Genomic DNA, 57,671 nt, shown 5'->3' with positions numbered 1-57,671 from the left:
GATTAGGAGAATCAAATGACAATAGGGGAAAAGATTAAATCAAACCGACAAAAAATGAACTTAACCCAAGAACAACTGGGACAAAAAATAATGGTTTCGAGGAAAACTGTTTCTGGTTGGGAAAATAATCGCAGTATTCCGGACATTAATACTTTAATTGATCTAAGTAATTTGTTTGATCTTTCCTTAGATTATTTAATTAAAGATGATGCCGTGATTTTAGATCACTATGAAAAACAAGAGAAAACTGCTAACCATAACCACTATATGGAAAGCTTTTTATATGTATTGTTGATTCCGTTATTATGTTTAAACTACTTACATTTATTTGGTCAGTTACAGCAGATTAAGTTTGTACCTTTGTTAACATTAATCGTCTTAATTATGTATTTATGTTTCTTCACTGATTGGCAAAGATTCCAAACAAAAAAGAAACTAGTTTGGTTACTAATTTCTTTTGCTGGATCTTTAATAGTTAACATTGCTCTTTTGATTAATAACCCTTACATCACAAACATATTATCAAGCGATTCCAATGCAACGCAAACTCTAGGAACATCCATTAGTATGCTAATAATAATTATTATAAACACATTTTTATTAGCAACACTTCTAACCCTATATCCACTTTGGATTAAAAATAAATCCGATTATTTGTCAAAAAAATACAATAGTGCTAGTTAAATTTAAATACTAGTTAATTATCCACTAGCTGAGCTGGTGGCTTTTTTATTTAGCCCTAAAAGGGCTCTCACCCGACGCAAAAAGTCCCTTTAAAGCCCCAGTCAACACACTACCAACTGCTACTACTCGTGATTTTTATTTGTTCTTACTTTTTAAGTAGTATTTTCACTAACATGTGAATATAATCTGGCGTCGCATGTGCTTCAATAATTTCCAATTCTTTTAATTCACACAAACGCCTTAAGATTAAGACAAATGTCTGGCCGTAATTCTCCATAGATTACTTTTCGACGATATTTAGGTTAAAAATAATGTGATACTTACAATTCCATCTTGTATGTGCTAGGCTATTAATATCTTGTTTCAAGATTAGAAAAACTCCCTTTCGATAACAGTATTGGTTGGTAGCCAAAAACTATTATATCGAAAGGGAGTTTTTAACGCTAAAGCTATTTCTGACCCCCACAAGGGTTTATTTTCAACTTATATAAATTAAAAACGCCAATAAAAAATTCATCAGCGTTAATTATTAAATAGTATTAATTAGTAAAAGATTTAAATAATGGCTTAAATCCTACCCATAAATCATGCCACATATTTTTCTTTCCCCCAATAACACTATTTAATTCATTATTACTTAAATTTTTAAACTCATTTACATTTTTCATTTAATTTTCCCCCTTACATCCTTTAACATAACGTGAACTTGACCCTGGTTTCAAGCTGAATATCTAAGACATCAACAATTTTTACTTCTAGCTTACATCTGATCCATTGTCCGATTTAACAGCTCGTCAACAAAGACATTACCGGCATTATCCGCGTGTCCTTTTGTCCATACAAATTTAATTTGAGGAAACTGAGGTAATAAGGCGGCAATTTGCTGCCACAACTCGACATTTAAGACCGTTTCGCCGGATGCTTTTTTCCAGCCACGGCGTTGCCACCCCGCTAACCACTTTTGATTAATAGCATTTAAAACATATTTAGAATCCATCACAACTGCAATTTTTAACCTATTGAATTGTAAATCCACTAAGCGCTGCAAGCCCATTTGCAGCGCGGTTAGTTCCATTTGATTATTGGTTGCCCCTAAACAACCCTGAGTGCCAGAAAATTCTTTTCCTGCACTTTGAATTAAGTACGCCCACGCGGCTTTATCGCTAGCTTTGACATGACCACCTAAGACATTGCCCGTATTACGCGTGCCACCATCAGTATACATTGTCACTTGCGCCGTCCAGTTTGGCGCTTTTTTAGTAGCAGTGGCAGTGGCCGTCTGCGCAACCATAAATGTTTGGGCTTGTTTTAAAGTAGGAAAACTTTTGAAAATTGCCCCTTTGAAACCTTGAACTTGTTTTTGGCAATCGGACCAATTGTGATAAATTCCCGGCTTTCGACCCTTTTTAACTGCATAATATTTTGGCATAATTTCTCCTTGAACCTAGAATTACTAGTTTAGAACCTGTATCATATTTAATAGTTAACTTTAGCTAGTAAGAGGCACTTTCTCCATGAAACTTTGGCATTCTTCCAAGCATCAGACCGCAACTATTCCCATCTGTAAATTAGACGAACGAGTTTCCGTTGATTCGAGCACTGAACAAATCCCCACTTTTTATCTTCATGGCTTTCGTGGTGGTAATTATACCACGGAAAAAATGGTCGGTTCGGCGCAAAAAATGACTGGTTCACCCGTTTTTTTGCGTGCCACGGTGGATTGGCAGAGTAAGATCCATTATTCTGGTTACTGGTCCACCGCCAAATATCCAATTGTCCAATTAATTTTTAAAGATCGCTGGATCCCGTCTAGCACGATGGAACGTTGGTTTAATCAAATCTTAAGCGACTTATACCAACGTTATCACTTTCAACAGTATAATGCCATTGGACATTCGCTGGGTTCCGTGGCCTTAGTTTCCTATCTAATTAAAACTTACAATCGTCCCTTACCCAATATCAATCGCTTGGCACTGATTGCCGGTCCGTTTGACGGTTTAGTCGCGTTTGGTGATTTACCTAATATTAACCCTTTAGCAGTTTCCGGCAAACCCGCTTTTATGACGCCCAAATACTTATGGATGTATTTGAATCGTTTTAAGTTTCCTAAAACAGCACGGGTTTTAAATATTTATGGTAACATCAATGACGCGTCCAACACAGACAAGTATGTGTCCGTGAGTTCTGCGCGCTCCATTAAATACCTTTTACAAAATCACGTCCAGGAGTTTCAAGAATACAGTGCCTTAGGCGTGAGTGGCGAACATTCGCAAATGCATGATGACGAAGACGTGCTCAACAAGATTAATAATTTTATTTATCCCGAATTTACTACAACTAAGGAGGATTAATTTGCCACAAGTTAATAACTTACACCCCATAATCACCGCCCATTATCAACTGGATTTTCTCAGTTACTTATCTGGTCAAGAACTACAAAAATTTTTGGCCGTGGACTTACCCGAGTCCGCACACATCATTAATCACGCTATGCAACAGACGATGGCTAATCAAGCCGTCATCTGGGGCGTTACAGCCAAACAATCAGCCACCATTTTAGGACTGATCACGTTAAGTCATTTTGCAACCACGCCACTAACTTTAGATTTAAACTTTAAGCAAGCTGTGCCTGAAGAAATTTTGACACGCTTAAAACAGTTAATTCACGTGCAATTTTCCAACCAGGCGGTCCAAGTCGCCGTCATCCAAGAATGCGACACAAGTTCAACAATTTTTTAATCATTAAACCTTTTTGAGGAGTAGGTTCATGCGTATCTTTTTTTTAATTTTGAGTTTAATTTTATTACTTAACACGATTGCCGCCATTATTACCGTGTTTCACCGGCGGCGTAGTATTCCCACCACTTTAGCGTGGTTGATTGTCTTAATTTTATTACCTGTCATTGGCTTTTTAATTTTTGCTTTCTTTGGCCGCGGGATTGCCCAAGAAAACCTCTTTGCCATTAGTAATGCCGAACATATTGGGCTTGATCGATTGAAGCAGATGGTCAACCAGAGTAGCGAGCAAAAGCGCCCGTTAACCCCCAGCGATACGACTTTACTTGCCCAACGTCAAATCGATTACTTTAATCATAATGATGATGTTCCTGTGACAATCCATAATGATCCCCAGATTTTTACCGATGGTCACGCCAAATTCGCCGCGTTAGAACAGGATTTGCGTAATGCCCAAGAAACCATTCATTTAGAATACTATTCTTTTTTTAATGATGAGTTAGGGCGCCAAGTCTTAGATATTCTGACTCAAAAAGCTCAAGCTGGCGTTGAAGTACGCGTGATTTACGATCGCTGGGGGTCTCCCGGGGCCAACAAAAAGTTCTTTCAACCACTAGTTGCCGCTGGGGGGCAAGTCATGCCCTTTATCACTTCACAAAATGCCATCGCTAAGTACCGTTTAAACTACCATTTGCACCGCAAAATCGTTGTCATTGATGGGCGCATTGGTTGGACGGGCGGCTTTAATATTGGCAATCAATATCTTGGCCTCAAACCCAAGTTTGGTTATTGGCGCGATACTCATGTGCGTATTTACGGTTATGCCGCGTTATCTTTACAAGAACGCTTTGTTTTAGACTGGAACGCTTCCGTCGATCGCCACCACGAAAAGATTTTATTTCAGGAAAAATATTTTCCCACGCAAATCAAACAGCCCCAGCACATTACCCCGATTCAAATCGTTTCTGATGGTCCCGACAGTAATTTTGACACGCTCAAGGGTGGGTTCATGAGTTTAGTCATGAGTGCCAAAGAAAGCATTTTAATCCAAACGCCCTACTTAATTCCGGATGAACCAATGATTGACGCCCTCTTAGTGGCCGCACGCTCCGGTATTAAAATTAAAATCATCATCCCCGACAAACCAGATCATCCCTTTATTTTTCGGGCTACACAATTTTATGCCAATTTATTAAGCGAGCACAACATTGAAGTTTATAATTATAATAATGGTTTTATGCATGCCAAAACGGCTGTTTTTGACAATCAACTCAGTGCTATTGGTTCGATGAACCAAGACTACCGCAGCTATAGCCTCAACTTTGAAGCAGACGCCTTCTTTTACGATACTCAGGTCAGCCAACAGCTAACGGAGATCTTTCAAGAAGATTTAAAACACAGCACCTTGTTGACGCCAGAAATCATTCAGCAGCAGTCTTACTGGCTTCGCTTTAAACAACTTTTCTCACGCTTACTGTCACCAATTTTGTAAAAAATTATGTATTACAAAAAACCTTGTTTTCCAGAAAATCATCTAGAAACAAGGTTTTTTTATTATATTTAATTTTTGTCCGCAAACTACCTACATGTGGGCAATTTCGACTTCGATATTCTGTGGTAAAACTGCTTTTAACTCTTGCTGTAATTGGGCGACCGACTGTTTAAACGTCATTTGAATATTTTGCCGATTAGCCACGGTAAAAATCGAAATTACTTGCACGGGGGCATTAGGCAATTCTACCGGAATCAGTGTTACATGAGTCAATTTTTGATAACTCAGTGAATTAGAAAAAAAACCGCTGGTCACTAAGCGCTTTTGCGCCATACCGCCAGTACCTTGCATTAAGGTCACTGTTAAAAAGGCAGCCACCATTACCACGTACCACCACGAATCTTCCGGCATAGATAGAACCCAGACTCCAAAAATCACCGCAATAATTAAACTGGAAATTTTATATTTAGCATGTACCACAATCTGAGATTGCCAATACAAATTATTTAGTAGCATCGCTACAAAAAAGATATCAATTAAGATTAGTAGCCAATCGTTTAGCATAATGTCCCCCAATTAGTTAATTTGTGAAAGCAAATAAGCTGGAACTACAAAAATTTTTCGTCAATTTACACGAACATTTTTTCTGATGGTACTCCATTTGTCCCAATCTCAATGAATTGCTTCTAAACTTAAATATGATAACATTTAAGTGAGAACTCGCAAACCAAAAGTTCGCAAAAATCTGGATTTTTGTACCAGATCATTAACATGTAACAACAGTGGTTTTAATATTAAAGGAGGTTCCTTATGAAAATTCCTACCCGCACCACTTATGATGGCTTAATTTTACCACAGATTGGCTTTGGAACTTACAAATTAAATGGCGCAACAGGCGTCAATGCCATTACCAGTGCCTTAAATGCCGGCTATCGGCTCTTAGATACAGCTTTTAATTACGAAAATGAAGGCGCTGTCGGTCAAGCCATTAAGCAAAGCGGCTTGCAACGCTCGCAAATTATTGTTTCTTCTAAATTACCCGGGCGACACCACCGCTACCAAGAAGCACTTCAAACGATTCAAGAATCGCTTTATCGTGCCGGTTTAGACTACTATGACCTGTACTTAATTCATTGGCCTAATCCTAAAGAAGACCTCTATGTCGAAGCTTGGCAAGCCTTAATTACAGCTCAGCAAATGGGTTTAATCAAAACAATTGGCGTGTCTAACTTTTTACCAGAGCATATTGACCGTTTAATTGCCGAAACTAACGTCAAACCAGCAGTTAATCAAATTGAATTGCATCCTTATTTCTCTGAAGCCACATTACGGCACTACGATGATCAACATCAAATCATCACTTGGGCTTGGAGTCCGATCGGCCGTGCTAGTTCTATGTTATCCGACCCCATTATTCAAGGTATTGCGCAAGATTTAGGAAAAAGTGTCGCGCAAGTGATTTTACGCTGGGAAATTCAACTCGGCGTCTTGCCGATTCCAAAAGCTACACATTTTAGTCGGCAGCAGGAAAATTTGCAGGTCTTTGATTTTGAATTAACTCCTGCACAAATGCAGACCATTACTAATTTAGACCGACCTGATGGGCGACTCAAGAATCAGGATCCCGCTGAATATGAAGAATTTTAATAATTAAAATTAAAAAAAGGTCCAAAGTTACTGTCAAATTATCGCAATGTTTGACCAGTAATTTTGGACTTTTTTGCTGTCTGACTACCGGCCGTGCTGATTTTTAATCAAACACGCTATCACTAATCCGAATAAACTAATTGCGAAAAATACCCCAAAGACCAAATGAAATTGTCGTTGTTGCCGCAGAACTAACGTCGCACCATTGGCGGGTAACGCCAATAAAAGTGTGGCTAACGTGACGCCAAAAGAGCCTAAGATTTGTCGTGCGGTGGTAATAACCGCCGTACCATGCGCAATATATTTTTGAGGCAACACATCGGCTCCCAAGGTCACCGCTGGCATCATTACAAAGGCATTGCCACCTTCAATCAGCGCTGCCAAAATCATTAACCAACCTAAATTTAACCGTTGCTGCAACACAAATAATAGTAACCAACCGCCAGTAATCATACTCATTCCTAATAACAACGTTCCTTTAAAGCCCCAATGATCCGCTAATTTTCCGGTTAAAGGGTTCAAGAGACTTAACAACACCGCTCCTGGAACTAACGCCATTCCAGAAGTAAAGGCCGTTAAATGCAAGATGTTTTGGTAATACAACGGAAAAATAATCGTTACCACGATTAAGGCAATATAAGAAATCCCCGTTAATAATACTGCCCAATCAAAATTAATTTGTTTCAAGACCCGCAATTCTAGCATGGGGTGCAAGCTAGTCAATTGTCGCCAAATAAAAAGCGCTAAGCCCAGACTACTCAAAATTAAAATCACACTTAAACTAAAGGTCCACTGCTTACTTTGCCCCCACTGAGTTAAAACATATAAAAAACCAATAAAATTCACGGTTGAAAGAGCAGAGATGAAATCCAGTTTTGTCGGTTGTAAAACTAAGGGGCTCGTGATCGTAACTAAAGAGAGGACTAAGACCACCGTAATAATAAAGGCAAAAAAAATGAAGACCGCTTGCCAAGTAAAAAAGCGTAACACAATCCCCGAAATAATCGGTCCAATGGCTAATGCTGATCCCATAACTAAGCCCGCGGTCCCCATCACGCTGCCACGCCGCTTAGATGGTGTAATTTTTAAGAGCACCGTTTGATAGGCAGGGAATAAAACACCCACAGCCATCGCTTCCAGAATGCGTCCGAATAGCATTAAACCAAACGTTGGCGCCCAGATAATGATCATGGTGCCCACATCAAAAATGGCTAATAAGTTTATAAATAATTTTTTAAAAGCTACATTAGCCAACAACCACGGACTCACTGGAATCATCACCGTCATCACCAACATAAAACCGGTAGTCAACCATTGAATAGTGGTTGCCGGAACCGCAAAATAATGCATTAAAGTCGGATACGCTGTTGACAAGGAAGACTGACTGATGGACATCGTAAAAGTTCCTGCTAATAACGTGGCCACAAACCACCAATGCGCACTTTTGGATAAATGGATTGAATCAGCCATTGACATCGCTTCTTTCAAACAAACAAATTAAAACAGTTTTATTAGTTAAACGCCCGCAAATCCTTGATAATTAAGGCAACTACTTGCCACAAAATTCTCGCTAGTTACTAACCTCGACTTATTTCCCCCCTCATTATTAAACCCTTTTCAGAAAATAGCAAAGAAAATGTTTTTTAAGTTCACCTAATTTAAGGTTTAATTTTGGCGAAAGTAGGAGTATCATTGTTTTTTGGAAAAACATGAGGAGGAATTCTTTTGGTTGAAAATACAAAGAAAAAACACCATTTAATTGAATATGCCAATGGTCCTTCCTTGGAGGAAATCAACAGTACCGTTGAAGTTCCCCATGGCAAAGGCTTTTGGCGCACATTATTTGCCTATTCTGGTCCTGGAGCCTTAGTTGCTGTCGGTTATATGGATCCCGGTAATTGGTCCACATCTATTACTGGTGGTCAGAATTTCCAATATTTATTAATGTCCATCATCTTAATTTCAAGTTTAATTGCCATGCTTTTACAATACATGGCCGCTAAACTTGGCATTGTGACGCAAATGGACTTAGCGCAAGCAATTCGCGCTCGGACAAGTAAATCGCTTGGTGTCATTCTCTGGATTTTAACGGAGTTAGCGATTATGGCGACGGATATTGCGGAAGTTATTGGGGCCGCGATTGCTTTATATCTCCTGTTTAATATTCCGTTAGTCATCGCCGTTTTCATTACCGTCCTAGACGTTTTAGTCTTATTGTTATTGACTAAAATTGGTTTTCGAAAAATTGAAGCGATTGTTGTGGCCTTAATTTTAGTGATCTTGGTCATCTTCGTTTATCAAGTAGCTTTATCTGATCCCAATTGGGGTGGCGTTTTGAAGGGATTAGTTCCTTCAGCTCAAGCCTTTTCTTCACATCCTGTTGTTAATGGCATGAGTCCGTTACAAGGTGCTTTAGGAATTATTGGGGCGACAGTTATGCCACATAATTTGTATTTGCATTCTTCAATTTCGCAAACACGGAAAATTGATCACAACAATCCCGACGAAGTCGCTGATGCTGTGAAATTCTCTGCTTGGGATTCTAACATTCAATTAACCTTTGCCTTCTTTGTTAATGCGTTGTTATTAATTACTGGTGTCGCAGTCTTCAAGACTGGCGCTGTCAAAGATCCATCATTCTTTGGTTTATATCAAGCTTTATCCGATACTTCCAAATTAAGTAACGGCATTTTAATCTCCATTGCCAAAACAGGCGTTTTATCTACCTTATTCGCGGTCGCTTTGTTAGCTTCTGGTCAAAATTCGACCATCACTGGTACTTTAACTGGTCAGGTTATCATGGAAGGTTTCGTGCACATGAAGATGCCACTGTGGTTACGGCGTTTAGTAACCCGGGTGATTTCCGTGATTCCGGTCCTCTTCTGCGTCTTGATGACTAGTGGTCAAAGCCCCATTAAACAGCACGCCGCGTTAAACGACTTAATGAATAATTCACAGGTCTTCTTAGCCTTTGCCTTACCATTCTCCATGCTACCGTTATTAATGTTTACCGATAGTAAGGTAGAAATGGGAACCCGGTTCAAAAACTCACTTTGGGTCAAAGTGTTAGGTTGGATTTCGGTTATTGGTTTAACTTTCTTGAACTTGAAAGGTTTACCAGATTCCATTGCCGGTTTCTACGGTGATAATCCAACAGCCGCGCAATTAACCCAAGCCAACGTGATTGCTTGGATCTTAATTGTCCTAGTTTTAGCTTTATTAGTTTGGACGATTGTGGAATTATACAGAGGCAATAAACGCTTTGAAGAATCCCAATTAGCTAAACAATAAAAAAGTTAAGTATTTGAAATATGACTTTAATTAAAAGAAGTGTTCGCATTGATTGTGAACACTTCTTTTTTAGTTCCAACTGTTTTAACAATGAACAACTTGGGCCAAACGCTCTAACAAGTAAACCACGGGGACTTGACTGGTGAGATTCACCGATTGACCAATAATACGACTATTAATATGGTAGGAAAAATTTAAATCCGCTAAAGTAGTTAAGGAATTATGGCCATCATTGGTAATACTAACCAAGGTTGCCTTTTGATCATGAAAACTCGTCGCCTGCTCCAGCATTTGCTCAGTTTCACCACTCACCGATAAAATCATCACCACATGATTATTCATAGCCGCATGTCCTAGTTGAATAGGATAAAAAGGATCAGCAATCACGTAAGCTTCACGCCCATTATTCACAAATTGCCGCGCCCCGTAACTAGCCAAATCACCGGAAGTCCCTACACCGAGAAAAACAAAAATCGTCGCCGGATCAAACAATGTTTTAAACTGCTGAATCTTTTGGTCATAGTTTTCAATATGGGAAAAATAATCGTGCGCTTGATAGGTAATATCATCTACCAAGCCTTGACCAGCTACTTCTTGCTGTAATTGCTGGCAAAATTCATAATAATGCTGATAACCTAAACGATTAATTGTCCGTAAGACTGAGGCCGGCGCCACCCCTAGTTTAGCAGCCAAATGACGCAAACTGTAATCTTTGACTTGCTCCTTATGAACTTTAATATACCGATAAATTCTTTTTTGCGTCGCTGTTAATTGTGCCAATGACTTGTTGAACAACTCCTTTTTTAAAAAAAGACGTAGTCATGACAAAAGTTAACCTCAGCTTTTGTCTCAACCACGTCTTAATTAATTATTGCATCATTCTTATTTAGCAGCTAATTGCTTATATAAATCAACAATTTCTCCTGCTAAATCGCGAAAAGTGATCGCATTCATGATATGATCTTGACCATGAACCATTAATAGCGTCACTTGCTCATGTTCACCACTAGCTTCTTTAGTTAACATGCCCGTTTGTGCGTTATGGGCTTCTGCTAAAAATTTGTCCGCTTCTTTCAGCTTGGCTTCCGCAGTAGCAAAATCATTCACCTTAGCGGCTTTAATGGCTTCAAAAGCAGCACCTTTGGCATTACCACCATTCATGATGAGACCCATAACTGTTTGTAAATTTTCTTCTTCGTTCATTAATTAAATATCCTTTATTCCTGAATTAAACTTAAAGCTTCATCTAAAACTTTCGGTCCGTTCATCATACCGTAGTCTTGCATATTGATGACTTCGACTGGAATGGAAACCCGCTTTTTAAAATCATCTAACATGTAGCTAACTTGCGGTCCCAACATCAAAACATCTGGGTTTTCGGTTTCCATTTTGGAATCTGCATCTGCAGCAGCGGTTGCAAAGATATTAGCTTCAACGCCCTTTTCTTCAGCAGCTTTTTGCATCTTGCTAACTAATAAACTCGTGGACATGCCGGCGGCACATACTAACATAATCGTCTTTTTACTCATAATTAAATTCTCCTTTAATCTTTTACTTACTTATATTAAACCACTAATCTAGGCATTTTGCGCTGCTTTTTCTTCTTTTACTTTTTGATTATCCATGCTCTTAAAGAAGAAGAAGTAAATCAAAGTATCTAAGACAATATTGACAATTTGTAAGACTGCTCCTGAAATATGACCAGTAGCTAAATAACCTGACATAATCGGTGGTGTGGTCCAAGGTACCATGACACCCATCGTTTTAGCAACCCAACCCCATTTCATAGTTAAATAGGTCACGGTAACATTCGTTAACGGTGCTGCAATAAACGGAATGACCATCTTATAGTTCATGACAATTGGTAAACCAAAGATAATCGGTTCGTTAACATTAAAGATCGCAGGTCCAACGACTAATTCACCCAAGGTCTTATACTCTTTACTCTTGGACATAAAGGCAATCATCAACGCTAAACCAATCGTGGCGCCAGAACCACCCATGTGAACAAAGTTATCAAAAAATTGTTGTGTAACAATATTTGGTAAAGCATGGCCAGCTTTTAAAGCAGCCGAATTTTGGGCCATCGCAGCTAACCAAATAGGTTGCATCACGCCAGCCACCGTATTGGAACCGTGAATCCCAAAGATCCACAAAATGCAGACTAAACCTTCTGCAACTAGTGCTCCCGGTAAAGTATTACTCAAATGACTCAACGGATCCTGTAAGAAGAAGGTAATCACATTAGGAATACTCTTCATTGGCGTAGCTTCAATTCCCAAGCGAATGACCCACACAACTAGTAACGAAATCGCGCCCGGAATCAATGACGAGAATGAATTACTAATGGCCGGTGGCACACTCGCGGGCATCTTAATCGTCCAGTTCTTATGAACAATCCAGACATATAAATCAGTAATAAATAAACCGACTAAAATCGCAATAAATAAACCTGAGGAATCCAGTTCTTTTAACGGTACCCACAAATTACCGGCTTTATCCGTTTTTAGTGGAATGGTTAAAATATAGGCTCCAATAGAAACGATCATCGCTGAAAAAGCATCAACTTTATAGCTGCGTGCTAAGTTATACGAAATCCCGGCGACAGCGATTAACCCCATAATATGAAACGATGCATTAGTGATATACTGGGCCACATTCGCCCAATTTGGCCCAAAAGTATGCGCCATAAAAGCTAAATAACCTTTAATCGGAAATTGCGCAATAATCATGAAGATTGAACCAATGATAATCATTGGAATCGCAGCTGCCATCCCATCACGTAAAGCTACCATATGACGTGCTGACGATATTCTTTGGAAAAATGGAATCAGTTTAGTCGTTAAAAAACTATTTTTAGACTTTTCTTCAGCCATTTTAACTGCCCCCTTTTTTAAGCTAAATCTTCGCCATTAGATGCAATGACTTTTTGATACCAAGCAAAGGAATCTTTTTTCGAGCGTTCCAAAGTGCCGTGACCTTCATCATCTTTATCCACATAGATAAAGCCATAACGCTTAGACATTTGTCCTGTCCCCGCAGAAACTAAGTCAATGCAACCCCATGGTGTATAACCCATTAAATCAATCCCATCTTCTTCGACGGCTAACTTCATTTGTTCAATATGTGCGCGCAAATAATCAATCCGGTATTGATCATGGACTGAACCATCAGCTTCTTTTTGATCAACCGCGCCAAAACCATTTTCTACAATAAATTGCGGTTTATTGTACCGATCTGCTAACCAATTCATGGCGTAACGCAAACCCTCAGGGTCAATTTGCCAGCCCCACTCAGAGGACTTGACATACGGATTAGGAGTTCCATCTTGGTCTTCATCATAATGATAATTAACTGGTTCATGGTCTTTTGCCCGAACAGCCCGGGACATATAATAACTAAAGCCAATATAATCAACGGTGCCTTGTGCCAAAGTTGCTAAGTCTTCAGCGGTAATATCCATCTCCCAGCCTTGATTAGCTTGATAAGTCCGAAGCCAATGCGGATAACGACCATTAGATTGCACATCTTCAAACCAATACCGCGCTTCATTTGCCCGTTGGGCTTTTAACATATCCGCTGGTTTAGGACTAGCTGGATATAACGGCACCATCGCGATCATCGAACCAATTTGAAAGTTCGGATTAATTTGGTGTCCGATTTGGACTGCTTTCGCACTCGCCACCAATTCATAGTGTGCGGCTTGATACATGGTCTGTTCCATATTTTCACCCGGACGTTTTAACAGCCCGGAATTAGTCATCATCGAAAAATCATTTTTGTAATCGGTTTGATTATTGATCTCATTAAAAGTCATCCAATATTTAACTTTATTTTGGTAGCGCTTAAAGACAGTCTCAGCAAAATTCAAGAAGAAATCAATCACCTTACGGCTGCGCCACCCACCATATTCGGTAACTAGATGATATGGCATTTCAAAATGTGATAACGTAATGACCGGTTCAATGTTATACTTTAAGCATTCATCAAATAAGTCATCATAAAACTTCAATCCTGCTTCATTAGGTTCTTTTTCATCGCCATTAGGAAAAATGCGCGTCCACGCAATTGACGTCCGAAAACATTTAAAACCCATTTCGGCAAACAATTTAATATCTTCCGGATAACGGTCGTAAAAATCAATGGCTTCGTGATTAGGATAGTACAGCCCGTCTTTAACACCATCGGTAATTTGCCGGGGAACACCATTAGCGCCAGCCGTCATAATATCGGCAACACTCACACCTTTATGACCTGCTTGCCAGCCACCTTCTAATTGATGCGCTGCTACAGCGCCTCCCCACAAAAAATCTGGTCGTAATTGTTTCTTGTTAGTCATCAAACAGCCTCCCAATTTATAAAAACGTTTTTATGTAACGCTTACAAGAAACATTTTACTATTTTGTTTCTAAAAATCAAGATTATGTGGTAAAAAATCAGAAACACGTTTCTCAAAGAAAAATATCTTTTTCCGTCATTCTTGCAAATTAGGCTCATTCAGTTAAACTAAAATTACAATTTAATTAATTAGTTAACACAATGCCCAAGAATTTGCTCGCTGATGAATTTGCTAAAGGAGTTTATTATGACAAAACGACAATTAGGACTATCGATTTATCCAGATCATAGCAATTTTGCAGAAGATAAAAAATACTTAGAATTGGGACACAAATACGGCTTTTCCCGAATTTTCATGAGTATGTTAGAAGTTACCGGTTCTCCGGAACAAACTAAAGCTAAATTTCAAAAAATTATCGACGTGGGTAACAAGCTCGGTTATCAAACCATTATTGACGTTGCTCCTAACATCTTTGATGAATTGAATATTTCTTACGATGATTTATCATTTTTTGCTGAATTACATGCAGCGGGCATCAGGTTGGATCAAGCTTTTGATGGCGCCACTGAAGCCATGCTGTCTTATAACCCTTACGGCTTAATTATTGAACTGAACCTTAGTAATAATGTTGATTACTTAAATAATATTTTAAGTTTTCAAGCCAATACGCCCTTTATCTATGGCTGTCACAATTTTTATCCGCAAATAGGAACTGGTTTACCCTATGATTATTTTATGGAGTGTAATCAGCGCTTCAAAAAAGCTGGGATTCATACTGCCGCCTTTGTAGCGAGTCATGTGGGCGACCAAGGGCCGTGGAATGTCAACGATGGCTTACCAACTTTAGAAATGGATCGAAAATTACCTATTGCTGTGCAAGCCAAGCACTTATTTGCCTCTCAAATGATTGACGACGTAATTATCGGCAATGCTTACGCTAGTGAAAGTGAGTTGCAAGCCTTAGCCCAAACTGATCGCTATCAATTAGAATTTGACTTGGATTTAAATGATACTGTTAATCCGGTTGAAGCAGACATCATGTTCAAGCCACAACATTTTCGGCGCGGTGATATTAATCAATTAGTCATTCGTTCCACTATGCCGCGCGTTACCTATCAAGCTGTAGCCAATCCACCGCATGATAATGACCAAGTTTTCCAACGTGGCGATGTTTTAATCGGCAATGATAACTTTGGTGTTTATAAAAATGAACTGCAAATTGCTTTAGAGCCTCATCAAGATTCACGTAAAAATAAAGTCGGACAATTAAAACCGGAAGAACTATTCTTGTTGGACTTCATCAAACCGTGGACAAAATTTAAATTAACGCATCGAACTGAATCCAAGAATTAAATTCTAAGCAGAAAAAACAGCTAGCCTTAGTCCAAACTATTGCTAGCTGTTTTTTAATTGTTAGAAACTGGAACCCAAAGAATGCTGCGGGAATTGCAACGACTTTTGTTCTAATCTTTCATGGCTTTAACAAATCAACTAATTGCTGTGCCGTAAAATTGGTAAAATATTGATCCACATCAACCGAAGCTAAGGCCTGCGTTAAAGCTGATTCCGTATAGTCAATGCCAACTAAATATGCTGGTAATTCACTAACATCTTGTTGGCCAAAGAAATCTCCATAAAACTTAATTTGAGCAATTTTCCCATGGTCAATCAATAACCGCGCATCAATGGTCCCCGCATTAAAATGCTGACGCTTTTGAATGGTAAATTGTGGCGATTGTCCATAAACCCAATCCCAATTGGAATATAATTCTTGGTTTAGTTGGGCAATCCCCGCCTGATCTTGAGCGTTCAAGTGATACTCTTTATCCTTGATGTCTGCTAAGTCTCGTGCTTCAAACAGACTCAACAATAAAGCATCGCGGAACTGTTCAATAGTTAAGTTTTGATATTCAGGTGCCAAATAAGGTTTCAAATTCGTCACGCGACTGCGGACTGACTTAATACCCTTAGACGCAATTTTATCAGGCGCCACCTTGAGTGCTTGGCTCAAAACATCTAAGTCCACATCATAAGTCAACGTCCCGTGCGAGAAAGTTTTGCCATTTTTAGTATACATGGCATTGCCGGAAAACTTTTTACCAGCAATTAATAAATCATTGCGCCCAGAAACTTCTACTCCTGTGGCTCCCATCCGCTGTAGAGCTGCTACAATCGGTTGGGTCATTTTTTGAAAATCACCAAACCGCTCATCTTGCGCATTAATCACAAAACTAAAAGAGACGTTACCTAAGTCATCATACACGGCGCCACCACCCGAAAGCCGTCGGGTGACCGTAATTTGGTGTGCTTTCACGTAATCTAAGTTTAATTCTTCCAAAGTATTTTGATTGCGTCCCACAATAATACACGGTTTTTGAATATAGAACAAAACCAATGGTTCATCAAAGTCCTTATTGTTCATTAAATATTGTTCGGTTGCCAGATTTTCACGAATATCTTGTGCTGGCATGCAAAAATAATACACGGTCCTGCGATCCTTTGGAAAATATTTTTAAGGTGTCACTAGCTTGATCAAATCAGCTGCTTTAATACCGGTAAAATACTGGTCTAAATCAATCGTTTGTAATTTTTGAGCAAGATGATCATAATCATAAGTCACACCTTGAAGTTGTTGTTCTAATTGTTCAACATCTTGTGTACCAAAGAAATCACCGTAAAACTTAGCTTGACTAATCTTGCCTTGCTCAATGACAAACCGTGCATCAATGGTCCCCATCTCAAAGTGTTGGCGATTCTTCACGGTAAACTCGGGTGATTTGCCGTACACCCAATCCCAATTAGCGTAAATGTCTGTTTTTAATTGCGCAATTGCTTGCTGGTCTTGGGCGGTAATTTGGTATTCATGATCTTTAATGTCCGCTAAATCATCAGCTTGAAAGAGACTTAATAACAAAATATCGCGAAATTGTTCCGTCGTTAAATTTTGATACTGTGCATCTAAATACGGCCGAATATTCGTTACCCGACTGCGCACCGACTTAATACCTTTAGAAGCAATCTTATCTTTTGGTACATGCAAGGCTTTTGTCAAGACGTCTAAATCGACATCATACGATAAAGTACCATGTGAGAAAGTTTTGCCATTCTTGGTATACATGGCATTGCCCGAAAACTTTTTACCGTCTATTAAAATATCATTGCGCCCGGAAACTTGTGCCCCAGTTGCCCCTAAGCGGTGTAAGGCGTCAACCAGCGGTTGGGTTATTTTTTTAAAGTCACCAAACTTTTCATCTTTTGCATCGACTACAAAACTAAAACAAAGATTACCTAAGTCTTGATATACTGCGCCGCCCCCCGAAAGTCGTCGAGTAACCGTGATTTGATGTTGACGGACATAGTCGTTATTCAATTCTTCAATTGTGTTTTGATTATGACCAACAATAATACAAGGACTTTCAATATAAAACAATACTAGTGGTTCATCAAAATCCTTATTATTCATTAAATACTGCTCAGTGGCTAGATTATCACGGATATCATGCGATTGCATTACTACATAGTACATTCAGAGCACCTCTCTTTATAAACGTTTTCAATAACATTATAAAGAAATTAAACTCAAATGACTATCTTTAATTTATTTTGTTTTTAAATTTAATAATTTAACTAAAATATTTTTTAAACAGCCAAAGACGATTAACGCAAAAACTAAACTGGCAACTGCACTACCACCATTAACTAATAACGACCATGTCCACGGATTAAATGCTTTGGGAGCATAAGAACCCCACACCAAGACGCCCGCCACAAAATGACAAAAGTATTTGATAAATAATGCAACACTACTACTAACTAATACTGCTGGCAAAATCGATCGGTGTTGTTGAATCCGCTGCTCAATCACAGGTGCCCAAAGACCAGCTAAGCCTAAGACCCCAAAGGCCACAGGATATTCCAATATTCCTTGCCACACATTTAAAACCGAACCACTACTTAAGCCTCGTAAAATCAAATCCAATAATCCCCACACAATACCAGCGATAATGCCGGCTTTAACACCCCGGCGCCAAGAATATAAACACAAAGGAACTACTCCATACAAAATCTCAATTGAGGAAATTCCTAAACTGTGAGGAATATACGACAAAGCCATGGCTAGCGCCACGATAATTGCACCTTCAACCAACGTTTGTAACTTATTTTTTGACATCAAAAAACACTCCTTTTTAACTATCTCGCAAAAAAGAGTGTCTACCACTCATCACAATTCCTACGCTTGTACTAACAAACAGGTTCCAAGGGTCTGAACTTAATCACTCTCAGCTATTTAGAGCTCCCCTTTGCGATGATAATCTGATTTAATTAATTCGAGTGTAACCGAATTGATGTTAAAACACAAGAAAACATCCAAAAAAATAGACTTTTGAGAAATTTCTCAAAAGTCTATTTGGAACATTTAGTTGTTGTCACACAGTTTATTGACCAACTGCTTTTTTAATCAATTGCGTTTGAAATTCTTGCGCATATTGTTTACTCAAAGCTGTCATTTTGGTCTTATTAGTCATTAAACTAGGATCTTTCTTCGCTGCAGCAGCCAATTTTTGTTTAACATAAGCTTGAGCTTGTGTTTTAACTTGCGCTTGACCAGCTGGCGTTTTCATTTGGGCCATTTTCTTTTGTAATTGCTTAACTTGATTCATTGATAAATGTAACCAATTCTTAGGCAAATAGAACGTATTAACCCGTTTAACTAATTTATTATCCATCCCAGAAACGCCAAACCAAATCTTATCCGCATTTGATTTATACTTCCAACGCGTAACCGTCTCTTTTAAAGAACCGTCCTGTTTAGTGGTGGACTTAATGTGGTTATTAGAAATTGTCTCTTCATTAACTTGTGAATGAACGGGCTTTTTCTGATCTGGATCAGTTTTATAAACTTGCACCGTTTCTTTTCCATTAGTACCCACAGTCTTATACAACATTAAGTTCAAGCCATTAGCTGATTTAGCTGGGTAAATCTGGGTAGTTTTACTTTCGGTCACTTGGTGCATACCGAAGTGATTATAATCATTCAAGACTAAAAAGACGAGTGACAATCCGAAAATAATTAAAGCAATAAGCGTAGCGAATGTCCGTAAAAGTGGTTTTCTTAAATAGACAAAACTCATAAAGGTAGCGACTGCACCGATAACTAAAGTTACTAAAATCATGCCTATTCACCCCCCTTTACTACTTTGTTAACATCAACATCTTTAGCCTGGTTCTTTTCTTTTAAGAAGAAGGCCAAAACCACACCAATCACAGCAAAGACTAAGGAGAACATAAAGGAAGCATGATAACCTGCTAAAGTTGCATTTAAGAAGTCATGCTTATATTGGAATGGTGCCGCATGCAATAAATGCTTACCTGGTTGTTGACCTTTAGTAACATTAGTCAATAACGTAATCATAATCGCTGAACCAATCGAAGACGCAATCTGACGTGCCGTGTTGTTAGCTGCCGTACCATCAGCAATTAAATCATCTGGTAAAGCATTCATTCCGGAAGTGGTAACTGGCATCAAGACCATCGAGATTCCTAATGTCCGTACTACCTGTAAAATAACAATGTAACTGGTTGGTGTGTCAGCAGTTAACCACACGAATGGCAACGTTGCTAACGTCAAAATAACCAAGCCAATAACCGCTAAACGCCGACCGCCAAATGCGTCAAAGGTCCGTCCTGTAATAGGACTCATGAAGGCCATGACTAACGCTGCTGGTAGTAAAATTAAACCAGACTTCAAAGCACTCATACCGTGCACAATTTGTAAATAAAGTGGTAAGACTGTAGAAACACCTAACATCGCAATTGTCACAATGGAGGACAAAATAGCTGCTAAAGTAAAGTCTGCTGTCTTAAAAACTCGTAATTCCAAGAACGGCTTGGGAATTACTAATTGCCGCCAAATAAAGAGAACAACACCAATTACACCAATAATTAATGTACTTAAAACATTAGCAGAAGTCCAACCATCATTTCCTGCGGCGGAGAAGCCGTACAATAAGGCTCCAAAACCTGCTGTGGATAAGAATAAGGACAACCAATCCAATTTTTGTTTGTGGGTTTTTATAACTGGCTTCATAAAGATTAAAGCCAAAATAACTACGACCACCACAAATGGAATTAATAAACCAAATAAATCACGCCAATTCATGTTATCGACGATCCAACCGGATAGAGTTGGTCCAATCGCTGGCGCAAAGCCGACAACAATACCAACTAAGCCTAGCGCGGCTCCCCGCGATTCTGCCGGGAACAACGATAACATAATTGTTTGTAATAATGGCATGGTAATTCCCACACCAACTGCTTGGATTAACCGCGCAGCTAACAAAATGCCAAAACTAGGAGCAATAAAAGCTAAAACTGTCCCAAATAAGAAAATAACCATTGCTGAGATATATAACCATTTAGTATTAACAGTCGTTGCTAAATAAGCAGACAATGGAATCATAATTCCGTTCACCATCAAGAAGCCAGTCGTTAACCACTGAACCGTTGCTGTCGAAACATTAAATGTGGACATCAACTTTGGTAATGCTGTCGATAATAAAGTCTGATTTAACACAGTACAAAATGTTCCAACTAGTAGAACAATAATCAGCATTAATTTGCTGAACTTATTCATTGTGTTACTTTCTGCCAAGTAAAATCCTTCTTTCCAATAAAATTATTCATTAAACATGTAGAACCGATTTAAGAACTTCTTAAATCCCGATAGCAAAGCAATACTGTACAATATAAACTATCTCCTACTCTTTGTCAATTATTTGATATTCATGTTAACAAATTTACAAATTAACAGAAGAACTTTATAATAAGAAGACGTTTAGTTTTGCTACACAAATTTTCTTGATGCTCAGATTTTATTTTAGACAAGAACTAGGTGAAAAATGGCTCAAATTAATGATTACGCACAATGGTTTCATAATATTATTCGACCAGACAATCTGTATCTCAGCATTCGCGACACTGCCCGTGCCTGTCAAGTTACTGATACGCAGATTCGCTACTGGATTAAAAATGGCTATCTCAAAACCGTCAAAACCGAAAACGGCGCAGTGAAGTTACCCTACCAACAAGTAATTCACGCCCGCATGATTAAAAATTTTTTAGACGATGGTTATACCCTGCACGCTGCCGTTGACAAGATGAGAGACAACCTGTCAATTGCCCGCTCTGTCCAGCACATTTTATTAGATAGTATTCAAAATATCTCTATCCAAAATGATAATATTATTTTAGATTTTGGTCCGCTAGCCGAAGATCATAGTCAACACGTCTATTGCATTGATAATCATCAACAAACAAAATTTACTATTCAAAAACCGGAGCTGCTCAATCAAACATTTTAGTCAAAATAACTCTTATGCCAGGCTGCACAGCCGCACTGGCTTTTTCTTTTCAGTAGTAGATTTGTTACAATAAACTAAATTGCTAGTAGCTGGTTAATTGGCTTTATAACCGAAAGCAGCAGTTAATATGAGCTGAATGCATTTTTTTGACGTTACTATTCTAAAGGAGAATTCTGTGAATTTCATTATTAATTTGTACCGGCCGTTTTTTGAGTTACACAATTGGGAGAAAGTCATTCAGTCACCGAATGACTGGTTATTGATTATTTCGTTAATTATTATGGAGTGTCTTTTGTCTGTTGATAATTCGATCGTTCTCGCCGCCCAAGCACATACCTTAAAAACTAAAAAAGAACAGGCAGATGCCCTGTTTTACGGTATTTGGGGAGCTTTTATTTTTCGCTTCTTAGTAATTGGCATTGGCACTTATTTAATTGACTTTTGGTGGATTAAAATCCTAGGTGCAATTTATCTAGTATATATGTCAGTTCATTTTTTCTGGGAAAAATTTTCCGGCGAAAAAAAGCAGATTAAAATGTTTAAAATCAAAGGCTTATCTCCGTTATGGCAAGTGATTATTTCGGTTGAATTTACCGATATTATGTTTTCCTTGGACTCCGTGTTAACCCTCATCGCGGTATCCAATAATCCCGTCATTATTTTAATTGGTAGTGTGATCGGAATTATTGCCATGCGGGGAGTGGCCGAAGTAATTATGAGTTTAATGAACAAAATCCCCGAATTGGAACCCATGGCTTATATTTTAATTTTATTAATTGCCGTGAAATTATTTTTGACGATTCCCGCCATTAACATTGAAATTCCGAATTCCATGTTTACGCTGGCTTTAGCCGTTGCTTTTATTGTTACTTTTGTGATCCATTTTATCCGTAAAAAACAGACTAAAAAATAGTCTGTTTTTTGATTTCATTCTAGCGCTTCGTTATTATGGTAGTAAGATCTCTCCTTAAAATACAAGTATTTTTGCCAAGATCGATTCTATTACCTAATGGTATCAAGACAACAATTAATTGGATTTAACTTGACGCTTATAACACTGGCGTGATTTTAATTAATTGTACTTTTGTCGTAGCTATTTTTAATGTCAGCGACTATTAATCCTGACAAACACAGAGAGGAGTATCAACTGCATGACAGATAATACACCAATGGTGGAGTTTAAAAATGTCACTAAAATCTATAAAGGAAAAACGCCCGCGGTTAGTAACGCTAATATCAAAATTGCTCAAGGAGAATTTTGCTGTTTTATCGGTACTTCCGGTTCGGGCAAGACCACTTTAATGCGAATGATTAATCGCATGAATAGCATTACTTCTGGTGATGTTTTAATTAAGGGAAAAAGTGTCAACAGCTTTAACGCGGTCGATTTGCGCCGCAAAATTGGGTATGTGATTCAAAATAATGGGCTCATGCCCCATATGACGATTAAAGATAATATTATTTTAGTTCCAAAACTATTAAAATGGCCTAAAGACAAACTAGACAAACGGGCCAAAGAATTAATTCAACTGGCCGAATTACCAGAAGAGTATTTAGACCGCTACCCTTCCGAATTATCCGGTGGCCAACAACAAAGAATTGGTGTGGTTCGCGCCCTCGCAGCTGATCAAGATTTGATCTTAATGGACGAACCATTTGGGGCATTAGATCCTATTACGCGGGATAATTTACAAGATTTAGTTCAAAAATTGCAACGCGATACGGGCAAAACCTTTGTCTTTGTCACTCACGATATGGATGAAGCTTTAAAATTAGCCACCCATATTGTCATTATGCATGATGGTCAAGTGGTCCAAGATGATACCCCTGATCAAATCTTACGACACCCCGCTAATGATTTCGTGGAAAACTTAATTGGTGAAGATCGGTTAGCTGAAGCCAAGCATGATATGGTGCAAGTTAAAGAAATCATGTTGACGGAGCCGGTACAAATCAACTTGGGTGCTTCCTTAAAAGAAGCTTTGGTTTTAATGAAACAACGGCATGTTGATACCTTATTAGTAACCGATGATGACAAACACCTCAAAGGTTTGATTCGCATTGAGCGCTTGGAACATCGTTACCATAAGGCCGCAGGAGTCAGTGATATTTTAGATACGAATATCTATACTGTACGTCCTGAAGCCTACTTGCGTGATACAGTGGATCGAATTTTAAAACGGGGTTCTAGTTATGTACCTGTAGTTGATCATAATGGCGTTTTAGTCGGGATTGTTACCCGTTCAGCTTTAGTTAATTTGGTTTACAACACCATCTGGGGGGATAGCGATCCGCTCGCTGAAAGCCAGGATAATAATCACACGCCATCTAAAGGAGCTGAGCAAAATAATGAGTAGTTTTTTAGCACAGCATGGTTCTGAATTATTAGTTAAAACTTGGGAACAAATTTATATTTCAGCTATTTCTCTAGGCTTGGGCATTTTGGTCGCTGTTCCCTTGGGCATTGTATTATCTCGTTTTCCCAAAACGGCCAATATTGTCATGAATATTGCTAGTATGCTGCAAACTATTCCGGCCTTAGCTTTATTAGCCTTAATGATCCCAGTGTTTGGCATTGGGCAATTACCCGCAATTATTGCTTTATTCATTTATAGTTTAATGCCGATTTTGCGTAACACTTATATTGGTATTAAAGGGGTCGATCCTAATATTATTGACTCCGCCAAGGGCATTGGCATGACTAATTGGCAATCAATTATTAAAGTCGAGGTTCCTTTGGCGATGCCCGTAATTATGTCGGGGATTCGTTTATCCGCTATCTATGTCATTGCGTGGTCCACCTTAGCTTCTTACATTGGTGCTGGTGGTTTAGGCGACTTCATTTTTAATGGTTTGAACTTGTTCCAACCAGCCTTAATTTTAGGAGGCACCATTCCAGTCATTATCTTAGCCATTCTCACCGACTATCTATTAGGCAAATTAGAACAAAAGCTAACACCAGTTTCCAGTAAAATTAACTAAGGGGGTTGAACTATGAAAAAGAAACTACGCCGCTGTTTACTGGCCTTAGTTTTATTATTAACAACTGTCACCGCTAGTGGTTGCAGCCTACCCGGTCTCAGTTCCGCACAAGGCAATAGTGATACGGTACGAATTGCTTCTTTAAATACAACTGAATCACAGGTTATTGCTAACATTATAAGCGAATTAGTAGCTCATGAAACCAATTATCATACCGAAATCGTCAATAACCTCGGTTCGGCACCGCTTATGCACCAAGCTTTAATTCGTAAAGATGCTGACATTCAAGCTGTATCTTATAGTGGTACCGAATTAACCACGACGCTAAATCTACCGCCAACTAAAAGTGCAGCTAAAGCAACCCGAATTGTTAGTCAAACGGTTAAACGCCGCTATAATCAAACCTTATTTCCTACTTACGGTTTTGAAAACAAATTTGCCTTTATGGTCACACAAAAAACTGCTAAAAAGTATGGTTTAAACAAGGTGTCCGATTTAGGTAAAGTGGCCAATAGTTCCACGATTGGTGTAGATGCTAACTGGTTAAATCGTAAGGGCGATGGTTATAAAGATTTTACTCGTTATTATGGTTTTGAGTTTGCGAAAGCCTATCCCATGCAGATTGGGTTAGTTTATTCGGCATTAGCCTCTAACAAGATGGATGTCGTTTTAGGTTACTCTACTGACGGACGCGTAGACAGCTATCACTTAAAGCAACTACAAGATGATAAAAAGTTTTTCCCACCATATAAGTGTTCTATGCTCGTGAACAATTCTTTATTAAAAGAACATCCTGATTTAAAACCCATTTTACACCGCTTAGATGGCAAGATTAACGTCCATACCATGCGTAAGCTCAACTATCAAGTTGATGATCAATTGCTAGAACCCCAAGTTGTCGCCCACAAATTCTTACAGGAAAATCATTATTTCCGAGGTGATAAGTAGATGTCACATTTAAATATTTGGCAACAATTAATTTATTATTATCAGCACAACGGCATGTATATCTTGCAACAATTCTGTCGGCATTTTTTAATTTCGATTTATGGCGTTTTGTTCGCGGCCATCATTGGTATTCCTGTGGGCATTTTAATTGCTCGTAATCATAAGCTTGGTAACTTCGTGATCAGTATTGCCAATGTAATTCAAACCATTCCGTCTTTAGCCCTCTTGTCGATTATCATGATTGGCATGGGGTTAGGCGTCAATACGGTCATTGTGACTGTGTTCTTATATTCTTTATTGCCAATTATCAAGAACACTTACACTGGTATGCGCAATGTTGATGCTAATATCATTGATTCTGGTAGAGGCATGGGGATGACCAATTGGCAAATCTTGTATATGGTCCGTTTGCCCCTATCATTATCAATTATTATGGCCGGCATTCGCAACGCTCTGGTCTTAGCGATCGGGATTACAGCAATCGGGGCATTTGTTGGTGCCGGTGGTTTAGGCGACATTATTATTCGGGGTACCAACGCCACCAATGGTGGTGCCTTGATTTTAGCTGGGGCTTTACCGACTGCCTTAATGTCAATTATTTCCGATACCCTTCTCAACTTATTAGAAAAATGGTTAAAACCCGCTGGTTTAGAAGGTTAATTAGCACTATCTAATTAATAGTGCTAATTAGTTGAAATTTATAACGTTGGAGGCTACAATGTGGTTATAAATTGAAAGGAAGTAATCAGTTATGAATAATAATTTAACGAATCGTCGTGGCGATATGTTTGATATGTTCAACAATATGGATCGTTGGTTTAACAATATGACACCGAGTTTTACTAACTCTAATATGAAGACTGATGTTTCTGAATCAAGCCAAGCCTATGATGTTGCCATTGATTTACCCGATTTAGATAAGAAGGATATTAGCATTAATTACGACCGTGATATCTTGACCGTATCTGCAAAGCGTGATTCTTTCTCTGACGCCAGCAATGACCAAGGTCAGATGATCATGAATGAGCGCTCCTACGGTCGCTTTAGCCGCCAATATCGCTTACCTAATGTGGAGCGTAATCAGGTCAGTGCGCAATATACCAACGGTGTTTTACAAATTCATTTACCTAAAGCTCAACCAAATTCTAGTAACGATACCAAAATTGACATTCAATAATTAATACTTCACAACGTCCTCTGTAATTGTCGATAACAATTGCAGGGGATTTTTTTATAATCATTAGCACAACCAGCTTTAGACTTGATTGCTCGTTTTCAAAAATTTTTTTATGTTGCTTATCAAAAAGTGGTAAATTAATTAAGTATTAGTACTCTTGGGAGAATGAAATGAAAAAGAAAATTAATTTATTTCACTTAGTCATGCTGGCACTGGGATCATTAATTGGTTCCGGTTGGCTCTTTGGTTCGTGGGAAGCCGCCAAAATTGCCGGTCCGGCGGCCATTTTAGCTTGGGTAATCGGAGCAGTCATTATTGGCGCAATTGCTTATAATTATGTCGAATTAGGGACCATGTTTCCCGAATCTGGGGGCATGAGTAAATTCGCCCAATATAGTCATGGTTCCTTACTCGGCTTTATTGCTGCCTGGGCCAACTGGATCTCTTTAATTACTCTAATTCCGATTGAAGCAGTAGCGGCCGTGCAATATATGAGTTCGTGGCCGTGGTCTTGGGCTCAATTTACCCACCATTTATTAAATCATGGAGTAATTATCAATTCCGGCTTACTAGTCGTTTTTGTATTCATCATCGTGTTTACACTGATCAATTACTGGTCTATTGATTTATTAACGCGTTTTACCAGCTTCATTTCTATCTTTAAAGTCGTTGTTCCCCTATTAACTATCATTCTATTAACCATCAGTAGTTTTCATCCGGCTAATTACGGCCATAGTTGGCACACTTTTATGCCTTATGGTAGTGCGCCCATTTTTGCGGCCACTTCTGTTTCCGGGATTATTTTTTCCTTTGATGCTTTTCAAACCGTGATTAATATGGGTAACGAAATTACTAATCCGAAAAAAAACGTAGGCCGGGGCATTACCATCTCACTCAGTATCAGTGCTGTATTATACATTCTCTTACAGAGTACCTTTATTACCACATTAACACCCAAAATGTTAAGTCATGGCTGGCAAGGTTTGAATTTTAATTCACCCTTTGCGGATTTAGCCATCTTAATCGGACTTTCCTGGCTGTCAATTCTTTTATACTTAGATGCTTTTGTTTCGCCCTTTGGTACGGGAGTTTCGTTTGCTGCCTCCAGTTCGCGCGCTTTAGCGGCTATGGTCGACAGTGAACACTTGCCGACTTTCATTGGCAAAATGAATGCCAAATACCACACTCCGCGCACGGCCATGATTATTGATGCCGTTTTGAGCATGATCATGGTGAGTGTTTTTCGTTCCTGGTCCACGCTGGCAACGGTCATTTGCACTTCCACATTAATCGCCTATCTTACAGGACCAGTCACTGTCGTTTCCTTGCGTAAATTAGCCCCGCAGTTTCACCGTCCTGTCAAATTAAAACATTTATCCTGGTTAGCACCGCTTGCCTTTGTGCTAACTTCTTTAGCGATTTATTGGGGCATGTGGCCCACTACCATTGAAGTTATTTTAGTCATTTGCCTGGGTCTACCAATTTATTTTTACTATGAGGCCAAAAATCATTGGCAACAAACCAGCGCTAATCTCAAAGGTGCCGCCTGGTTGTTATGTTATTTACTATTTATGACACTTAGCTCTTTACTAGGTAGCCATGAATTTCACGGTTTGAATTGGATCAAATATCCTTGGGACTTTGGTGTCATTATTATCGGCAGTCTATTATTTTACTTCTGGGGTTTGAAAAGTGCTTGGCCATCCACCTTCTTAAAAAAAGCTCAAACGGCCAACCAAAAATCGCACTCTTAATCCTTGACTTCGTGTTACTCGAAGGTGCTACAGTCAATTTATCCTAGGAGGTTAGATCATGAAGCAAGTTCCAAATATTACGTTGAATAATGGTGTGCAAATGCCTCAAGAAGGTTTTGGCGTCTTCAAAATTGCTGATTTAAAGCAGTGCCAAACTGCCGTACAAACAGCTTTAGATACTGGTTATCGCTTAATTGATACCGCGCAAGCTTACTATAATGAAGAAGCTGTCGGTCAAGCAATTGCTGAGAGTTCCGTCAATCGGCAAGATATTTTCTTAACTACTAAAGTTTGGGTTTCAAATTACGGTTATCAACAAACTAAAGATTCTCTCCAAGAATCAATGCACAAACTCCAAACTGATTATTTAGATTTAGTGTTACTCCACCAACCATTTAATGACTACTATGGTGCTTATCGTGCTTTAGAAGAGTTATATCAAGCTGGGCAAATTCGGGCGATTGGTGTTTCCAACTTTTTACCTGATCGTTTTGTTGATTTAGCAGAATTTAATGATGTTCAACCAGCAGTGAATCAATTAGAAACGCACGTTTTCTATCAACAACGTACTGCCCAAAAATATTTAGATCAATACCAAACCCAACTGATGGCGTGGGGACCTTTGGCTCAAGGTCAAAATGATTTATTCCATAATCCCACCTTGGTCCAAATTGGACAACAGCATCACAAAACAGCGGCGCAAGTTGCTTTGCGCTACTTGATTCAATTAGGCATTGTCATTATCCCGAAGTCAATTCATCCTGACCGCATGCAACAAAATTTAGATTTATGGAATTTTGCATTAACACCTGAACAAATGCAGCAAATTCAAAAACTAGATGCGCCGAATGCGCCCAGAAAAGATCGGCGTGCTCCAGAAAATGTCAAGTTCTATAAAGACTACGATCAAAATAATCGACCTTCCTAATTAGCTCCGACAGCTGATTAACAAAGAATTACAAATCAAAAAAGACTGGTTCTAGTCATTGATCCTTAAAAACCACTAGCTACAATGCTAGTACGCAATTAACGTGGATCATTGTTCGGCTGATTGCTCCAGTCTTTTTTTGATATACATAGCGAACTAATATTTTATTCAGCAGTCATTTCATTAGTAATCAGGCGAATCTTACTTTGGCCCTGACCCGTAGTCTGAATACGAATTTGATTAGGAATTTGTTCCCGCAATAAATCGACATGACTGATAATTCCGATCAGCCGATCTTGACTTTCCAATTGTTCCAAGGCCGTGAGCGCCGTCGTTAAAGTAGCTTGGTCTAAAGACCCGAAACCTTCGTCAATAAACAGCGTTTCAATACTAATACCACCAGCCTGTTGCTGAATCACTTCCCCCAATGCTAAGGCTAAACTCAAAGCTGCTAAGAAACTTTCTCCTCCCGACAACGTATGAACACTCCGTACTTGGCCGACGTGATCATCATAAACATCAATTTCTAAACCGGTATTTTTCTGATAAACACCTTTTTGTTGGTGCAACAACATGTAATAACGCCCCGAACTTAACTGCTGTAAATGTTGATTCGCGACTTCCAAAATTTCGGCTAGTTGGGCCTGCAAAACAAAACGTTCTAAGCTTAACTTGACTTCATTGTTGCCCGACATTGTTGTCACTAATAAGGTTAATTGCTCTAGTTTTTGCTGAATGGCTTGCAACTTTTGCGCACTAGTTTGGATCTGTTGCAGGAGTTGTTCATTGAATAGAACTTGTTGCTGCAATTGGTCGCAAGATTGTGTTTGTTGCACTAATTGAGCTTGTAGCTGATCCAATTGTGCTTGCAGCTCCTGTAAATCAATCATTTCTTGTTGACCGACTAAATTTTGGTAAATATCAATTTGATTATTCACCTGCTGTAATTGTTGCTGATACTGTGTAAGTTGTGTTTGTAAAGTCGGCAATTGGTCCAGTTGCGATAATAATTGCTGCCATTGTTGTTGCGCATTCTGCGTAAAATGGTCCTGGAGGCGTTGCTGCCAATCAGCGGTTTGCTTGGTCAATTCCGCCGTTAATTGTTGGACTTGTTGGCTTAAAACTTGCGCTTGTGCTTGCGCGGTAACTAGTTGTTGCTTGGTCGTAGCTTGTTGGTGTTCTAGCAACGCTTTTTGATCATTAAATTGGTTAATTTGCTGTTCTAACTCTTCCATACGTTGCTCTAGTTCAGCCTCATGAGACCATTTGATCGTCAATTGCGCTTGTAAATTCTGCTGTTGACTCTGCAAAACTTGAAGTTTTGTAGTCTGCTCTTGTAATTGTTGCTGTGTAGCCTGTTTTTGAGCAAGTTCTGTTTGCCAAGCTTGGCGTAATTGTGGCAACTCTTGGGTTTGCTGTTGCCAGTGAGTCCAACTAGCGGTACGTTGTTTAATTAATTGTTGGTGCTGAGTAATTTGTTGCGTTAACTGCGACTGTAATTGCTCCAGCGTCACAGCTGAATCCCATGTCAGATTGATACTTTGCCATAATTTTTGTAATTGTTGCTGAGATTGTTGGTAATCTAACTGTTGGTTTTGTAATTGCTGCGTTTGCTCTTCTACAATAGTTTGCAAGCGAACTAACTGTTGTTGGTGTTGCTGTAATTGCGTATTCGTCGCTTGCCACTGCTGTAAACTAACAGTAGCTTGCGTAATCACCGGCGGTTTGGGATGCTTGCGACTACCACAAACAGGGCAGGGTTGGTTAGTTTGTAATTGTGCGGCCAAAGTTTGAATTTGTTGGTGTTGACGTTGGCGCTCTTGCTGTGCGGATTGTTGCTGCCAGTGGCGCACATTTTGTTGCTCTTGTTGCAATGCTTGTTGCTGAAGCTTTTGATCCGCCTGCAATTGTACTTGTTTTTGTTGCAATGTACTTAATCGTGCGACCTGAGTTTGCATGGTCTGCATGGTTTGCAATTTTTGCCGGTCTGTAGCGATTTGGCTGAGATCTTGTGGCGGACTTTGTAGTTGGGTTTGAACTTGCTCATACTGCGATTGTGTTTGTTCGACCACTAACTGTTGCTGCTGCAATTGTTCTTGCAAGGTTTGTACTCGGGGCTGCAATTGTTGAATTTGTTGCAGTGTTGCTTGCAACTTAGTCAAAATCGGCTGCTGCTGTTGTAAGAGTTCCAATTCCTGCTGCTGGCGGTCTTGTTGGGCTTGCTGTTGTTGTAATTTACTTAATTGTTGCGTTTGTTGTTGATAAATTTGCTGCTGTTGGCACACTTCTTGCTGGACTTGTTGTAATTGCTGTTGCGAAGATTGTTGACGGTCTTGTTGCTGGTGGATCATTTGTAATAAAGGCTGTTGCTGTTGCACCCACTGCAATTGCGTAATTGTTTGTTGCATTTGCGTAAATTTCGGTTGCTCTTGCCTTAATTTATGCTGCTCAGCCTTTTTTTGCTGCAACAATTGAATTTGCTGATTCAATGTTTGAGCATGTGTTAATAACTGCTGCTGTTGTTGTACTTGTTGCTGTAGCTTGGTTTGAGCGCTTTTTTGCTGTGCCAATTGTTGCTCGTCATGGTCTTGTTGTGTCGTTAACTGGGATATTTTACTATCTACATCACTAGTAGTTGGTTTGACCGCCCAGTGAACCTTCTCCAATAACAGCTTCAATTCTTGTTGCAAATTAGTCTGTGTTTTTTTATAATCTTTCAATTGTTCATTCAAGACTTGCGTCCATTTTTGATACAACTGTGTCCGAAAAATTTTGCGTAAAACTGTTTCTTTATCATTACTAGAAGCCATTAAAAAGCGTTGAAAGTCTCCTTGTGGCAATAACACAATCTGCACAAATTGTTGGCGGGACAGCTGTAAAACATCGAGTAATTTTAAATTAATATCTTTGATTTTGGTCAATTCCGCGATTTGTTGGCCCTGTTCAAGAATTGCTAACCGCCCGGTGCTTTCGTAAACTTTTTGTCCCGCCCCGCGCTTTTTGGGTAGAACCTGCTTAGGACAGCGAGTAATTTGATACTCACGTTGTTGATGTACAAAGTTCAACTGCACTTGGGTGGGTTCACTGGCGGATGCAAAATCCGAACGAAAACTCTCCGGTGTCCGCGCATCGGTAGTTGTTGCTCCATATAAAGCAAAAGTCAAAGCTTCAAAAATAGTGGTTTTACCACTCCCCGTCGGACCGGTAATTAAAAACAAGCCCGAATGTGCAAAGGTCGTAAAATCCACCGTTTCGTGGACATAAGGTCCAAAATTTTGCATTACTAATTTTAATGGCCGCAAAGCTTACACCTCTTTTTGAGCCGTTTTTAAAGCTGCAGTGGCCCACTTTAATTGCTCAGTTGTTAAAGTTCTTTGTGTGGTTTGTTGATAAAACTTGGTTAATAATTGCATCGGATCTTGATGTAAATCCGGCCGCTTTTTTAAGGTCGTCTGCGGTAGTTGAATGGCTGTTGCCCGTTGCACGCTCAAAATTTTCGGATAAATTTTTCGTAAACGAGATAATACATTGGGAATGATTTGCTGATCAGTTAAGATAAAACCAAAATAATCATCTAAATTTAACTGCTGATAATAAGTTGGCGTGATTAAAGTTTGAAAATCCTGCGTTAGTTGGTGGACATCATGCAAGGGGTTTAAGGGCATAAAGGTTAAGTGAAAAGGTTCGGTATCCACTAGCCAAATTCCCTTAGTTTGCTGGGCTTCGGACAATGAAAATTTAATCGGCGAACCACTATAACGAGCATTCGGCAATCTTAAAGCATCCTTACCATGTAAGTGCCCTAAGGCAACATAATCAAAATCAGCTAACAAATTTCCTGGTACCGCGGCCAAGCCTCCAATTTTTAATGGCGTTTCGGAATTGGTTTGTAAACTCCCTGCCACAAAAAAATGTGCCACTAAAATATGCTTTTTTTGCGGATGAAACAACTGCTTAATTTTTTGCAACACTGGCACAATCGCTTGCTGTAAGGTCTTAATCTGAGCGTTCGCAAAATATTGGCGGACGGCGAACGGTTCAAAATACGGCAATAAAAAAATCTGCGTATCCGCTAATTCAATCGGTTCAAACGCCTGTGCCAATTGGGTCGCCAAATACAAATTAGTATTTTGGTACCATGAACTACCGGTTGCTAGCCGCGTAGCACTGTCGTGGTTGCCCGCAATCGCATAAATCGGCAAATGATCAACTAAATTAAGTTGCTTTAATTGCTGATTAAAGAGCGCTACTGCTTGTTCAGATGGTAAAGTTCGATCATATAAATCGCCTGCAATAATTATTCCATCAACATGTTGTTGCAAAGCAATTTGTTCAATTTGCTGAAAAGCAAACTCTTGCTCCGCTTGTAAACTAAAGCCGTGTAATTTTCGTCCTAAATGCCAATCGGCCGTGTGTAAAAAACGCATATTTTAACCTCTTTTAATTCATTGTACACTGAAATTTATGTACAACAAAAAAAGTTCGGTTCCATTAACTAGCGCCATTAATTTACAATAGGACTGTTTTGAAAATTCCCTTAGCAAGCTTTTTTACGTAAAGGATAATTGAAAATCCTGACTATTAAAAAGTCGATGATTAAAAATTCGATTACTAATTAATCCCAGGACAATGGGTAAGAACAGAAATAAACTTAAAACAATAATCCAGTTAGAACTGGTAGCGCCCATTGTTTCTAAGGCCGTAGCTGGACCAATCAAACCAGAAAAACCAAATCCTGCACTTTGTGTCGTTCCAGTCACTTTAAAGATGGCGCCTACAGCTCCTAGGAGACCAGAATTAATCAATACCGGAATTAATAACTTCGGCTTGGCCATTAAGTTAGGCATCTGCATTTTGGGTGAACCTAAAAAATGGGCCAACGACGTGCCAATGGAATTAACCTGCCAGCCATAAATTGCTAAGGCAAAACTAGCCGCCGTAATCCCCAAATTAGCGCAACCAGCAGCTACACCACTAATTCCAATGGCCGAAGCGATTCCCACTGAAGAAATGGGGGACAAAATCAATAAAGCAAAAGTCATTCCCACTAAAGTTCCCATTACAATTGGTTGAAAAGCCATTAATTGTTTAACCCCGAAGCCAATGAAGGCCGTTACTTGTTGGACGTAAGGCAACGTCACTAAGCCAATTCCTCCAGCAATGACAATGACGATTAAAGGGACCAATAAAATGGTATAAGCTTTTAATTTTTGGCCTAAATATAAGATCACCGCCTCAGCAAGCATAATCGTTATCGCTATATTAATCACATCACCACTACCTTGGACCACTAACTGTTGATGACTTAATTTTACATTTCCGGCGCCACACATAGCCGCAATAGCGACGGCACCAGTTTGAATGGGTGTTAATTTTGCAGTCATCCCCACACAAATTCCGCCCATCACTGGTAATAAGCTGGTCGCAACTCCCGTTAAAAAATTTAAAATTTGAATTTGTGGCCAAATGGGCGTTAGCCACTTCACCAATAAACTGACTAAAACTCCGGGTACCAAAGCTAATACAATTCCCGTCGATAAACCGTTAATTGTTTCCCAACAAATTTTTTTAACATTTGCCATTTTGATTCCTCCATCGCACTAAAAAAGCCTACAGGTTTGACCATGCAGGCTTTTGACTTCTTACTCCAGCACTACACAGTTCAAAAGATGATGTTTTGATCTGTGTAGTCGTATAACAAAGAATACTGGTACTCAGATCAACGATCGAAAGTACCGGTAAAAATGAATATTCAACTGTCGGTTAATACTTAAACGCATCATGTTCACCTCAAATTGAATTTTAATTAAATATACTTAATTTTTGATTAAAAATCAAGAACTTTTTTTAATTTTATATTGCTTGCTTTCCGCAGATAACCTCTTTAAAGTAATGATTATTAATTATATGAAGGAGAAACTTTATGAGTTATTTATACTTGCTCATTGCCGTCATTGGTGAAATCATCGGTACTTCACTACTGAAAGCCTCAAATGGTTTTACCCAATTATTTCCTACTGGTGGGGCCTTAATCTCTTACGGAATTTGTTTTTACTGTCTGTCATTATCATTACGCAGTATCAACCTAAGTATTGCTTATGCGTTATGGTCAGGCGTGGGGATTATTGCCACCACCATCATTGGCGTCTTATTATGGCATGAAAAATTAAATTGGATGAGTGTTTTAGGTTTACTGTTGATCCTCATGGGCGTCATCTTAGTTAATTTATTCAATCACCATTGACCTAACTTTCTAGTAAATTTTTTCTTGGACAACTATGGTTGTTCTCAAACGTTTCACGTGAAACGTTTTCTCAGTAATAGACTCAAAAAGTCCCAATTACCAGCCATTCAACCGTAATTGGGACTTGCTTTTTTAAGCTTGTTTTTGATCAAATTTACATTGATGCAGTAGTACTTGATAGGACTGTTCTTGCATTTTGGAAATAGTTTTTTTATCCCACGCGTAAAAGCCTTGCTTAGATTTAACGCCTAGTTGGTCCGTCATAACTTTATTTTGCAAAACCCAGTCCGTCTGTTTAGCATTGGACAAATTAGAATAAAGATAACTGCTCAAACGCTCAAGCACATCTAAACCAATTACATCAGCTTGTGTTAGTGGACCCGCAGTTTGCCAATAACGGGCTAAACCATATTTAAAGATCGTATCAATCGTTTGGGCATCCACTACACCGTGATCAATCAACGAAGTAGCCTCTCTCAGCACCGCCATTTCTAAGCGTTCACTAATAAAGCCTGCCCCCTCAGCAGTTAAATGCACCGGTTTTTTATTTAACGAAATAAACCAATCCATTAAGTGTTCAACGACCGCTTGAGCGGTCAATTGACCAGACATGATTTCTACTAGCGGGATTAAATAAACTGGATAGCCAAAACATAGCCCCACAAAACGTTTAGGATATTGTAATTGCTTTTGAATATCCGTCGGACACAAGTAAGTATTACAGTCAGCCAAGATGGCGTTTTGACTGACCAAGGGTTCAACTTCCTGCCAAAAATGCTGTTCCGCGAGCATCGTCATATGGTTGGTAACAAATACAATATCTGCATCTTGAAAAGCGGTGGCAGCTTGAATTACTAGATGAATATCATTCCAAACTTCTGTCAAAGTTGTTTGTAATAATTTTTGTTGCACCAAATCCGTTAATTGTTGTTGAATCTTTTGGTGGCATGTATCTAAATCAGCTTGCGGTACGATTAAATTAACCTGGTAACCGGACCCAGCCAATTGAATTGCTAAAGAACAACCCAATTTGTTGGAACCAACGATACAGCAGTTGTTTATTAGATTTGACTTCATCAATTAGCCTCCTAATTAATTAAACGTCAAATAATCAATTTAACCCATATCTTCCCCTAGCTTCATCATAGTCTGGTTCGATAACGATTACAAGCGTAACTTGGTGTGAACTTTCTGAAGCCGAGTGGAGAGTAACCTTACGAACCTTCAGCTGTTCAAACAAGACGAGACAAAAAAATGTTCGTATCAAATGATACGAACATCACACTGCTCTAGGGGTCAGCAGTTTATATTTTTTCTGAGTGCTTTTAGTTCTAAATTGTTACTATCAATGAAAAATTTCAGCTTACTTTTCCACTGCTTGTAAATCTTGATTACAATCTAGTTCTGATTTACCAGCAAGATGCTTTCGTTGTAAGAAATCCATACTTAAATATAACAAAGCCAAACTGATCACGATAATTGATACTAAGACAATCACTGCTTGCACAAAGGTATTGTAACCTAATCCCGAAGTCAAAGCTTCCCGAAAACCATTAATTGAATAAGTCATTGGCAAGTAAGGATGAATCACATTATAAAAATGACTCGTAATCGGCATAGGGAAAGTTCCACCAGAACCACCTAATTGAAGCATCAACAAGACCATTGCCAAAAAGCGTCCTGGATTATCTAATAACATCGCCAAAAACATAATTAGGAACATCGACGTCAGCGAGAATAAAATGGCAATCGTAAAGTACTCGCCTAAATTATCTGGTTGCAGTCCACCGACTAACATCAAGCCCGCATTTAACACGCCCATTGCGACAGCAATCACTGCTCCCACACTAATTTTGCTTAAGAACCATTGCCAAGAAGGTTTTCCTGTCTCAGAAACACGACGAATCGGATAAATAAAGTTAAAGACGATAGAACCAACATATAATGCCACTGACAATACATACGGTGCTAGCGCATGACCATAATTAGATACGCGGCTGTAATGATGCTGTTTAACCTTAGTCGGCGCAGCCATCATCTGGGCATTTTTAGTAGTTGGTTTAATTTGACTTAACGTCTGTGAACCTTGATTCAAGGCTTGGCCTAATTGACCACTACCACTGAGTAATTGTTGCGCACCCGCTGTTAACGGCTCACCACTGGATGCCAGTTGGCCGGTGGCACTAGCCAGCTGTTGCACACCTGAACCCAATTGCTGACTACCAGCATCTAATTGATCAATCCCGTTAGTTAATGTCGGTACAGATTGATTAAGTTGTGACAAACCACTAGCTAATTGATTAGCACCCGAAGTTAAACCTGCTTGTGTACCCGTACCATTTAAAGCACTTTGAATACCTTGCACACCCGAGTTCAATTGGTTGATTGCCTGGCTGGCACCTGGTAAGGCTAAGTTAGAAGCTTGCGCTAATTGTTGGACACTACCTTGTAGTTGACCTAATTGACCTTGAATTTGTTGTAATTGCGGTTGTGCTTGTTGCACTGCTTGTAAGTTAGCTCCAATGCCTTGTGTAGCGGCACTGGCTGCTTGCAAATTACCAGCTACACTTTGTAAAGCTGGTTGCAAGTCACTGGAAGCACTACTATCAGTTCCTTGAGCTAAACCAGATTGTACCGCTTGACTAACAATAACTTGTTGATCAGCCGTCAATGGCGTTCCTTGATTAGCTAATTCTTGATTGATTTGGCCAATAATTGCTTGGGAACTGGTTGCCACATCAACTCCACTACCGGCATTTGTATTCAAACTGGCCAACGTTTGACTAGCTTGTTGTAAATTACTACCAATCGTTTGCGTTTGGCTACCAATTCCTGCTAGATTATTTTGAAAATTACCTAAGGCACCAGTATTTGTTTGTTGTAAGGTTTGATTTAATTGTTGCAAACCAGAATTGATTTGAGGTAAAGCCGCAACAACTTGTTGTAACTGTGCTTGTTGGCTACCAGAAGCGCTCGCGCTCACAGCATTTTGTAATTGGGCCAAGCCGGAACTTAATTGATTAGCACCATTACTTAATTGGCTGACACTGCTTGCTAAAGGTTGCACTTGTTGTTTTAATTGCGCAATCCCGTTCGTTAATGGCGCAACATTTAAACTCAAAGTTTGCACACCGTCATTAACCTGGGATACTGCCGCCGTATATTGATTCAAACCATCACTCAATGTGACCGTACCAACGTTGAGTTGACTAGCACCACTCGCTGCCTGTTGCATGCCATGGGTAATCACATTTAAACCAGCAAACATGGCCTGCGCATAAGCTTGAGTGACCGCAGATCGAACTTGCGAATTTAACTTAGTAACTCCCATCTGACTAATCACACTGCCAATATAATTCAAGGAATCATTAGTTTGGTATTGTAACTTCATTTTCTTAGGATGTTTGTCTAAAGCAGTTGCCGCATTTTTAGAAAAATCCTTCGGAATCGTCACCACTGTAAAATATTTTTGATCTTTCAGACCCTTTTTTGCTTGTTTAGCGGAGACAAAGCGCCAGCCTAACTGGTGATTTTTTTTCAATTTTTTAACCGTTTGCTGTCCTACCGCTAACTTTTTCCCCTCATAGTGCACTGGCTTATCTTCGTTAACCACGGCGACAGGAAGATGTTGCGTTTCACCATACGGATCCCAAACTGAACGCAAGAAGAAAATGGAATACAAAAAGGGAATTAATGCAATGGCAATCAATGAAATCCAAATCATATGATGTTTGCCAATAAATTTCCATTCTTTTTTAATCATAAATAACAAACTACTCCTTATTAATTTCTCTTAGTTATTCAATAATTTCATTGAGCTGCAAAGCCAGTAGTTCTTGAAATGACTGTTGGCGTTGCTTTTGCTCAGATGGTAAGAAGCCCATCATTTCAATAGCGGTAAAGCCGAGTACCGCACTAATAAAAGTTTGGACAAAATTTTTCGCATGCATATGCTTCAAATGCACCCCCGTGACCAATTTATCCAAGATTTGCCAATTACGGGCTGTCTTTTGATAAAACAGGCTATCATGATTAAAGCGATGGACTTCATAAACTAGTTCCACCAGTTTACCCTGACTTTCAAAATAATGATGGGCCACTTCCCCATACTTTTGAAACGCCGCTTTGCCGGACAGACCAAGCAAATTATCCATAAATAATTGATACAAATTGTCCATAAAGTCCGCACCAATCTGATTGATTAAATCTTGCAGATTTTTAAAGTAATTGTACAAAGTTTGCGAACGAATATCCAATTTTTGGGCGATGAGTGGAAATGATAGCGAACGAATGCCATCATCAAAAACGATTTGCTGCGCAACTTGAACAATCTGCTCCTTAGTTACACGTCGATTAACCATTTTCCATCTCCTTATATTTGTAAAAACAATATTACAATGTGTAATTTTAATATAAATTTTTTCGGCTTTCAAGCACAAAATCTTCAAACTTTCAAAATAGTTCTACCAAACAAAAAGTTCTATAATAATGAACATTGGAGGTTCTCTTATGATTCTAGAACGTAATAATTTTTTAAGTATTGACCAAATTGAAATGCAGATTAGTTCCGTCCTCATGAAAGATCAAGACATTGATCTCACTCAACTAATTAACCTATATATGTTACGCCGTTCTGCCATTAAAGAGATCGGCACGAAGTTAGAAAACTTAGATGATGAGTATTCCATCACGCACCATCACAATCCGATTAATCTCATTGAAGAGCGAATCAAAAGTCCCGCCAGTTTATTTGATAAACTAGAACGCAAACAGCTCCCTTATTCAATTGAAAGTATCAATAAAAACATGCTCGATATTGCTGGCATTCGCGTTATTACCAATTATCTGGATGATATCTTGCGCGTTAAAGAAGCCTTAATTAATCAAGACGACGTCAAATTAATCAAAAGTAAAGATTACTTAAATCACCCTAAACCTAACGGTTACCGTGGGTTGCACTTAGTTGTTAGTGTCCCGGTCTTTTTAGCCAATCAAACGCACAAAGATATTCCCGTGGAAGTGCAATTACGCACTAGCGGCATGAACATGTGGGCTAGCCTCGAACATAAATTACATTATAAAAACCTCACTAGTACCGCTAAAGCTGATACCTATACTGATAAGCTCGGCGAATACTCCCAGCGGATCAACGATATTGAAGTCGGAATGCAACAAATTGCTAAAGATTTAGATAAATAGTTCCTACCATATATTTTTATCATGATCATTAATCATAAGGTTATCATCAGCCGAATTTATGAAAGTTATGTGACTATGCAAATTGCTTGAAGCCAAGTCTACTGGCCTGAAAATGTTCCTGATGAAATCGTTGAAGGTCATTTTTTCCATTTAGCCATGGAATTTTACGGTGGTTTAAAATATATCGAACAATTAAATGACAAGTAATAATTAATCTCCATCAGCAAAAGAGCGTTGTTCAACTTCCAAGCAGAAGTTGGACAACGCTCTTTGAATATTCCAATTATTTATCGGCGCCTTGATTAATTACCGAAAACATTGCCTGACGAGCTTGATTAATTTGTTCAGCCGTAATTTCGATCTCAGTCGAGACAATATACTTAATCACAGAAATAGCATTAATACTAACCAACGACGACTGTAATGAATCCGGCGACCATTGATACTTTTGATGTAATAATTCTTTAAAAGATTGCGCCAATTGACTCTCAAAATCTTGATGTTGTGAATAAAATTTACTATTAAATAGTGCTTGAATCAACTCACGATGTTCAAAAAAATAATGAATGTGCTCAGCACTTTGGTTTGTGATCGCGTTGTCTAACACGTCCTTAGAATCTACAATAAATCTCTGACTTAATTTTTCTACTAAATCTTCTTTATCTTCAAAATAGTTATAAAACGTATTGCGATTAATCATTGCTTTTTGGGCTAATTGATTAATCGTTAATTTGTGATAGCCGTTTTTATTAACCAATTCTATAAAGGCCTCTACAATAGCTTTTATTGTCTTTTTTTTACGTAAATCCATATTTTCTCCTCAAATAGTGAGCACTTTGCTTAAAAATGTCGCAAAACGAACACTTTCAGAAAAATTAACTAATGATTTTTAATATTAATGTGGCTAAAATGGAACAATCACACAAGCAAAGGAGTTTTCACAAGTATGAAATTTTTCAATTTCTTAAAAGCTAAAGGCTTTTGGATTGCGATAATTGCTGCCACCTTAATGGTAACCTTTTTAGGTGGTATTCAAATCGGTGTCCGCAATAACGTAGCTGTTAAAAAATTACCCGTGGCAGTGGTTGATCTGGACAAAGGTCCCCAGTCCCAGAAAATAGCTGATAAATTACATGATGCTGGCACCAAAAAAGATGCCAAAATCAAATTTATTAAAAAAGATTCTGTTTCAACTGCCAAAAAGGCAATTAACGAACACAAGGCTTACGGAATTATTGTTTTCCCAAAGAATTTCTCACAAAAACAAAAACAAATTGGCACTTACGTACAGCAAGTGGCTATCGCCAGTATGACCAACAAGCCCGAGCCAGCTGCGCCACAGCCGATTAAAGTTAAAATCATTATTAGCCAAGGTTCGAACGTCTCAGCCAGTTCTGCTTTAACTACCGGCCTCCCGGTCTTAATTAATAAATTAAACGCAGGAATGAGTAAACAAATCAACCTACAACTTGCTCAAAAATCCGTTAAATTGTCACCACAAGCCTACTCCGCACTTAATAATTTAATGGTGCCCCAAGTTAAGAATATCAATAAAGTACCTGATAAATCAATGAGCGGCATGATGCCAATGATGACCACGGTCTTTATCTGGATTGGAGCCATGATGGGTAACATGATGCTATGGCGCTATTTGAAAGCCCAAACCAAGACCAAGCGTTTAACCACTAGATTAGTAGGACAGCAAGCTGTCTCTGGTATTTTATTAGCTGCTATTGTTACACTAGTAATTTACGGAATTAGCAGTGCCTTCTCCGTACCAATTCCAAATACTGGATCTTATCTCGGAATACTCTTTACCTCAGTCTTAGTCTTCTTCTATTTACTCAGTGCCCTCTTTGATTGGTTGGGGATGGGCGGTCAATTAATCGCAATGGCCGTTTGGATGTTATCAATGGCTGTTGCTGCTTATCCTAAGGAAGCCTTAACCGCATTCCAAAGAGACTTTATCTTTAGTTGGACCCCAATTAAATTCCCAATGGAAGCTTTAACCAATATTTTCTATCTACCTAATGGTAGCACAACTGGTAGTATGATGAGCATCATGGCCGTGATTGGTATTATCTGCTTAATTGTAATGTTCTTAGCTAGTCTAGGACAAAAAGATAAGACCGTCACTGCTTAGAATTAGCTATTTTCAGTCAGTAAAAAGAGTAGAACAAAAGTGAGCAACTTTTTGTTCTGCTCTTTTTTTGTATATAAATATGAGTTTAATAATGAAAATAACCACTAAAATTAAAGCAAAAGTACCTACTCTAGATAACCTGTAACAAACAATAATGGAACCCAGCTAGGCATCTGTAAATAAAACCAGGATGTTGGGACAATAACATTAATTAATTTCTTTCATTACAATGGCAATTTTTAATTAGGTTTGCCAGCAATTACTTTTTTAAGTATACCAGCCGTTTTTAGGACAATTTTCTCCAAAAGAAAAAGATTGAATGTAAAAGCTTAAACAGCAAACTTCACTTCAATCTCTATTATTTCCAAAAATTAAAATTTCTACCGTCCGGTAAACGAACTAAACGTAATATGATAATACTTCCGAAAGCCCCAGCGAGCTGCATAAGCTACGATGGCAATTACTATTTCAGCCCAAGCTGGTAAAATCGGATTGAGGACTGGTGGGACAAGCACCGTTAACATCCAGACAAAGAACATGATCAACAAACCAATAATGATAATCAAAATGGTTTTCCAGAAAGGTTCGCGTTTGTGATCCTCTGCTAACATGCGTTTATTCAACCAACCGAATAAAACGCCCCAAACAATCGCAATCACTAAAATAGATAAAATTCCACTTTGGTTTTGCCGACTAGGATGCTTAATGAATAAGCTCATCACTCCATACATAATGGCAAAAATCGCTACAAATAACAAGGAATTATCCACCGCCATTTGCCAAGTCGGTGTATTGGAAGCTGTAGCCTTCGGCGCCTTTTTATGAATCAACGAATCGATTTTCGTCGTTACGGAACCATAAAGTTGGCGCGCCGGAATCCCCTTAATTTGATTATCAAGGACTTCTTGTAGCAAACCATCAACCAATGTTTGGGCTTGTTGTGGCGTTTTTCCTTGCTGTGTCAGCCCTTTTTGCAACCGAAATAAGTAATCTTCATTTTTATTACTTAGTTTTTGACGTAATTGTTCGGGCGTGGCATCTTTAATTTGCTCTTCAACTTCTAATTGATGTTCTCGTTTTTGAGTACGTTGCTGCTGTTGTTCTTGTTGGTGTTGTTGTGCTTGTTTATTTTTATCTCTGGGATCCATAGCTACTCCTAAACATTAAACCGGAATTCAATAATATCTCCATCTTGAACTACATAATCTTTACCTTCAAGCCGTAAACGTCCAGCTTCTTTGACTGCTTGCATACTACCATATTTGTCTAAATCGGCATACGAAACCGTCTCAGCTTTAATAAAGCCCCGTTCAAAATCTGAATGGATCACTCCAGCCACTTGGGGAGCTTTCATTCCTTGCTTAAACGTCCAAGCTCTGGTTTCTGGACCACCAGCCGTAAAGAACGTCGCTAAACCTAATAAATGATAGCTAGCACGAATCAACCGATCTAACCCGGATTCTTCTACACCTTCAGCTTCCAAAAAGACTTGGCGTTCATCATCATCTAATTCCGCAATTTCTTCTTCCGTTTTGGCTGAAATACCAATCACTTCTGCATTTTCCTTTGCAGCATAGTCTGCAACTTGTTGATAATATGGTGATTGAGTAGGATCGGCCATGTCATCTTCAGCAATATTAGCTACGTATAAAACTGGCTTGGCGGTTAATAAAAATAACCCCTTAACGATTGGCTGCTCTTCCTCACTGAAATCAATACTCCGCACGGCACCGCCTGCTTCTAAGACTGGTTGAATTTTTTGTAAAACGGCTAATTCTGCCACTGCCGCTTTATCTTTGGTGCGTGCTACTTTTTCAACTTTAGCTAAGCGCTTATTGACACTATCCAAGTCCGCAATACTTAATTCCAAATTAATCGTTTCAATATCATCCAAGGGATCAATTTTACCATTGACATGAGTGATATTATCATCAGCAAAGGCCCGCACCACGTGCACAATTGCATCCACTTGGCGAATATTTTCTAAAAATTTATTACCCAAACCTTCACCTTGGCTAGCACCCTTAACAATCCCGGCGATATCCGTAAATTCAAATGTGGTATGAACAATTTTCTTAGCGGGAATTAATTCATCAATCCGCTTTAAACGCGCATCTGGCACCTCAACCATCCCGACATTGGGATCAATAGTGGCAAAGGGATAATTAGCCATTTCTGCTCCTGCTTTGGTAATTGCATTAAATAAAGTTGATTTACCCACATTAGGTAAACCAACGATTCCTGCTGTTAAAGCCATGATCTAAACTCCTTATTAATTTAATTGATTAGGTATTTTTAGTTTTGCAGTTGCGATATAAAATTCTTCTTGAGCGGTTTTAACTTCGTGCTCTTTGGTAATAATTTTTTTGAATTTTTTATTAAATTCCGCCCGAGGCATCATCACTTGGTGGCCGCAGCCTAAACACCGGATCTTAATATCGGCACCTAAGCGCACAACCTCCCAGCGATTATAGCTACAAGCATGCGGTTTTTTCATTAAAACAATATCACCTAGCTGATACATATTGGCCCCCTTAATCAACAGAAATGTCTAATAAATCTAAAATTCGATTTAAATCTTTCGTCGAAGAAAAATCAATTTGAATTTTACCTTTACCATTTTTGCCATCGGTCACCTTCACACTAGTGCCAAACTTATCAACCAACTGCTCTTCAGTGGCCCGAATGAAGGGAGATTTGGTTATTTTCTTTTTGGTTTTCACAGGTTGATTAGCCATTGCTTCTAATTGTCGCACAGTTAAGCTTTGTTGGACGGCCATCTTCGCTACTTGATCAATTTTTTGTGGATCTTTAAAAGTCAATAAAGTCCGAGCTTGCGCCATCGTCAATTGACCATTAATTAAGTATTGTTTCGTTTGGTTAGGCAAACTGAGTAGGCGTAAATAATTTGCAATATAAGGTCGACTCTTGCCCAGACGTTCCGACACTTGTTCCTGCGTTAAATGCAATTTTTCAATTAAAGTTTGATAAGCCTGTGCCTCTTCAATCGGATTTAAATCTTCACGCTGGAGATTTTCCAAAACGCCAATTTCCATCATTTGGCTTTCGTCTAATTGCCGAACAATGGCGGGAATTGTTTGCCGTTGAGCTATTTTACTAGCGCGAAAACGGCGTTCCCCCACTACAATCTGGTAGCCATTAACACTTTTACGCACCACAATTGGTTGAAACACGCCATTTTCTTTGATTGATTGCGCCAATTCATTTAAAGCTTCTCGATCAAAGCTTTTACGTGGTTGATACGGATTGGGACGAATGGCTTCTAAGGAAATCTCAACAACATTTTCAGAACTAATTTCATTATTTTCAAAATCTGAAAAGATGGCATCAATTCCGCGACCTAAGCCGCTTCTCTTTTTATCGGGCATCGTTGTTCATAACCTCCTTGGCTAATTGCAAATAGACCTCCGCTCCCCGTGACTTACGATCAAAATCAATAATCGGCAAACCATAACTAGGAGCTTCGGCTAAACGAGTATTCCGTGGAATAATCGTTTTATAAACGTGATCTCCAAAATAACTTTGTACTTCCGTTACCACTTGGGTCCCAAGATTAGTTCGCGCGTCAAACATTGTTAACAACACACCTTCAATGGCTAAATCGGGATTAAAATGTTTTTGCACTAAGCGAATCGTATTTAACAATTGACTCAATCCTTCCAAAGCATAGTATTCGCTTTGTACTGGAATAATAATTGAATTGCTAGCAGTAAAAGCATTGATGGACAATTGCCCCAAGGAAGGTGGACAATCAATCAATACGTAATCATAATCAGTAGCAATCGAACCAACGGCCTCCTTGAGGCGGGTTTCACGGGCCATCATTGAAGTTAGTTCCATTTCGGCCCCCGCTAATTGAATAGTAGCGGGCACAATGTCCAAGTTTTTGCGCTGTGTATGCATAATTGTATCTTTCAAGGGCATTTCATTAATAATGACATCGTAAATATCTTGTGCCACATCAACTTTCTTAATACCTAAACCACTAGTGGCATTGCCTTGCGGGTCAATATCAATGACTAATACTCGCTGGCCTAGTTCAGATAAACAAGCACCCAAGTTAATGGTCGTCGTTGTTTTACCAACGCCACCTTTTTGATTGGCGAGTGAAATTACTTTAACCATGCTTGTTCTCCTTTTTAATTGTGATAATCATTTGGTATTCTTGGTCAGTTTCTGTTTCTTGGTAAACAAATTGTGCTCCATTTTTTCGCGCCAATTTCACTGAATCGCGCACAGTATTAATGGCTAATTGTGAACTTTTCGAAGTTAAGGCCCGAATTTTTTTATGCTGCTTAGCAGGCGCTGGTTGTTGCTCTTTTTGAATTAAACGCTCCGTTTGTTGCACCGTTAGGTGTTTAGCTTGAATTTGCGCTAATAACTGACTTTGATGCGCAACCGGTACTTGTAATAAGGCACGGCCGTGACGTTGAGAGATTTGCCCCTGGGCTAAAGCCGTTTGCACGGTGGGGGTTAAGTTTAATAAGCGAATTTTATTAGCGATATAAGATTGACTCTTACCCAAATGTTTCGCCAAATCCTTTTGCGTCAAATGATTCATTTGCATCAAATTTTGATAAGCTTGGGCTTCCTCAATCGGATTGAGATCTTGTCGTTGCAAATTTTCAATTAAAGCTAATGAAGCCGACTGTTGGTCATCATAATCGCGTACAATGGCCGGAATTTTGGACCATTGTAGCTGACTAATAGCGCGAAAGCGCCGTTCACCAGCAATTAACTCATACTTTTGATCAGCTGTTAACCGCACAATAATTGGTTGCAATAAACCATTAGTAGCAATAGACTGCGCTAACTCTAAAATTTTCTCATTATCAAATTTTTGCCGTGGCTGATAGCGATTAACAATCACTTGTGCTAACGGAATTTCTTGAACTTGGTCCGTTTTGGTAGGGCCATTTTTCTCTTTAAAGTGTTCCCAAAATGACACTCCGTACTCCTCCTACTATGACAAAAACTCTTATAACGGTTGTTTCGTGGGCGTTCCGGGCTTGCGGGGATATTTAGCTGGTGTCTTATGGATTTTTTTGATTAAAATTAATTCGCGTAACCCCGCTTGCTCCGGCAATTGCCATTGTTGTAATTTAGTAACTTGACCACCTAAAACCTGTAAAGCATTTTGTGCTTGATCAAGTTCATTTTGTGCTTGTTGAGACTTTAAAGCAATAAAAGTCCCCTCTAACTTCACCACTGGCAAACACAATTCTAATAATGCGGGTAACTTAGCCACCGCGCGCGCCGTCACAAAATCAAAGTGTTCCCGATAATCTTTTTGGCGGCCAAATTCTTCTGCACGCGCATGAATCAACTGGACATTATCTAACCGGAGAGTTTGCACGACTTGCTCCAAAAAATTAATCCGTTTTTGCAACGAATCGACAATCGTTAACTGCAACTGAGGATTAATAATTTTTAAAACTAAGCCTGGAAAACCAGCGCCAGAACCAATATCGGCTAAACTCACAGCTTGTTGTAACTGTGGTTGCACCAAGAGAGCTACTGCCGAATCATAAAAATGCTTAACATAAATTTCAGCGGGATCGGTAATACTCGTTAAATTAACCACTTTATTGGTCTGAATTAATAAATCTAGGTATAGCTGAAATTGGGTCAATTGTTGGGATGACAAATTAACCCCTTCCTTACTTAAGGCTTGTTGAAATTCTTGCGGACTCATGTAAACTCCTCACGTGAAACATAGCTTATGTTTCACAATTATCCTATCTTAATTAGCTAGTAAACGCAATAACTGTCTACTATTATACATGTTTTTTTAACAAACATTATAGTAAAATTAACCCCAAGAATTAGCTCTTTTTCCGCAGCTGTCTGGAATCAAAGTTTTATAGAAAGCAGGACTTTTATGTTACCTTTTTTACGTTTAACCCAAAATAATGATTTACAGCAAATTCAAACCCTCATTACCGCCGCGCAACAACTTCTCGCAAAAGATCACATCAACCAGTGGCAAGATGGCCATCCTAATATTCGTCAAATCCAGCAGGATATCACTCAACACGCCAGTTGGTCGTTATGTTTACAACAACAAGTTGTTGGTACTGCAGCGCTAATTAATGGCCCTGATCCTAATTATCAAACTTTAGCCAATAACAACTATCACAGTCATGAGCCTTATGCTGTTATTCACCGCTTTACCGTTAATCCACAGTTTAGCGGCCAACAGCTGGGCCGTTATCTCATGTCTAATTTAATCACGCAAGCTTATCAACAAGGTTACCAAAATTTACGCATTGATACGCATCCGCAGAATCTACGCATGCAACATTTAATTGAACAAACTGGTTTTCAAAAACGGGGAACGATTGAATTGCTAGATAACCAACATGCTTTGCGGTGGGTTTATGAATTAAATTTGTGAGTTACATCAAACTGTACTGTTTTAGAAACTGCATCAATCTGAATTTGTGCTCCCAAAACAGTAGGCAACATTGGCACTGTGTGACAACTATCATAATCATAAATAATTGGTAAGTCAGGATTATTAAGGACCTCTTGTAAAATATCAATGGGGCGCTGGTGACTTTGTTGATCGTCAAACAAGGCGTGCTTTCCCAAAATAATACCGCCAATTTGGTCAAAGACTCCCGCTATTTTTAGATGCGCAAAACTACGTTCCACCGTCGCCGCATCTTTTTGTGCATCTTCCAGTAATAAAATGTCACCTGTTTGCAGCCGTGGAAAATATTTCGTACCAAAAATCCCCGCCATGGTATTTAAATTGCCGCCCATCACGCGACCTGTTAAATAAGGAGTTACTGTATAATGCCAGTGATTAGCATGGCGCTTTTTAGGATGTTGCCACTTTTCCCAATTAATAGCTTCCTCACTCCAATATGGACGTTGGTGTAAAGTTACCGTTGTACTAGCCTGTAAAACAGCTAATAAATCTTGCCACATCAAATCCACATACGGTGGCCATTCACCAAAGGAAGCCACCACTGCCGGACCATAAATCACCCGACAATTGGGAGCCTGCGCTTGCACAGCTAAAAGTAAGGCTGTCGTATCCGAATAACCGATAATCGTCTTGGGATGCCGGTTTAAATAAGAAAAATCCACATAGGGTAAAACTGAATTAGTATTATTGCCACCAATGGCAGCCATTAAAATAGGGATATCCTCCCGATAGATTAATTCGTTAATTTCCTGTGCACGCTGCCGAATTGAGCCCGAACGATAAAACTCGCTTTGTCCGGTTAATGACCCTGCCACTACCGAAACACCTTGTTGTTTCAAGAAATTAACCGCTCGTAAGTAGCGCTGAGGTGCGAGTGCACTAATGGGTGTTGAAGCTGAAAACATTCCTATTTTCATATTTTTCACTTTCTTTTATGATTAAACATGAATATTAAATAAGAGATTAGAAATAATTGGCCTTTGCCTTATCTAATCTCTTATTATCTTAATATTTAACTGTTAAAATTTTCTGGGTTAAGCCAATGGATCCCAAGCAGGAACCAAAATTGGATCTTGTTGCCACTGTTGTTGTTCCACAGGAGTCAAGAATGCTTTTTGAACAATAATTTCGTATACATAGTCACTAAACCATTGATCATCCATGACAAAATAGCCTTTCGTACCGACTTGTTCGCCCCAAGAATTTTCCACTTTCCACTTGCGTGCGTGGCCCTGTTCGTCTAAATCAACACCAGTCAAAACCATGGCGTGAGACATTTGAGCTTGCCGAGTTTCTAAGCGTTGTTCTTTTGTCATCGTTAAATCCATCGCCAATAATTCTTGATACTGATACAAATCACCAGCTAATAGTCCTTGCTGACGATTAGACTGTGCACTAACATCATTGCCAAACCACACTGTATCTCCTGCTTGTAATTGCTGAATGGCAATTTGCTTTAAACGTTCGATTGGCAAATTTAAATCTTTTTGTTGCTTAGTGCCCACCATATTCGTATCGTCTTTGAGATGATACGTCCGACCGTATGGTTTGCTAGCTTGTGGCGCATTGAGTAAAGAAACATAGTCGTTAAATGGATAAGCACAATATTCTTGTGCAAATTGTTGTGGTGTAATGTTCGTTGCTTGAATTAATTTACCAGTATCCGTTTTTAATTCTAAATCAAAGTTAACTGGTGGCTGGCCAAAACATAGCACACAAATACGGTAAACTTCACTGAGCATGGCTTTAATACTTTGTTGTACTTGTTCCTCTGATGCTTGTTGTTGCACTAAAGAGCGCAATTTTTCCGCGTCTTTACGCAATTTAGTATTCAAAACTTGGGAAAATTCCTGCGTATGTTCTGAATTATAAGTTTCTGGCATCACATATTTGGGTACCACCCCGTATTTTTGAACCAAATTATATCCGTAATTCCAACGGCCACCATCTTCATCCGGTCCCGCTAATAATTGGGCCACATACCGATCCGTTAACTCCCGATCAGCGGTTGCAATCACTTGTTGGTAAAAAACATTCGCTTTTTCCAAGCGGTCATAAAAAGACAGGTAATTCTGAGATAATTCAAAATCTTTAATTTGATATTTCGTCGCAAACTTCGTGCGCAAAGTTGTGAGCGTTGAAAATAGCCAACAGCGCCCAGACTTTTTTTGATTCGAGACTTTACCAGTGGCTACTTCAACATTAAATTCTGGGTTTAACTGCCGCAACTGTGCTTGATTTTGGGTGGCTTTATTAAACCCATTATTCTGCACTAAAGCTCCTTTAATTGCCGCAGCTGGTTGTTGTTTTAAATCTTGATGAAATCGCTGTAATTGTTGTTGGTCAATTGCTTGCAAGTTGATCACTCCTAGACTTTTCTTATCAGACAGTTTAAACTATTGGAGATTAATAGTAAATAGTTTAATGAGGAAATTCTAAGAATGCAACCAGTTAAAATTGCTTATTTATATGAAGATTTAATGAACACCTACGGTGATTCGGGCGATGTCAAAATTTTACGTTATTTTTTAAAGCAGCAAAATTTTGATTGCACCGTAACCAATATTAGCTTAAATGATGACTTCAATGCCTTAGACTACGATTTTTTGTTCTTTGGTGGTGGGCAAGATTTTGAGCAATCGGTGGTAGCGCACGATATTTTACGCCACAAACAAACCATTACCGACTACATTGAAGACAATCGCCCCATGCTCGGAATTTGTGGCGGCTATCAATTCTTGGGCTCCTATTATCAAACGAGTGGCGGGCAAACCATTCAATGTTTGGACATTCTCCCCTTTCACACCGTTTTTAATCCTCAAAAACGAATGATTGGTGATACGCATTTCACCACCAAATTTGGTGAAGTTCATGCATTTGAAAATCACAGTGGGCAAACTTTCTTTGATGATTCCAAGCAGTTAAAACCGTTTGGCAAAATGATTGAAGGTTACGGCAATAATCCAGATGATGGTGTCGAAGGCATGATTTATAAAAATACAATTGGTAGCTATGCGCACGGTCCCTTACTCAAAAATACTAACGTTGCCCAAGGTTTAGTACAATTAATCATCACTAATTATCAGCAGCATCATGCACCGGCTGAGCTAAATAATTAACAGTCACCGCCTCAAGACCGTATAATAATCTATATATGAAACCATAAAACATGATTTTTCTTGTTAAAAATTAAATAATCGCAAATTAAGGAGTGATTTTATGACCAAGATGACTGCAGGTCGTGCTTTGGCTCAAGTCTTAGTCAAATGGAACATTGATCATTTATATGGTATTCCGGCTGACTCAATCAATAATGCCGTAGAAGGTTTATATCAAGAACGTGAACAGCTCAAGTACATTCAAGTCCGTCATGAAGAGATTGGTGCTTTAGCAGCCACCGCTGATGCTAAGTTGACTGGTAAAATTGGCGTTAGTTTTGCTTCTGCTGGTCCCGGTGGTGTCCACCTGTTGAATGGCTTATATGATGCCAAGATGGATCATGTCCCCGTTTTAGCACTCGTCGGTCAATCAGCCACTGGCATTATGAATACGAACTTTTTCCAAGAAATGAATGAAGATCCCATCTTTGCCGACGTAGCAGAATTTCATAAGCAAGCTACTACAGCTGAACAGATTCCTTACTTAGTAGACGAAGCTATTCGTCATGCTTATGCTACTAAATCAGTTTCCGTTGTCATTTTACCGGATGATTTATCAGGCCAAGAAATTGATTTTCAAGGTTTCCAAACAGCTGCCATTGCCCACAAACCGGCTAATTTATTAAAGCCAACTGCAACGGAGATCCAACAGGTTATTACAGCTTTAAAAGAAGCGCAACGGCCCGTTTTGTGGCTAGGTCAAGGCACCAAGGGAACAAGAGAACTGGCAGTACAAGTCGTGGAACAATTAAACTTACCCGTCTTAACCACCGTTCCTGCAACTGGCGTTATTCCAACTGACCATCCCAACTTCATGGGTTCACGGGGTCGATTAGGGACCAAACCTGGCTTTGAAGTTACTAACGCGAGCGATTTAGTTATCTTTGTTGGTTCCAATTATCCGTTTGCGCGCTTTTTACCCGATTCTGTCAAATTTATTCAAGTGAATAATAATTTAGCCGATTTGGGCAAACAATACGATGCCAGCGTGACCGTTTTAGCTGATAGTGCCGAATTTTTCAAAGCGTTATTAGCTAGTGGCTATCAACGACCTGAAACTCCGTTTGTCAAAGCAGCTAAGCAAAACAAAGCTAATTGGGATCAATGGTTACTGCAATGCGCCCAAGATGACAAAGACGGCTTGCGAGCTGAAGGTGTGATTCAAGCCATTAAAGAACACAGTACGAACAATGCCGTTTATGGTTTAGATGTTGGTAATAATACAGAATGGTCTATTCGCCAATTACCATTTAATCAAGACCAATCATTTACCATGTCCCCCTGGTATGGGACCATGGGCTTTGGCTTACCCGCAGGCTTAGCCGCCCAATTGAATTACCCTAACCAACAAGTTTGGAGTATTTCTGGCGACGGTGGCTTTGCAATGGTCATGCCTGATTTATTAACCGAGGTCAAATATCAATTACCAGTCATCAATGTCGTTTTGGAAAATAATTCCTTTGGTTATATCGAACATGAAAAAATTCAAAATCAACAATCCATGTATGGCATCAACTTATTAGGGGCTGATTGGGGACAAGTGGCCACAGCCATGGGCGCTCACGGTTTTACCGTGCAGAACTTAAGTGAATTACAGCAAGCCATGCAACAAATTGATGAATTACAAAAGCAAGGTAATCATCTACCTATTGTGTTAGATGCAAAGATTCAAAATATTGATCCAATTGATACCAGTTTTGTTCCCGTCAATGAAGATCTATTTGATCAACCTACAATTGATCATTATCGTAAACTTTACGATGTCTCAGCAACAAGTCAGCCTTCACTGCAGACTTTGATCAAACAATTTTCTGAAGTTGAATAATATTTCTATTAAAAATGCAGTTTACAAAACATTTGTAAACTGCATTTTTTGTTTATTTTTGATTTCTCTGACAAACTTCAATAATTTCATGGTTCGGACCGTAAAAATTAAAATAACTAATTCCATGTTCCCAAAATGGTAAATGCATCACCTGGTCATCAATAAATTCAAAACCCAATTGGTGCACATAATCATAGGCTGCTTGAATGTCATCGGTATCTAATGCCAGGTGATTAATTGCACCATTCACAGGATTAATCGGTGCTTCATATAATTCAATCAGCAAGTCATTTAGTTGCAAGAAACCGACTTTACTGCCTTGATTGTCTTCTTGATTAATTAACTGAAAACCTAATTTTTCATACAAGTCAACACTCTGGTCAAAATCTTGCGTAGTGATACCAACATGTGAAATACCCTTAAAATAAGCCATTTTGCAATCCTCCAATATTATATTTTTCAACTTGATTATAATCTTTTTCTAAAAAACAGACTGAATTAATCTTGTCTTAGAGTCGACTCCAAGGTGTACACTGCCACTAAAATTTGTAATAAAGAAGGTTTTAGCAAATGACTAATATTTTAATTATGGCAGCCAACGGGCAGATCGCACGGATTGTTGAAGAACGAATTCTGTCCGAACAACAATTTCAAAATATTCATTTAACTTTATTTTTAAGAAACAAACAGCGTCTAGACCGCTACCAAAATAATTCCCGGGTAACTTTAATCGAAGGCGATTTATTAGATGAGGTGGCAGTAAACCAAGCCATGATAGACCAAGCTTTAGTCTTTGTAGCCGTCGTTGATCACGATTCAAAAAATCGCATCACCCAAAACGTAGTTACTGCTATGAAACAGCAGGGGGTTAACCGGGTACTGTTTGCCAATGTGCTGGGATTATATCACGAAGTTGGCGGTGAATTTGGCCGCTGGAACGCTGAATATATTGGACGCGGTTTACCATCTGCTAGACAGAGCGACCAAATCCTCAAAGAATCTGGTTTAAATTACACAACATTGCGTTTACCTTGGTTAAACGACCGCCCCGCAATCAAGTATCAAATTACGACTCAAGCGCAACCTTATTTAGGTGTTTCAGGCTCACGTCAAAGTATTGCGGACGCAATTTTAAAAATAATTGCCGATCCAAAGCAATATAGTTACGAAAGTATTGGTATCGCTGATCCGGACACTCAAGGTGCAGACCGCCCGGTTTATTAAATTAAGCATCTATTACTAATTAAAAAAACGGTTCATCACTTGTTTAACTGGCGATGAACCGTTTTTAATTGTGCTTCAAAATTAGCCGCGATTAGCAGTCAACTTGTTATTTAATTATCAGACATCATATAGACAAATTGGTCCGTGGAAATTTTCTCATTTAAAGCCGTAACTAGCTCCGGAGCTAACTGATGCTTGCGGAGTTCTTGTTGCACAAATTCATATTCATATTGAAAAGCAATAATAATCAAATCACGTTCTTGGGTTTCATCCGTTTCATTGTTACTGAAGCGCTGATGCCGATAAGCATAATAATGTTGCACTAAATTAACTTCGGCAATATTTTCTGGATCACGTAATTGCTTTAAATATTGACTGACAGCCTGATAACCGACATTCTCCAATTTACGCAACTGCTCCTTATTATAAGCCAACGCTTTACGGTCTTTTTTAGACAACTGCACTGCTCGTTTTCTTCTTAACCGCCGAATCCGCCAGCGCAAAACCACTAGCTTACACCACATCTTCAACTGAATTAATGGATTGGTAATAATTTTGCGCATTTGCAATATCTGTTGGCGATTGTATTGCCAAACAATCTTAGAATCGATATCTTCATTATTTTGCACAAAGTGATCGATTGCTGTAAATTCAATACTTTCGGTTTTTTCTAATAAATTTCGTACTTGCTTAGGGTTAGCTCGGGCATTATCTAATTTTTGGCTATTCAATAATGTAATGACATGGCTGAGTGCTAGTGGATTTTGGTCATTATTTTCACGTAACTCCTGAATCGCGTAGTTAACCAATTTTACTAGTTGGTCAGTAAATTCGTTAATCGTAAATGGACTGACCTTGGCCGGTAAGAGTCGTGGTAACAACAAAGTGGGCACAACTAGACTCAACAAGATAATAATTTCGGCCACAAAAATCAGATCTGTTCGAAAGGGAATCAACTTACCATGTTGCATAATGGGTAACGAAAATGCCATTGCTAAAGTAATTGTGCCGTGAATTCCACTCAAAGCAATGATCAGACTGGTTTTTTCCAAGCTTTGACCTGTATCCGGTAATTTGATCCAGCGCCAGTACACCCATAAAAACCGCAAGGCTAACATCAACAAATACAAACCACTTGCCAATAACAACAATGTGGAAAAATGTAAATTATTATAATCGACGATGGCTAGCAAATTGCGGGGCAAACTAATTCCCAATAAGACAAAGACAAACCCATTTAATAAATTAGATATAATATCCCAAGTTGATGATAAAACCACTTGATTCGATGATGAGGTCAAGCGTAGCTGACGTTTATAAATACCAAACACTACCCCCGCAGCAACGGCGGCTAAAATACCTGACAGATGAAATTCTTCGGCCACTAAATAAACAATAAATGGTGCCAAGACATTAAAGGGAACTGTAATCGCAGTCGCATCAAATAAACGGCGTTGAAAAACAATTTGGATACTAACGAGTACTAATCCTAACAAAATGCCCACAATAACTCCACCGACAAAAGTCGTCAAAAAAGTCCCAACGCTATGCCAAATACTAAATTTTCCGGTGACAAACGCTGCGAGCGCCAAATTTAAAGCCACTAAGCCCGAGGCATCGTTAAATAACGATTCATTTTCTAAATTCTGCATTAAAGATTCTGGCACTTCAATATCGGCAGTGATGGAAGAAACCGCCACTGCATCGGTAGGCGCCACAATAGCTGTTAAAGCTAAAGCCAAACTTAATGGTAAAGCATCCCACAGCCAGTGAATGAAAAAGCCGCCCACAACAATCGTTAAAATGGCTAGTACAATCGCTAATGACAACACATTACGAAAATTACTTTTTAAACTATGAAAGTCTGTATTCTGACCATCATTAAACATGAGTGGTGCAATAATAATCAAAAAGAAAATTCCGGGTTTTAAATTAAAGTGTGTAAATTCCGGTAGCCAAGACAAAGCAAAACCCGTGGCAATTTGATAAAAAGCTAACGGAATTTTTGGATAAAGTGAATAAATGATATTAGCTGCAATAGTTGCACTAATTAACAACAAGCATGTAAAAAATAATGACACA

55 protein-coding genes, 1 pseudogene and 1 riboswitch are annotated in these 57,671 nt (G+C 38.9%); of the genes and pseudogenes, 23 read left to right on the top strand and 33 right to left on the bottom strand.

All coding sequences use genetic code 11. From position 1 onward, the window contains the following. Window positions 1-15 precede the first annotated feature (15 nt). The gene (locus AC3B6Y_RS04775) at window positions 16-684 is read left to right on the top strand and encodes a helix-turn-helix domain-containing protein (RefSeq protein WP_489790533.1); all 669 of its coding nucleotides are present in this window, start codon (window positions 16-18) and stop codon (window positions 682-684) included. A gap of 160 nt (window positions 685-844) precedes the next feature. Here the strand turns inward: AC3B6Y_RS04775 and tnpA are convergent. The 3 genes and pseudogenes from tnpA to AC3B6Y_RS04760 all read right to left on the bottom strand — a co-directional run. Then, window positions 845-1,051 (bottom strand): annotated as a pseudogene (gene tnpA / locus AC3B6Y_RS04770) (IS200/IS605 family transposase); the annotation flags it as partial. Between the two features lie 172 nt (window positions 1,052-1,223). Further along, window positions 1,224-1,352 (bottom strand): bacteriocin, encoded by a 129-nt coding sequence (locus AC3B6Y_RS04765; RefSeq protein WP_489774685.1) that lies wholly within the window; start codon window positions 1,350-1,352, stop codon window positions 1,224-1,226. A 92-nt stretch (window positions 1,353-1,444) separates the two neighbouring features. Next, entirely contained in the window at window positions 1,445-2,113 is a 669-nt protein-coding gene (locus AC3B6Y_RS04760) for a ribonuclease H family protein (protein ID WP_489790532.1), read from the bottom strand. An 85-nt stretch (window positions 2,114-2,198) separates the two neighbouring features. Between AC3B6Y_RS04760 and AC3B6Y_RS04755 the strand changes: the two genes are divergently transcribed. From AC3B6Y_RS04755 to cls, 3 genes are read left to right on the top strand one after another with little or no spacing between them, the layout of a single operon-like run. Then, window positions 2,199-3,035, top strand: a complete 837-nt coding sequence (locus AC3B6Y_RS04755) for an alpha/beta hydrolase (RefSeq protein WP_489774684.1) — start codon at window positions 2,199-2,201, stop codon at window positions 3,033-3,035. A 1-nt stretch (window position 3,036) separates the two neighbouring features. Continuing rightward, a complete protein-coding gene (locus tag AC3B6Y_RS04750) occupies window positions 3,037-3,423 on the top strand; it encodes a hypothetical protein (RefSeq protein WP_489790530.1) in 387 nt (128 codons plus the stop codon). Window positions 3,424-3,451: 28 nt separating this feature from the next. Then, entirely contained in the window at window positions 3,452-4,912 is a 1,461-nt protein-coding gene (gene cls, locus AC3B6Y_RS04745; protein ID WP_489790529.1) for a cardiolipin synthase, read from the top strand. 90 nt (window positions 4,913-5,002) lie between these two features. Here the strand turns inward: cls and AC3B6Y_RS04740 are convergent, their stop codons facing one another. Beyond that, window positions 5,003-5,476: a hypothetical protein gene (locus AC3B6Y_RS04740; RefSeq protein WP_489756984.1), complete on the bottom strand. Its 474-nt coding sequence runs from the start codon at window positions 5,474-5,476 to the stop codon at window positions 5,003-5,005. A gap of 246 nt (window positions 5,477-5,722) precedes the next feature. On the opposite strand from AC3B6Y_RS04740, the gene AC3B6Y_RS04735 reads away from it, so the two are divergent. Then, a complete protein-coding gene (locus AC3B6Y_RS04735; protein WP_489756983.1) occupies window positions 5,723-6,559 on the top strand; it encodes an aldo/keto reductase in 837 nt (278 codons plus the stop codon). 84 nt (window positions 6,560-6,643) lie between these two features. On the opposite strand, the gene AC3B6Y_RS04730 is transcribed toward AC3B6Y_RS04735, so the two are convergent. Beyond that, window positions 6,644-8,029: an MFS transporter gene (locus tag AC3B6Y_RS04730; protein WP_489790527.1), complete on the bottom strand. Its 1,386-nt coding sequence runs from the start codon at window positions 8,027-8,029 to the stop codon at window positions 6,644-6,646. A 255-nt stretch (window positions 8,030-8,284) separates the two neighbouring features. Here AC3B6Y_RS04730 and AC3B6Y_RS04725 point away from each other — a divergent pair, with 255 nt between their 5' ends. Beyond that, a complete protein-coding gene (locus AC3B6Y_RS04725; protein ID WP_489756981.1) occupies window positions 8,285-9,850 on the top strand; it encodes an Nramp family divalent metal transporter in 1,566 nt (521 codons plus the stop codon). Between the two features lie 84 nt (window positions 9,851-9,934). Here the strand turns inward: AC3B6Y_RS04725 and AC3B6Y_RS04720 are convergent, their stop codons facing one another. The 5 genes from AC3B6Y_RS04720 to AC3B6Y_RS04700 form a co-directional block, all read right to left on the bottom strand. Beyond that, window positions 9,935-10,630 (bottom strand): MurR/RpiR family transcriptional regulator, encoded by a 696-nt coding sequence (locus tag AC3B6Y_RS04720; protein WP_489790526.1) that lies wholly within the window; start codon window positions 10,628-10,630, stop codon window positions 9,935-9,937. 102 nt (window positions 10,631-10,732) lie between these two features. Then, entirely contained in the window at window positions 10,733-11,053 is a 321-nt protein-coding gene (locus tag AC3B6Y_RS04715; RefSeq protein ID WP_489756979.1) for a PTS lactose/cellobiose transporter subunit IIA, read from the bottom strand. Window positions 11,054-11,067: 14 nt separating this feature from the next. Next, window positions 11,068-11,379, bottom strand: a complete 312-nt coding sequence (locus tag AC3B6Y_RS04710; RefSeq protein WP_489756978.1) for a PTS sugar transporter subunit IIB — start codon at window positions 11,377-11,379, stop codon at window positions 11,068-11,070. A 48-nt stretch (window positions 11,380-11,427) separates the two neighbouring features. Beyond that, on the bottom strand, window positions 11,428-12,726 hold the full coding sequence (celB, locus tag AC3B6Y_RS04705; protein ID WP_489756977.1) for a PTS cellobiose transporter subunit IIC: 1,299 nt from the start codon (window positions 12,724-12,726) through the stop codon (window positions 11,428-11,430). A 17-nt stretch (window positions 12,727-12,743) separates the two neighbouring features. Continuing rightward, window positions 12,744-14,189, bottom strand: a complete 1,446-nt coding sequence (locus tag AC3B6Y_RS04700; protein ID WP_489790524.1) for a 6-phospho-beta-glucosidase — start codon at window positions 14,187-14,189, stop codon at window positions 12,744-12,746. 246 nt (window positions 14,190-14,435) lie between these two features. Here AC3B6Y_RS04700 and AC3B6Y_RS04695 point away from each other — a divergent pair, with 246 nt between their 5' ends. Further along, complete coding sequence (locus AC3B6Y_RS04695; RefSeq protein ID WP_489790523.1) at window positions 14,436-15,542, top strand: DUF871 domain-containing protein; 1,107 nt, start codon at window positions 14,436-14,438, stop codon at window positions 15,540-15,542. Between the two features lie 118 nt (window positions 15,543-15,660). Here AC3B6Y_RS04695 and lplA (AC3B6Y_RS04690) read toward each other — a convergent pair whose 3' ends face one another. The 5 genes from lplA (AC3B6Y_RS04690) to AC3B6Y_RS04670 all read right to left on the bottom strand — a co-directional run bounded on the left by lplA (AC3B6Y_RS04690) (window position 15,661) and on the right by AC3B6Y_RS04670 (window position 20,823). Beyond that, window positions 15,661-16,674 (bottom strand): lipoate--protein ligase, encoded by a 1,014-nt coding sequence (gene lplA / locus AC3B6Y_RS04690; protein ID WP_489790521.1) that lies wholly within the window; start codon window positions 16,672-16,674, stop codon window positions 15,661-15,663. A gap of 27 nt (window positions 16,675-16,701) precedes the next feature. Further along, window positions 16,702-17,715, bottom strand: a complete 1,014-nt coding sequence (gene lplA / locus AC3B6Y_RS04685) for a lipoate--protein ligase (protein WP_489790101.1) — start codon at window positions 17,713-17,715, stop codon at window positions 16,702-16,704. A gap of 72 nt (window positions 17,716-17,787) precedes the next feature. Continuing rightward, window positions 17,788-18,360, bottom strand: a complete 573-nt coding sequence (thiT, locus tag AC3B6Y_RS04680; RefSeq protein ID WP_489790519.1) for an energy-coupled thiamine transporter ThiT — start codon at window positions 18,358-18,360, stop codon at window positions 17,788-17,790. A gap of 40 nt (window positions 18,361-18,400) precedes the next feature. Further along, window positions 18,401-18,500: riboswitch (TPP riboswitch) on the bottom strand. Window positions 18,501-18,625: 125 nt separating this feature from the next. After that, window positions 18,626-19,363 carry a DUF4811 domain-containing protein gene (locus AC3B6Y_RS04675; protein WP_489769315.1) on the bottom strand — a complete coding sequence of 246 codons (738 nt, stop codon included), beginning with the start codon at window positions 19,361-19,363 and terminating at the stop codon, window positions 18,626-18,628. Window positions 19,364-19,365: 2 nt separating this feature from the next. Continuing rightward, complete coding sequence (locus AC3B6Y_RS04670) at window positions 19,366-20,823, bottom strand: MDR family MFS transporter (protein ID WP_489757700.1); 1,458 nt, start codon at window positions 20,821-20,823, stop codon at window positions 19,366-19,368. A 265-nt stretch (window positions 20,824-21,088) separates the two neighbouring features. Between AC3B6Y_RS04670 and AC3B6Y_RS04665 the strand changes: the two genes are divergently transcribed. The 9 genes from AC3B6Y_RS04665 (at window position 21,089) to AC3B6Y_RS04625 (ending at window position 29,339) form a co-directional block, all read left to right on the top strand. After that, entirely contained in the window at window positions 21,089-21,550 is a 462-nt protein-coding gene (locus tag AC3B6Y_RS04665) for a MerR family transcriptional regulator (RefSeq protein WP_489756970.1), read from the top strand. A gap of 175 nt (window positions 21,551-21,725) precedes the next feature. Continuing rightward, complete coding sequence (locus AC3B6Y_RS04660; RefSeq protein ID WP_489756969.1) at window positions 21,726-22,463, top strand: DUF475 domain-containing protein; 738 nt, start codon at window positions 21,726-21,728, stop codon at window positions 22,461-22,463. A 238-nt stretch (window positions 22,464-22,701) separates the two neighbouring features. Beyond that, entirely contained in the window at window positions 22,702-23,907 is a 1,206-nt protein-coding gene (locus AC3B6Y_RS04655) for a betaine/proline/choline family ABC transporter ATP-binding protein (protein WP_489756968.1), read from the top strand. Then, window positions 23,900-24,532, top strand: a complete 633-nt coding sequence (locus tag AC3B6Y_RS04650) for an ABC transporter permease (protein ID WP_489756967.1) — start codon at window positions 23,900-23,902, stop codon at window positions 24,530-24,532. The genes AC3B6Y_RS04655 and AC3B6Y_RS04650 overlap by 8 nt, the downstream gene beginning before the upstream one ends. Window positions 24,533-24,544: 12 nt before the next feature. Next, window positions 24,545-25,480, top strand: coding sequence for an osmoprotectant ABC transporter substrate-binding protein (locus AC3B6Y_RS04645; protein ID WP_489756966.1), 936 nt, complete (start codon window positions 24,545-24,547; stop codon window positions 25,478-25,480). After that, complete coding sequence (locus AC3B6Y_RS04640) at window positions 25,481-26,140, top strand: ABC transporter permease (RefSeq protein WP_489756965.1); 660 nt, start codon at window positions 25,481-25,483, stop codon at window positions 26,138-26,140. 91 nt (window positions 26,141-26,231) lie between these two features. Further along, complete coding sequence (locus AC3B6Y_RS04635; RefSeq protein ID WP_489756964.1) at window positions 26,232-26,657, top strand: Hsp20/alpha crystallin family protein; 426 nt, start codon at window positions 26,232-26,234, stop codon at window positions 26,655-26,657. Between the two features lie 203 nt (window positions 26,658-26,860). Next, on the top strand, window positions 26,861-28,411 hold the full coding sequence (locus AC3B6Y_RS04630) for an APC family permease (protein ID WP_489791507.1): 1,551 nt from the start codon (window positions 26,861-26,863) through the stop codon (window positions 28,409-28,411). Window positions 28,412-28,469: 58 nt separating this feature from the next. Next, window positions 28,470-29,339 carry an aldo/keto reductase gene (locus AC3B6Y_RS04625; protein ID WP_489756963.1) on the top strand — a complete coding sequence of 290 codons (870 nt, stop codon included), beginning with the start codon at window positions 28,470-28,472 and terminating at the stop codon, window positions 29,337-29,339. 164 nt (window positions 29,340-29,503) lie between these two features. On the opposite strand, the gene AC3B6Y_RS04620 is transcribed toward AC3B6Y_RS04625, so the two are convergent. The 3 genes from AC3B6Y_RS04620 to AC3B6Y_RS04610 form a co-directional block, all read right to left on the bottom strand. Further along, on the bottom strand, window positions 29,504-32,641 hold the full coding sequence (locus tag AC3B6Y_RS04620; RefSeq protein ID WP_489774675.1) for an AAA family ATPase: 3,138 nt from the start codon (window positions 32,639-32,641) through the stop codon (window positions 29,504-29,506). A 3-nt stretch (window positions 32,642-32,644) separates the two neighbouring features. Then, entirely contained in the window at window positions 32,645-33,766 is a 1,122-nt protein-coding gene (locus AC3B6Y_RS04615) for an exonuclease SbcCD subunit D (protein WP_489756961.1), read from the bottom strand. Window positions 33,767-33,889: 123 nt separating this feature from the next. Next, window positions 33,890-34,921 (bottom strand): PTS sugar transporter subunit IIC, encoded by a 1,032-nt coding sequence (locus tag AC3B6Y_RS04610; RefSeq protein ID WP_489774674.1) that lies wholly within the window; start codon window positions 34,919-34,921, stop codon window positions 33,890-33,892. 341 nt (window positions 34,922-35,262) lie between these two features. Here AC3B6Y_RS04610 and AC3B6Y_RS04605 point away from each other — a divergent pair, with 341 nt between their 5' ends. After that, a complete protein-coding gene (locus AC3B6Y_RS04605; protein WP_489756959.1) occupies window positions 35,263-35,583 on the top strand; it encodes a DMT family transporter in 321 nt (106 codons plus the stop codon). 132 nt (window positions 35,584-35,715) lie between these two features. Here the strand turns inward: AC3B6Y_RS04605 and AC3B6Y_RS04600 are convergent, their stop codons facing one another. From AC3B6Y_RS04600 to AC3B6Y_RS04590, 3 genes are all read right to left on the bottom strand, one after another. Continuing rightward, complete coding sequence (locus AC3B6Y_RS04600; protein ID WP_489790518.1) at window positions 35,716-36,660, bottom strand: 3-hydroxyacyl-CoA dehydrogenase NAD-binding domain-containing protein; 945 nt, start codon at window positions 36,658-36,660, stop codon at window positions 35,716-35,718. A 286-nt stretch (window positions 36,661-36,946) separates the two neighbouring features. Then, window positions 36,947-39,346, bottom strand: a complete 2,400-nt coding sequence (locus AC3B6Y_RS04595) for a YhgE/Pip family protein (protein ID WP_489790516.1) — start codon at window positions 39,344-39,346, stop codon at window positions 36,947-36,949. 34 nt (window positions 39,347-39,380) lie between these two features. Next, window positions 39,381-39,944 (bottom strand): TetR/AcrR family transcriptional regulator, encoded by a 564-nt coding sequence (locus tag AC3B6Y_RS04590; protein WP_489790514.1) that lies wholly within the window; start codon window positions 39,942-39,944, stop codon window positions 39,381-39,383. A 148-nt stretch (window positions 39,945-40,092) separates the two neighbouring features. On the opposite strand from AC3B6Y_RS04590, the gene AC3B6Y_RS04585 reads away from it, so the two are divergent. Further along, a complete protein-coding gene (locus AC3B6Y_RS04585; protein WP_489790107.1) occupies window positions 40,093-40,782 on the top strand; it encodes a GTP pyrophosphokinase in 690 nt (229 codons plus the stop codon). 283 nt (window positions 40,783-41,065) lie between these two features. Here AC3B6Y_RS04585 and AC3B6Y_RS04580 read toward each other — a convergent pair whose 3' ends face one another. Further along, on the bottom strand, window positions 41,066-41,593 hold the full coding sequence (locus tag AC3B6Y_RS04580) for a TetR/AcrR family transcriptional regulator (RefSeq protein WP_489774671.1): 528 nt from the start codon (window positions 41,591-41,593) through the stop codon (window positions 41,066-41,068). 135 nt (window positions 41,594-41,728) lie between these two features. Between AC3B6Y_RS04580 and AC3B6Y_RS04575 the strand changes: the two genes are divergently transcribed. After that, a complete protein-coding gene (locus AC3B6Y_RS04575; protein ID WP_489790108.1) occupies window positions 41,729-42,925 on the top strand; it encodes a YhgE/Pip domain-containing protein in 1,197 nt (398 codons plus the stop codon). A 380-nt stretch (window positions 42,926-43,305) separates the two neighbouring features. On the opposite strand, the gene AC3B6Y_RS04570 is transcribed toward AC3B6Y_RS04575, so the two are convergent. The 7 genes from AC3B6Y_RS04570 to rsmG are packed head-to-tail and all read right to left on the bottom strand — an operon-like array spanning window position 43,306 to window position 48,641. Then, a complete protein-coding gene (locus AC3B6Y_RS04570; protein ID WP_489790109.1) occupies window positions 43,306-44,073 on the bottom strand; it encodes a DUF1129 family protein in 768 nt (255 codons plus the stop codon). 8 nt (window positions 44,074-44,081) lie between these two features. Beyond that, window positions 44,082-45,182 (bottom strand): redox-regulated ATPase YchF, encoded by a 1,101-nt coding sequence (ychF, locus tag AC3B6Y_RS04565; RefSeq protein WP_489756951.1) that lies wholly within the window; start codon window positions 45,180-45,182, stop codon window positions 44,082-44,084. Window positions 45,183-45,197: 15 nt separating this feature from the next. Continuing rightward, on the bottom strand, window positions 45,198-45,449 hold the full coding sequence (locus AC3B6Y_RS04560; RefSeq protein ID WP_489756950.1) for a DUF951 domain-containing protein: 252 nt from the start codon (window positions 45,447-45,449) through the stop codon (window positions 45,198-45,200). A 10-nt stretch (window positions 45,450-45,459) separates the two neighbouring features. After that, window positions 45,460-46,314, bottom strand: coding sequence for a ParB/RepB/Spo0J family partition protein (locus tag AC3B6Y_RS04555; RefSeq protein ID WP_489774667.1), 855 nt, complete (start codon window positions 46,312-46,314; stop codon window positions 45,460-45,462). Continuing rightward, a complete protein-coding gene (locus AC3B6Y_RS04550) occupies window positions 46,304-47,071 on the bottom strand; it encodes a ParA family protein (RefSeq protein WP_489756948.1) in 768 nt (255 codons plus the stop codon). The genes AC3B6Y_RS04555 and AC3B6Y_RS04550 overlap by 11 nt, the downstream gene beginning before the upstream one ends. Next, window positions 47,064-47,894, bottom strand: coding sequence for a nucleoid occlusion protein (gene noc / locus AC3B6Y_RS04545; RefSeq protein WP_489769324.1), 831 nt, complete (start codon window positions 47,892-47,894; stop codon window positions 47,064-47,066). Before noc ends, AC3B6Y_RS04550 begins: the two co-directional genes overlap by 8 nt. Before the next feature lie 30 nt (window positions 47,895-47,924). After that, window positions 47,925-48,641 carry a 16S rRNA (guanine(527)-N(7))-methyltransferase RsmG gene (gene rsmG / locus AC3B6Y_RS04540; protein WP_489756946.1) on the bottom strand — a complete coding sequence of 239 codons (717 nt, stop codon included), beginning with the start codon at window positions 48,639-48,641 and terminating at the stop codon, window positions 47,925-47,927. Window positions 48,642-48,827: 186 nt separating this feature from the next. Between rsmG and AC3B6Y_RS04535 the strand changes: the two genes are divergently transcribed. Further along, complete coding sequence (locus AC3B6Y_RS04535) at window positions 48,828-49,343, top strand: GNAT family N-acetyltransferase (protein ID WP_489756945.1); 516 nt, start codon at window positions 48,828-48,830, stop codon at window positions 49,341-49,343. On the opposite strand, the gene AC3B6Y_RS04530 is transcribed toward AC3B6Y_RS04535, so the two are convergent. Further along, the gene (locus AC3B6Y_RS04530) at window positions 49,325-50,299 is read right to left on the bottom strand and encodes a S66 family peptidase (RefSeq protein WP_489756944.1); all 975 of its coding nucleotides are present in this window, start codon (window positions 50,297-50,299) and stop codon (window positions 49,325-49,327) included. The two genes, AC3B6Y_RS04535 and AC3B6Y_RS04530, sit on opposite strands and share 19 nt — an antisense overlap. Before the next feature lie 117 nt (window positions 50,300-50,416). Continuing rightward, entirely contained in the window at window positions 50,417-51,739 is a 1,323-nt protein-coding gene (locus AC3B6Y_RS04525) for a C1 family peptidase (protein WP_489756943.1), read from the bottom strand. 84 nt (window positions 51,740-51,823) lie between these two features. Here AC3B6Y_RS04525 and AC3B6Y_RS04520 point away from each other — a divergent pair, with 84 nt between their 5' ends. Both AC3B6Y_RS04520 and AC3B6Y_RS04515 read left to right on the top strand, forming a co-directional pair. Then, entirely contained in the window at window positions 51,824-52,501 is a 678-nt protein-coding gene (locus AC3B6Y_RS04520) for a type 1 glutamine amidotransferase (RefSeq protein ID WP_489769327.1), read from the top strand. Window positions 52,502-52,601: 100 nt separating this feature from the next. Beyond that, window positions 52,602-54,365, top strand: coding sequence for a thiamine pyrophosphate-dependent enzyme (locus AC3B6Y_RS04515; RefSeq protein ID WP_489756941.1), 1,764 nt, complete (start codon window positions 52,602-52,604; stop codon window positions 54,363-54,365). Window positions 54,366-54,417: 52 nt separating this feature from the next. Here AC3B6Y_RS04515 and AC3B6Y_RS04510 read toward each other — a convergent pair whose 3' ends face one another. After that, on the bottom strand, window positions 54,418-54,798 hold the full coding sequence (locus tag AC3B6Y_RS04510; RefSeq protein ID WP_489769329.1) for a VOC family protein: 381 nt from the start codon (window positions 54,796-54,798) through the stop codon (window positions 54,418-54,420). A 137-nt stretch (window positions 54,799-54,935) separates the two neighbouring features. On the opposite strand from AC3B6Y_RS04510, the gene AC3B6Y_RS04505 reads away from it, so the two are divergent. Beyond that, window positions 54,936-55,589 (top strand): NAD(P)H-binding protein, encoded by a 654-nt coding sequence (locus tag AC3B6Y_RS04505; RefSeq protein WP_489790512.1) that lies wholly within the window; start codon window positions 54,936-54,938, stop codon window positions 55,587-55,589. Window positions 55,590-55,699: 110 nt separating this feature from the next. Here the strand turns inward: AC3B6Y_RS04505 and AC3B6Y_RS04500 are convergent, their stop codons facing one another. Beyond that, complete coding sequence (locus AC3B6Y_RS04500) at window positions 55,700-57,670, bottom strand: cation:proton antiporter (RefSeq protein WP_489790511.1); 1,971 nt, start codon at window positions 57,668-57,670, stop codon at window positions 55,700-55,702. Window position 57,671 lies beyond the last annotated feature (1 nt).

The organism is Bombilactobacillus sp. ESL1092, assembly GCF_058107465.1.
The sequence above is the reverse complement of the archived record's forward strand: the minus strand, read 5'-3'. Positions and strand labels throughout refer to the sequence as shown.

Coding starts and splice junctions, on each gene's coding strand:
- AC3B6Y_RS04670 (WP_489757700.1), bottom strand. CDS start 20,823: ATGAATAAGTTCAGCAAATTAATGCTGATTATTGTTCTACTAGTTGGA.
- AC3B6Y_RS04555 (WP_489774667.1), bottom strand. CDS start 46,314: ATGCCCGATAAAAAGAGAAGCGGCTTAGGTCGCGGAATTGATGCCATC.
- AC3B6Y_RS04590 (WP_489790514.1), bottom strand. CDS start 39,944: ATGGTTAATCGACGTGTAACTAAGGAGCAGATTGTTCAAGTTGCGCAG.
- AC3B6Y_RS04715 (WP_489756979.1), bottom strand. CDS start 11,053: ATGAACGAAGAAGAAAATTTACAAACAGTTATGGGTCTCATCATGAAT.
- AC3B6Y_RS04550 (WP_489756948.1), bottom strand. CDS start 47,071: ATGGTTAAAGTAATTTCACTCGCCAATCAAAAAGGTGGCGTTGGTAAA.
- AC3B6Y_RS04645 (WP_489756966.1), top strand. CDS start 24,545: ATGAAAAAGAAACTACGCCGCTGTTTACTGGCCTTAGTTTTATTATTA.
- AC3B6Y_RS04765 (WP_489774685.1), bottom strand. CDS start 1,352: ATGAAAAATGTAAATGAGTTTAAAAATTTAAGTAATAATGAATTAAAT.
- AC3B6Y_RS04585 (WP_489790107.1), top strand. CDS start 40,093: ATGATTCTAGAACGTAATAATTTTTTAAGTATTGACCAAATTGAAATG.
- AC3B6Y_RS04610 (WP_489774674.1), bottom strand. CDS start 34,921: ATGGCAAATGTTAAAAAAATTTGTTGGGAAACAATTAACGGTTTATCG.
- AC3B6Y_RS04710 (WP_489756978.1), bottom strand. CDS start 11,379: ATGAGTAAAAAGACGATTATGTTAGTATGTGCCGCCGGCATGTCCACG.
- AC3B6Y_RS04595 (WP_489790516.1), bottom strand. CDS start 39,346: ATGATTAAAAAAGAATGGAAATTTATTGGCAAACATCATATGATTTGG.
- AC3B6Y_RS04510 (WP_489769329.1), bottom strand. CDS start 54,798: ATGGCTTATTTTAAGGGTATTTCACATGTTGGTATCACTACGCAAGAT.
- AC3B6Y_RS04575 (WP_489790108.1), top strand. CDS start 41,729: ATGAAATTTTTCAATTTCTTAAAAGCTAAAGGCTTTTGGATTGCGATA.
- AC3B6Y_RS04635 (WP_489756964.1), top strand. CDS start 26,232: ATGAATAATAATTTAACGAATCGTCGTGGCGATATGTTTGATATGTTC.
- AC3B6Y_RS04655 (WP_489756968.1), top strand. CDS start 22,702: ATGACAGATAATACACCAATGGTGGAGTTTAAAAATGTCACTAAAATC.
- celB (WP_489756977.1), bottom strand. CDS start 12,726: ATGGCTGAAGAAAAGTCTAAAAATAGTTTTTTAACGACTAAACTGATT.
- AC3B6Y_RS04625 (WP_489756963.1), top strand. CDS start 28,470: ATGAAGCAAGTTCCAAATATTACGTTGAATAATGGTGTGCAAATGCCT.
- AC3B6Y_RS04630 (WP_489791507.1), top strand. CDS start 26,861: ATGCTGGCACTGGGATCATTAATTGGTTCCGGTTGGCTCTTTGGTTCG.
- lplA (WP_489790101.1), bottom strand. CDS start 17,715: ATGTACTATGTAGTAATGCAATCGCATGATATCCGTGATAATCTAGCC.
- AC3B6Y_RS04640 (WP_489756965.1), top strand. CDS start 25,481: ATGTCACATTTAAATATTTGGCAACAATTAATTTATTATTATCAGCAC.
- AC3B6Y_RS04735 (WP_489756983.1), top strand. CDS start 5,723: ATGAAAATTCCTACCCGCACCACTTATGATGGCTTAATTTTACCACAG.
- AC3B6Y_RS04775 (WP_489790533.1), top strand. CDS start 16: ATGACAATAGGGGAAAAGATTAAATCAAACCGACAAAAAATGAACTTA.
- AC3B6Y_RS04560 (WP_489756950.1), bottom strand. CDS start 45,449: ATGTATCAGCTAGGTGATATTGTTTTAATGAAAAAACCGCATGCTTGT.
- AC3B6Y_RS04515 (WP_489756941.1), top strand. CDS start 52,602: ATGACCAAGATGACTGCAGGTCGTGCTTTGGCTCAAGTCTTAGTCAAA.
- AC3B6Y_RS04695 (WP_489790523.1), top strand. CDS start 14,436: ATGACAAAACGACAATTAGGACTATCGATTTATCCAGATCATAGCAAT.
- AC3B6Y_RS04570 (WP_489790109.1), bottom strand. CDS start 44,073: ATGGATCCCAGAGATAAAAATAAACAAGCACAACAACACCAACAAGAA.
- AC3B6Y_RS04530 (WP_489756944.1), bottom strand. CDS start 50,299: ATGAAAATAGGAATGTTTTCAGCTTCAACACCCATTAGTGCACTCGCA.
- AC3B6Y_RS04605 (WP_489756959.1), top strand. CDS start 35,263: ATGAGTTATTTATACTTGCTCATTGCCGTCATTGGTGAAATCATCGGT.
- rsmG (WP_489756946.1), bottom strand. CDS start 48,641: ATGAGTCCGCAAGAATTTCAACAAGCCTTAAGTAAGGAAGGGGTTAAT.
- AC3B6Y_RS04600 (WP_489790518.1), bottom strand. CDS start 36,660: ATGAAGTCAAATCTAATAAACAACTGCTGTATCGTTGGTTCCAACAAA.
- AC3B6Y_RS04505 (WP_489790512.1), top strand. CDS start 54,936: ATGACTAATATTTTAATTATGGCAGCCAACGGGCAGATCGCACGGATT.
- AC3B6Y_RS04650 (WP_489756967.1), top strand. CDS start 23,900: ATGAGTAGTTTTTTAGCACAGCATGGTTCTGAATTATTAGTTAAAACT.
- AC3B6Y_RS04755 (WP_489774684.1), top strand. CDS start 2,199: ATGAAACTTTGGCATTCTTCCAAGCATCAGACCGCAACTATTCCCATC.
- AC3B6Y_RS04675 (WP_489769315.1), bottom strand. CDS start 19,363: ATGATTTTAGTAACTTTAGTTATCGGTGCAGTCGCTACCTTTATGAGT.
- AC3B6Y_RS04615 (WP_489756961.1), bottom strand. CDS start 33,766: ATGCGTTTTTTACACACGGCCGATTGGCATTTAGGACGAAAATTACAC.
- AC3B6Y_RS04520 (WP_489769327.1), top strand. CDS start 51,824: ATGCAACCAGTTAAAATTGCTTATTTATATGAAGATTTAATGAACACC.
- ychF (WP_489756951.1), bottom strand. CDS start 45,182: ATGGCTTTAACAGCAGGAATCGTTGGTTTACCTAATGTGGGTAAATCA.
- cls (WP_489790529.1), top strand. CDS start 3,452: ATGCGTATCTTTTTTTTAATTTTGAGTTTAATTTTATTACTTAACACG.
- AC3B6Y_RS04740 (WP_489756984.1), bottom strand. CDS start 5,476: ATGCTAAACGATTGGCTACTAATCTTAATTGATATCTTTTTTGTAGCG.
- thiT (WP_489790519.1), bottom strand. CDS start 18,360: ATGTCAAAAAATAAGTTACAAACGTTGGTTGAAGGTGCAATTATCGTG.
- AC3B6Y_RS04580 (WP_489774671.1), bottom strand. CDS start 41,593: ATGGATTTACGTAAAAAAAAGACAATAAAAGCTATTGTAGAGGCCTTT.
- AC3B6Y_RS04665 (WP_489756970.1), top strand. CDS start 21,089: ATGGCTCAAATTAATGATTACGCACAATGGTTTCATAATATTATTCGA.
- AC3B6Y_RS04535 (WP_489756945.1), top strand. CDS start 48,828: ATGTTACCTTTTTTACGTTTAACCCAAAATAATGATTTACAGCAAATT.
- AC3B6Y_RS04730 (WP_489790527.1), bottom strand. CDS start 8,029: ATGGCTGATTCAATCCATTTATCCAAAAGTGCGCATTGGTGGTTTGTG.
- AC3B6Y_RS04700 (WP_489790524.1), bottom strand. CDS start 14,189: ATGACTAACAAGAAACAATTACGACCAGATTTTTTGTGGGGAGGCGCT.
- AC3B6Y_RS04760 (WP_489790532.1), bottom strand. CDS start 2,113: ATGCCAAAATATTATGCAGTTAAAAAGGGTCGAAAGCCGGGAATTTAT.